The organism is Variovorax restrictus (assembly GCF_051216715.1).
Classification (GTDB): domain Bacteria; phylum Pseudomonadota; class Gammaproteobacteria; order Burkholderiales; family Burkholderiaceae_C; genus Variovorax.
Window position 1 is genome coordinate 55,786 of the sequence record NZ_JBPJZH010000007.1, and the last position, 52,951, is coordinate 108,736.

The 52,951-nt window shown below is 68.4% G+C and carries 62 protein-coding genes (2 of these 62 running past the window's edge); 29 read left to right on the forward strand and 33 right to left on the reverse strand.

Annotated elements, in window-relative coordinates:
- The 3 genes in view from ACSFA0_RS24130 to ACSFA0_RS24140 are tightly spaced (at most 55 nt apart) and all read left to right on the forward strand, a layout consistent with a single transcriptional unit that may run on beyond the window.
- A protein-coding gene (locus tag ACSFA0_RS24130) for an ABC transporter ATP-binding protein (protein WP_435452794.1) crosses the window boundary here: on the forward strand, nt 1-699 show its 3' portion. 291 nt of this gene lie to the left of the window's left edge; 699 of the gene's 990 nt are visible here — the last part of the coding sequence; its start codon lies off the left edge, out of view; the stop codon is at nt 697-699.
- A complete protein-coding gene (locus ACSFA0_RS24135; protein ID WP_435452795.1) occupies nt 696-1,520 on the forward strand; it encodes an ATP-binding cassette domain-containing protein in 825 nt (274 codons plus the stop codon). Before ACSFA0_RS24130 ends, ACSFA0_RS24135 begins: the two co-directional genes overlap by 4 nt.
- A 55-nt stretch (nt 1,521-1,575) precedes the next feature.
- On the forward strand, nt 1,576-3,066 hold the full coding sequence (locus ACSFA0_RS24140; protein ID WP_435452796.1) for an ABC transporter substrate-binding protein: 1,491 nt from the start codon (nt 1,576-1,578) through the stop codon (nt 3,064-3,066).
- Nucleotides 3,067-3,235: 169 nt separating this feature from the next.
- On the opposite strand, the gene ACSFA0_RS24145 is transcribed toward ACSFA0_RS24140, so the two are convergent.
- On the reverse strand, nt 3,236-4,096 hold the full coding sequence (locus ACSFA0_RS24145; protein ID WP_435452797.1) for a LysR family transcriptional regulator: 861 nt from the start codon (nt 4,094-4,096) through the stop codon (nt 3,236-3,238).
- A 101-nt stretch (nt 4,097-4,197) separates the two neighbouring features.
- Here ACSFA0_RS24145 and ACSFA0_RS24150 point away from each other — a divergent pair, with 101 nt between their 5' ends.
- From ACSFA0_RS24150 to ACSFA0_RS24185, 8 genes are all read left to right on the forward strand, one after another.
- Nucleotides 4,198-4,596, forward strand: coding sequence for a tautomerase family protein (locus tag ACSFA0_RS24150; RefSeq protein ID WP_435452798.1), 399 nt, complete (start codon nt 4,198-4,200; stop codon nt 4,594-4,596).
- Between the two features lie 62 nt (nt 4,597-4,658).
- Nucleotides 4,659-6,008, forward strand: coding sequence for a tetratricopeptide repeat protein (locus tag ACSFA0_RS24155; protein ID WP_435452799.1), 1,350 nt, complete (start codon nt 4,659-4,661; stop codon nt 6,006-6,008).
- A 47-nt stretch (nt 6,009-6,055) separates the two neighbouring features.
- Nucleotides 6,056-6,751, forward strand: a complete 696-nt coding sequence (locus tag ACSFA0_RS24160; protein WP_435452800.1) for a phosphoribosyltransferase — start codon at nt 6,056-6,058, stop codon at nt 6,749-6,751.
- A 133-nt stretch (nt 6,752-6,884) separates the two neighbouring features.
- Nucleotides 6,885-8,003, forward strand: coding sequence for an ABC transporter substrate-binding protein (locus tag ACSFA0_RS24165; RefSeq protein WP_435452801.1), 1,119 nt, complete (start codon nt 6,885-6,887; stop codon nt 8,001-8,003).
- On the forward strand, nt 8,003-8,683 hold the full coding sequence (locus ACSFA0_RS24170) for an isochorismatase family protein (RefSeq protein ID WP_435452802.1): 681 nt from the start codon (nt 8,003-8,005) through the stop codon (nt 8,681-8,683). The genes ACSFA0_RS24165 and ACSFA0_RS24170 overlap by 1 nt, the downstream gene beginning before the upstream one ends.
- Nucleotides 8,680-9,444, forward strand: a complete 765-nt coding sequence (locus ACSFA0_RS24175) for an ABC transporter permease (protein ID WP_435452803.1) — start codon at nt 8,680-8,682, stop codon at nt 9,442-9,444. The genes ACSFA0_RS24170 and ACSFA0_RS24175 overlap by 4 nt, the downstream gene beginning before the upstream one ends.
- Nucleotides 9,445-9,449: 5 nt before the next feature.
- Nucleotides 9,450-10,289: an ABC transporter ATP-binding protein gene (locus ACSFA0_RS24180; RefSeq protein ID WP_435452804.1), complete on the forward strand. Its 840-nt coding sequence runs from the start codon at nt 9,450-9,452 to the stop codon at nt 10,287-10,289.
- Nucleotides 10,261-10,986 (forward strand): GntR family transcriptional regulator, encoded by a 726-nt coding sequence (locus ACSFA0_RS24185; protein ID WP_435452805.1) that lies wholly within the window; start codon nt 10,261-10,263, stop codon nt 10,984-10,986. The genes ACSFA0_RS24180 and ACSFA0_RS24185 overlap by 29 nt, the downstream gene beginning before the upstream one ends.
- 8 nt (nt 10,987-10,994) lie before the next feature.
- Here the strand turns inward: ACSFA0_RS24185 and ACSFA0_RS24190 are convergent, their stop codons facing one another.
- The gene (locus tag ACSFA0_RS24190) at nt 10,995-11,684 is read right to left on the reverse strand and encodes a histidine phosphatase family protein (RefSeq protein ID WP_435452806.1); all 690 of its coding nucleotides are present in this window, start codon (nt 11,682-11,684) and stop codon (nt 10,995-10,997) included.
- A gap of 59 nt (nt 11,685-11,743) precedes the next feature.
- On the opposite strand from ACSFA0_RS24190, the gene ACSFA0_RS24195 reads away from it, so the two are divergent.
- Nucleotides 11,744-12,451 (forward strand): alpha/beta fold hydrolase, encoded by a 708-nt coding sequence (locus ACSFA0_RS24195; RefSeq protein ID WP_435452807.1) that lies wholly within the window; start codon nt 11,744-11,746, stop codon nt 12,449-12,451.
- A 7-nt stretch (nt 12,452-12,458) separates the two neighbouring features.
- On the opposite strand, the gene ACSFA0_RS24200 is transcribed toward ACSFA0_RS24195, so the two are convergent.
- The 8 genes from ACSFA0_RS24200 to ACSFA0_RS24235 all read right to left on the reverse strand — a co-directional run bounded on the left by ACSFA0_RS24200 (nt 12,459) and on the right by ACSFA0_RS24235 (nt 19,372).
- Nucleotides 12,459-12,704, reverse strand: coding sequence for a hypothetical protein (locus ACSFA0_RS24200; protein WP_435452808.1), 246 nt, complete (start codon nt 12,702-12,704; stop codon nt 12,459-12,461).
- Nucleotides 12,705-12,866: 162 nt separating this feature from the next.
- Complete coding sequence (gene pxpA / locus ACSFA0_RS24205) at nt 12,867-13,607, reverse strand: 5-oxoprolinase subunit PxpA (RefSeq protein WP_435452809.1); 741 nt, start codon at nt 13,605-13,607, stop codon at nt 12,867-12,869.
- A 4-nt stretch (nt 13,608-13,611) separates the two neighbouring features.
- Complete coding sequence (locus ACSFA0_RS24210) at nt 13,612-14,613, reverse strand: 5-oxoprolinase subunit C family protein (protein ID WP_435452810.1); 1,002 nt, start codon at nt 14,611-14,613, stop codon at nt 13,612-13,614.
- Entirely contained in the window at nt 14,610-15,263 is a 654-nt protein-coding gene (pxpB, locus tag ACSFA0_RS24215) for a 5-oxoprolinase subunit PxpB (RefSeq protein ID WP_435452811.1), read from the reverse strand. The genes ACSFA0_RS24210 and pxpB overlap by 4 nt, the downstream gene beginning before the upstream one ends.
- A complete protein-coding gene (gene coaD / locus ACSFA0_RS24220) occupies nt 15,260-15,760 on the reverse strand; it encodes a pantetheine-phosphate adenylyltransferase (RefSeq protein ID WP_435452812.1) in 501 nt (166 codons plus the stop codon). The genes pxpB and coaD overlap by 4 nt, the downstream gene beginning before the upstream one ends.
- A gap of 39 nt (nt 15,761-15,799) precedes the next feature.
- Nucleotides 15,800-16,462: an RsmD family RNA methyltransferase gene (locus tag ACSFA0_RS24225; RefSeq protein WP_435452813.1), complete on the reverse strand. Its 663-nt coding sequence runs from the start codon at nt 16,460-16,462 to the stop codon at nt 15,800-15,802.
- Nucleotides 16,463-16,496: 34 nt separating this feature from the next.
- Nucleotides 16,497-17,843 (reverse strand): M16 family metallopeptidase, encoded by a 1,347-nt coding sequence (locus tag ACSFA0_RS24230; protein ID WP_435452814.1) that lies wholly within the window; start codon nt 17,841-17,843, stop codon nt 16,497-16,499.
- Nucleotides 17,844-17,854: 11 nt separating this feature from the next.
- Nucleotides 17,855-19,372 (reverse strand): M16 family metallopeptidase, encoded by a 1,518-nt coding sequence (locus ACSFA0_RS24235; protein WP_435452815.1) that lies wholly within the window; start codon nt 19,370-19,372, stop codon nt 17,855-17,857.
- 29 nt (nt 19,373-19,401) lie between these two features.
- Here ACSFA0_RS24235 and ftsY point away from each other — a divergent pair, with 29 nt between their 5' ends.
- Nucleotides 19,402-20,664: a signal recognition particle-docking protein FtsY gene (ftsY, locus tag ACSFA0_RS24240; RefSeq protein ID WP_435452816.1), complete on the forward strand. Its 1,263-nt coding sequence runs from the start codon at nt 19,402-19,404 to the stop codon at nt 20,662-20,664.
- Here the strand turns inward: ftsY and ACSFA0_RS24245 are convergent, their stop codons facing one another.
- The gene (locus ACSFA0_RS24245) at nt 20,665-21,036 is read right to left on the reverse strand and encodes an FHA domain-containing protein (protein WP_435452817.1); all 372 of its coding nucleotides are present in this window, start codon (nt 21,034-21,036) and stop codon (nt 20,665-20,667) included.
- A 261-nt stretch (nt 21,037-21,297) separates the two neighbouring features.
- On the opposite strand from ACSFA0_RS24245, the gene rpoH reads away from it, so the two are divergent.
- Nucleotides 21,298-22,242, forward strand: coding sequence for an RNA polymerase sigma factor RpoH (rpoH, locus tag ACSFA0_RS24250; protein WP_435452818.1), 945 nt, complete (start codon nt 21,298-21,300; stop codon nt 22,240-22,242).
- Between the two features lie 70 nt (nt 22,243-22,312).
- On the opposite strand, the gene ACSFA0_RS24255 is transcribed toward rpoH, so the two are convergent.
- The 5 genes from ACSFA0_RS24255 to ACSFA0_RS24275 are packed head-to-tail and all read right to left on the reverse strand — an operon-like array spanning nt 22,313 to nt 26,585.
- Nucleotides 22,313-22,909 (reverse strand): SCO family protein, encoded by a 597-nt coding sequence (locus tag ACSFA0_RS24255; RefSeq protein WP_435452819.1) that lies wholly within the window; start codon nt 22,907-22,909, stop codon nt 22,313-22,315.
- Nucleotides 22,910-22,925: 16 nt separating this feature from the next.
- Complete coding sequence (gene cyoE, locus ACSFA0_RS24260; protein ID WP_435452820.1) at nt 22,926-23,840, reverse strand: heme o synthase; 915 nt, start codon at nt 23,838-23,840, stop codon at nt 22,926-22,928.
- Entirely contained in the window at nt 23,837-25,039 is a 1,203-nt protein-coding gene (locus tag ACSFA0_RS24265; protein ID WP_435452821.1) for a COX15/CtaA family protein, read from the reverse strand. Before ACSFA0_RS24265 ends, cyoE begins: the two co-directional genes overlap by 4 nt.
- Nucleotides 25,040-25,045: 6 nt before the next feature.
- Nucleotides 25,046-25,768, reverse strand: coding sequence for an SCO family protein (locus tag ACSFA0_RS24270; protein ID WP_435452822.1), 723 nt, complete (start codon nt 25,766-25,768; stop codon nt 25,046-25,048).
- Nucleotides 25,713-26,585, reverse strand: coding sequence for an SURF1 family protein (locus ACSFA0_RS24275; RefSeq protein ID WP_435452823.1), 873 nt, complete (start codon nt 26,583-26,585; stop codon nt 25,713-25,715). The genes ACSFA0_RS24270 and ACSFA0_RS24275 overlap by 56 nt, the downstream gene beginning before the upstream one ends.
- Before the next feature lie 12 nt (nt 26,586-26,597).
- Between ACSFA0_RS24275 and ACSFA0_RS24280 the strand changes: the two genes are divergently transcribed.
- The gene (locus ACSFA0_RS24280; RefSeq protein WP_435452824.1) at nt 26,598-26,828 is read left to right on the forward strand and encodes a twin transmembrane helix small protein; all 231 of its coding nucleotides are present in this window, start codon (nt 26,598-26,600) and stop codon (nt 26,826-26,828) included.
- An 80-nt stretch (nt 26,829-26,908) separates the two neighbouring features.
- On the opposite strand, the gene ACSFA0_RS24285 is transcribed toward ACSFA0_RS24280, so the two are convergent.
- The 8 genes from ACSFA0_RS24285 to ACSFA0_RS24320 form a co-directional block, all read right to left on the reverse strand.
- Nucleotides 26,909-27,790, reverse strand: coding sequence for a cytochrome c oxidase subunit 3 (locus tag ACSFA0_RS24285; protein ID WP_435452825.1), 882 nt, complete (start codon nt 27,788-27,790; stop codon nt 26,909-26,911).
- 51 nt (nt 27,791-27,841) lie between these two features.
- Nucleotides 27,842-28,066, reverse strand: coding sequence for a DUF2970 domain-containing protein (locus tag ACSFA0_RS24290; protein ID WP_435452858.1), 225 nt, complete (start codon nt 28,064-28,066; stop codon nt 27,842-27,844).
- The gene (locus ACSFA0_RS24295) at nt 28,066-28,689 is read right to left on the reverse strand and encodes a cytochrome c oxidase assembly protein (protein ID WP_435452826.1); all 624 of its coding nucleotides are present in this window, start codon (nt 28,687-28,689) and stop codon (nt 28,066-28,068) included. The genes ACSFA0_RS24290 and ACSFA0_RS24295 overlap by 1 nt, the downstream gene beginning before the upstream one ends.
- Nucleotide 28,690: 1 nt before the next feature.
- Nucleotides 28,691-28,804 (reverse strand): cytochrome oxidase small assembly protein, encoded by a 114-nt coding sequence (locus ACSFA0_RS24300; RefSeq protein WP_435452827.1) that lies wholly within the window; start codon nt 28,802-28,804, stop codon nt 28,691-28,693.
- A gap of 8 nt (nt 28,805-28,812) precedes the next feature.
- Nucleotides 28,813-30,450: a cytochrome c oxidase subunit I gene (gene ctaD, locus ACSFA0_RS24305; RefSeq protein ID WP_435452828.1), complete on the reverse strand. Its 1,638-nt coding sequence runs from the start codon at nt 30,448-30,450 to the stop codon at nt 28,813-28,815.
- 46 nt (nt 30,451-30,496) lie between these two features.
- Nucleotides 30,497-31,678, reverse strand: coding sequence for a cytochrome c oxidase subunit II (coxB, locus tag ACSFA0_RS24310; protein ID WP_435452829.1), 1,182 nt, complete (start codon nt 31,676-31,678; stop codon nt 30,497-30,499).
- Nucleotides 31,679-31,739: 61 nt separating this feature from the next.
- Nucleotides 31,740-32,216: a DUF2244 domain-containing protein gene (locus ACSFA0_RS24315; protein WP_435452830.1), complete on the reverse strand. Its 477-nt coding sequence runs from the start codon at nt 32,214-32,216 to the stop codon at nt 31,740-31,742.
- A gap of 139 nt (nt 32,217-32,355) precedes the next feature.
- The gene (locus ACSFA0_RS24320; protein WP_435452831.1) at nt 32,356-33,270 is read right to left on the reverse strand and encodes a methyltransferase domain-containing protein; all 915 of its coding nucleotides are present in this window, start codon (nt 33,268-33,270) and stop codon (nt 32,356-32,358) included.
- Between the two features lie 23 nt (nt 33,271-33,293).
- Between ACSFA0_RS24320 and ACSFA0_RS24325 the strand changes: the two genes are divergently transcribed.
- Complete coding sequence (locus ACSFA0_RS24325) at nt 33,294-34,040, forward strand: ComF family protein (protein ID WP_435452832.1); 747 nt, start codon at nt 33,294-33,296, stop codon at nt 34,038-34,040.
- A 13-nt stretch (nt 34,041-34,053) separates the two neighbouring features.
- Nucleotides 34,054-34,515: a tRNA (cytidine(34)-2'-O)-methyltransferase gene (locus ACSFA0_RS24330; RefSeq protein WP_435452833.1), complete on the forward strand. Its 462-nt coding sequence runs from the start codon at nt 34,054-34,056 to the stop codon at nt 34,513-34,515.
- Nucleotides 34,516-34,521: 6 nt separating this feature from the next.
- Here the strand turns inward: ACSFA0_RS24330 and ACSFA0_RS24335 are convergent, their stop codons facing one another.
- Complete coding sequence (locus tag ACSFA0_RS24335; RefSeq protein WP_435452834.1) at nt 34,522-34,980, reverse strand: MaoC family dehydratase; 459 nt, start codon at nt 34,978-34,980, stop codon at nt 34,522-34,524.
- 97 nt (nt 34,981-35,077) lie between these two features.
- On the opposite strand from ACSFA0_RS24335, the gene kefF reads away from it, so the two are divergent.
- A complete protein-coding gene (kefF, locus tag ACSFA0_RS24340; RefSeq protein ID WP_435452835.1) occupies nt 35,078-35,728 on the forward strand; it encodes a glutathione-regulated potassium-efflux system oxidoreductase KefF in 651 nt (216 codons plus the stop codon).
- 1 nt (nt 35,729) lies between these two features.
- Nucleotides 35,730-37,559, forward strand: coding sequence for a glutathione-regulated potassium-efflux system protein KefC (gene kefC / locus ACSFA0_RS24345; RefSeq protein WP_435452836.1), 1,830 nt, complete (start codon nt 35,730-35,732; stop codon nt 37,557-37,559).
- Nucleotides 37,560-37,580: 21 nt separating this feature from the next.
- Here the strand turns inward: kefC and ACSFA0_RS24350 are convergent, their stop codons facing one another.
- From ACSFA0_RS24350 to ACSFA0_RS24375, 6 genes are all read right to left on the reverse strand, one after another.
- Complete coding sequence (locus ACSFA0_RS24350) at nt 37,581-38,339, reverse strand: sulfite exporter TauE/SafE family protein (RefSeq protein WP_435452837.1); 759 nt, start codon at nt 38,337-38,339, stop codon at nt 37,581-37,583.
- Nucleotides 38,340-38,404: 65 nt separating this feature from the next.
- Entirely contained in the window at nt 38,405-39,397 is a 993-nt protein-coding gene (locus ACSFA0_RS24355; protein ID WP_435452838.1) for a Bug family tripartite tricarboxylate transporter substrate binding protein, read from the reverse strand.
- 182 nt (nt 39,398-39,579) lie between these two features.
- Nucleotides 39,580-40,308, reverse strand: coding sequence for an SDR family NAD(P)-dependent oxidoreductase (locus ACSFA0_RS24360; protein ID WP_435452839.1), 729 nt, complete (start codon nt 40,306-40,308; stop codon nt 39,580-39,582).
- A 14-nt stretch (nt 40,309-40,322) separates the two neighbouring features.
- Nucleotides 40,323-41,531: a 3-oxoadipyl-CoA thiolase gene (gene pcaF, locus ACSFA0_RS24365; RefSeq protein ID WP_435452840.1), complete on the reverse strand. Its 1,209-nt coding sequence runs from the start codon at nt 41,529-41,531 to the stop codon at nt 40,323-40,325.
- A 25-nt stretch (nt 41,532-41,556) separates the two neighbouring features.
- Complete coding sequence (locus tag ACSFA0_RS24370; protein WP_435452841.1) at nt 41,557-42,204, reverse strand: 3-oxoacid CoA-transferase subunit B; 648 nt, start codon at nt 42,202-42,204, stop codon at nt 41,557-41,559.
- A 154-nt stretch (nt 42,205-42,358) separates the two neighbouring features.
- Nucleotides 42,359-43,054, reverse strand: a complete 696-nt coding sequence (locus ACSFA0_RS24375; protein ID WP_435452842.1) for a 3-oxoacid CoA-transferase subunit A — start codon at nt 43,052-43,054, stop codon at nt 42,359-42,361.
- A gap of 117 nt (nt 43,055-43,171) precedes the next feature.
- On the opposite strand from ACSFA0_RS24375, the gene ACSFA0_RS24380 reads away from it, so the two are divergent.
- Together ACSFA0_RS24380 and ACSFA0_RS24385 are read left to right on the forward strand one after the other, a co-directional pair.
- Nucleotides 43,172-43,960, forward strand: coding sequence for an IclR family transcriptional regulator domain-containing protein (locus ACSFA0_RS24380; protein WP_435452843.1), 789 nt, complete (start codon nt 43,172-43,174; stop codon nt 43,958-43,960).
- Nucleotides 43,961-43,995: 35 nt separating this feature from the next.
- Nucleotides 43,996-44,427, forward strand: coding sequence for a DUF1841 family protein (locus ACSFA0_RS24385; protein WP_435452844.1), 432 nt, complete (start codon nt 43,996-43,998; stop codon nt 44,425-44,427).
- On the opposite strand, the gene ACSFA0_RS24390 is transcribed toward ACSFA0_RS24385, so the two are convergent.
- Nucleotides 44,428-45,396, reverse strand: a complete 969-nt coding sequence (locus ACSFA0_RS24390) for a LysR substrate-binding domain-containing protein (RefSeq protein WP_435452845.1) — start codon at nt 45,394-45,396, stop codon at nt 44,428-44,430.
- 96 nt (nt 45,397-45,492) lie between these two features.
- Between ACSFA0_RS24390 and pcaH the strand changes: the two genes are divergently transcribed.
- Nucleotides 45,493-46,224, forward strand: coding sequence for a protocatechuate 3,4-dioxygenase subunit beta (gene pcaH / locus ACSFA0_RS24395; protein WP_435452846.1), 732 nt, complete (start codon nt 45,493-45,495; stop codon nt 46,222-46,224).
- A gap of 17 nt (nt 46,225-46,241) precedes the next feature.
- Complete coding sequence (pcaG, locus tag ACSFA0_RS24400) at nt 46,242-46,847, forward strand: protocatechuate 3,4-dioxygenase subunit alpha (protein WP_435452847.1); 606 nt, start codon at nt 46,242-46,244, stop codon at nt 46,845-46,847.
- 67 nt (nt 46,848-46,914) lie between these two features.
- Here the strand turns inward: pcaG and ACSFA0_RS24405 are convergent, their stop codons facing one another.
- Complete coding sequence (locus ACSFA0_RS24405) at nt 46,915-47,601, reverse strand: c-type cytochrome (protein WP_435452848.1); 687 nt, start codon at nt 47,599-47,601, stop codon at nt 46,915-46,917.
- A 152-nt stretch (nt 47,602-47,753) separates the two neighbouring features.
- Between ACSFA0_RS24405 and ACSFA0_RS24410 the strand changes: the two genes are divergently transcribed.
- The 6 genes from ACSFA0_RS24410 to ACSFA0_RS24435 all read left to right on the forward strand — a co-directional run.
- Complete coding sequence (locus ACSFA0_RS24410; RefSeq protein WP_435452859.1) at nt 47,754-48,608, forward strand: AAA family ATPase; 855 nt, start codon at nt 47,754-47,756, stop codon at nt 48,606-48,608.
- 4 nt (nt 48,609-48,612) lie between these two features.
- Nucleotides 48,613-48,855, forward strand: a complete 243-nt coding sequence (locus tag ACSFA0_RS24415; protein WP_435452849.1) for a hypothetical protein — start codon at nt 48,613-48,615, stop codon at nt 48,853-48,855.
- A gap of 2 nt (nt 48,856-48,857) precedes the next feature.
- Entirely contained in the window at nt 48,858-49,463 is a 606-nt protein-coding gene (locus tag ACSFA0_RS24420) for a GNAT family N-acetyltransferase (protein ID WP_435452850.1), read from the forward strand.
- Between the two features lie 18 nt (nt 49,464-49,481).
- Nucleotides 49,482-50,669, forward strand: a complete 1,188-nt coding sequence (locus ACSFA0_RS24425; RefSeq protein WP_435452851.1) for a vWA domain-containing protein — start codon at nt 49,482-49,484, stop codon at nt 50,667-50,669.
- A gap of 94 nt (nt 50,670-50,763) precedes the next feature.
- Nucleotides 50,764-52,647: an autotransporter assembly complex protein TamA gene (locus ACSFA0_RS24430; RefSeq protein ID WP_435452852.1), complete on the forward strand. Its 1,884-nt coding sequence runs from the start codon at nt 50,764-50,766 to the stop codon at nt 52,645-52,647.
- Between the two features lie 2 nt (nt 52,648-52,649).
- Nucleotides 52,650-52,951 carry the 5' portion of a translocation/assembly module TamB domain-containing protein gene (locus ACSFA0_RS24435; protein WP_435452853.1) on the forward strand. The gene runs 3,784 nt beyond the window's last position, so the window shows 302 of its 4,086 coding nt (coding positions 1-302); it begins with the start codon at nt 52,650-52,652; its stop codon lies off the right edge, out of view.

The following is a 52,951-nucleotide window of genomic DNA, read 5'->3' on the forward strand; positions in this document are numbered from 1 at the left end:
ATGACGGCCCTGAACCCGGTGCACACCATCGCCCGCCAGGTCGGCGAGCCGCTGCGGTTGCACCGGGGCCTGACCGGCGCCGCCGCGCGCAAGGAAGTGCTCGCCCTGCTCGACCGCGTCGGCATCCCCGACGCGGCTTCGCGGCTCGATGCCTACCCGCACCAGTTCTCCGGCGGGCAGCGCCAGCGCATCGGCATCGCGATGGCGCTGGCCTGCGGGCCCGACCTGCTGATCGCCGACGAGCCGACCACGGCGCTCGACGTGACGATCCAGAAGCAGATCCTCGACCTGATCCAGGGCCTGGTGGCCGAGCGCGGCATGGCGCTCATCCTGATCTCGCACGACCTCGGCGTGATCGCACAAAGCGTGTCGAAGATGCTGGTGATGTACGGCGGCAGCGTGGTCGAGAGCGGCCCGACCGGCGCCGTCTTCGCCGAACGCGCGCACCCCTACACGCAGGGTCTGTTCGCCGCACGGCCCGCGCTGGGTGCGCGACGCGGCGGCCGACTCGCCACCATCCGCGGCAGCGTGCCCGAGCTGGTCGACCTGCCGCCGGGCTGCCCCTTCGCCGGCCGCTGCGCCTTCACGATCGACGACTGCCACAGCACCCGGCCGCCGGCCACACCGCTGCCGCATGGCCACCAGGTGCGTTGCATCCGGCTCGACGCCGTGGCCGCCGCCGCAGGAGCCAGCGCATGACGGCCACCCCGCCACTGCTCGAAGTCACCGACCTGGTCCGCCACTACGCGCTGCCGCGCGAGAAGCTGCTGGCACCGCCGCCGCAGGTGAAGGCGCTCAACGGCGTGAGCTTTCGCATCGAGGCCGGCCGCAGCCTGGGCATCGTCGGCGAATCGGGCTCGGGCAAGTCGACAATCGCCCGGCTGGTGATGGCGCTCGACGCACCGACCTCCGGCAGCGTGAAGCTGCTCGGCCGCGACTTGCACCAGCTGCCGCGGGCCGAACTGCGCGCGGCGCGGCGCGATGTGCAGATGGTGTTCCAGGACCCGTACGGCTCGCTCGACCCGCGCCAGAAGGTGGCGCGCATCGTGGCCGAGCCGCTGGAGGCGCTGGCCGAGACCAGCCGCCGCGAACAGCGCGAGCGCGCGGCCGAATCGCTCGCCGCCGTCGGCCTGCGCAGCACCGACCTGGACAAGTACCCGCACGAATTCTCCGGCGGCCAGCGCCAGCGCATCGCCATCGCCCGCGCGCTGATCACCCGGCCCAAGCTGATCGTGGCCGACGAGCCGGTGAGCGCGCTCGACGTCTCGGTGCAGGCGCAAGTGCTCAACCTGATGCAAGACCTGCAGCAGCAGTTCGGCATCAGCTACCTGCTCATCAGCCATGACCTCGCGGTGGTGAACCACCTGTGCGACGCCGTGTGCGTGCTGCACCGCGGGCTGGTGGTCGAGCGCGGCGACCCGCAGGAGCTCTTCGCGCATGCGCAGCACCCGTACACGCAGGCCCTGCTCGCGGCCGTGCCGCGCGCGGAGCCGCCCGCGCGGACACCGAGCCACGCCTGATCGCGCTTGATATAACGTCTCCCGTCTTCCCTACGCCCTTTCCAGGAGCCTGACCATGTTGAAACGCCGCACCGTTCTCACCGCCTCCGCCGCCACTGCGGTGGCCTCGGCCCTCCCCAGCTTCGCGCTCGCCCAGAGCCGCAAGGACGCGATGGTGCTGGGCATGACGCTGGAGCCGACCGGCCTCGACCCGACGGTGGCCGCCGCCGTGTCGATCAGCGAAGTCACGCTCTACAACATCTACGAGACGCTGACCAAGATCAACGCCGACGGCAGCGTGACGCCGCTGCTGGCCGAGAGCTGGGACATCTCGCCCGACCTGAAGACCTACACCTTCCGCCTGCGCAAGGGCGTGAAGTTCCAGAACGGCGAGCCCTTCAACGCCCAGACGGTGAAGTTCGCCTTCGAGCGCGCCGGCGGCGAGAAGAGTGTCAACAAGGACAAGCGCACCTTCGCCAACATCGGCGTGCAGGTGATCGACGACTACACCGTCGTGCTGCTCAACAAGGAAATCGACCCCGACTTCCCCTTCGTGCTCGGCCAGGCCACGTCGATCATCGTGGAGCCCAAGAGCGCCGAGACCAACGCGACCAAGCCGGTCGGCACCGGTCCGTACAAGCTCGACACCTACAACAAGGGCGCGTCGCTCACGCTGAGCAAGTGGGACGGTTTCCGCAACCCGGCGCAGGCCAAGCTCAACAAGATCACCTTCCGCTTCATCTCCGACCCGGCCGCGCAGGCCGCCTCGCTGCTGGCAGGCGACGTCGACGCCTTCCCGCGCGCGGCCACCCGCATCGTGGCGCAATTCAAGGCCAACCCGCAGTTCCAGACCATCCTGGCCGGCTCGCGCGGCAAGACCATCCTGGCGATCAACAACGCCAAGAAACCGCTCGACGATGTACGCGTGCGCCGCGCCATCCTGGCCGCGCTCGACCGCAAGGCCATCATTGAAGGCGCAGCCGACGGATTCGGCACGCCGATCGGCAGCCACTACGTGCCCGGCGCGCCCGGCTACGTCGACACCACGGGCGTGAACCCCTTCGACATCGAGAAGGCCAAGAAGCTGCTGGCCGAAGCCGGTGTGAAGACACCGCTCGAACTCACGATGACGCTGCCGCCGCCGCCCTACGCACGCCAGGGCGGCGAGATGGTCGTGGCGCAGCTCGCCAAGATCGGCATCGTGGTGAAGGTGCAGAACGTCGAGTGGGCGCAGTGGCTCAGCGGCACCTACGGCAACAAGAACTACGACCTGTCGATCGTGTCGCACGTCGAGCCCTTCGACCTGGGCAACTACGCCAAGTCCGACTACTACTGGGGCTACCAGTCGAAGCCCTTCGTGGCCCTGTTCGACAAGATCAAGACCACCGGCAACACCGCGGAGCGCAACAAGCTGCTGGGTGACGCACAGAAGATGCTGGCCGCCGACGCGGCCAACGGCTTCCTGTTCCAGCCGCAGTTCCCGACCATCGCGAAGAAGAACGTGAAGGGCCTGTGGAAGGAACTGCCGATCTTCGCGAACGATCTGTCCGCGCTGTCCTGGGGCTGAAACGGACCACCCCCGAAGCGGCGCACTGCGTGTCGCCGCCTCCCCCTCGAGGGGGCGCGCCCGGCGGACCGGCTGAGCCGGGTCCGCGGGTGCTCCGGCCTCGCTCGGGCCGGTTTCCTCGGCTGCGGTGACGTGTGGCGCTGCAGAACACTGAGAGGTGGGAAGAGGCTCAGGCGAACTGCGCCACCAGCAGTTCGCGCGCCCGCGCCACGAAGTCGCTTTCGCCCTGGCGGGTCGGCAGCACATGGAAGGCGACGCGTGGCAGCGCCGGCAGGCCGGCTTGCCGCAGCGGCACCACCCCGTCGCACAATGCCGATTCATTGAGGCAGGCCACGCCCAGGCCCGCAGCCAGCGCCGACTGCAGGCCCGCCACGCCCGACGCGACGTGTGCCACCTCGTGAGGCACGCGCCGCTGCCGCAGCAGCTTCACCGTGAACTGGTGAAGCGCGCAGGTGTCGGGCAGCACCAGCAGCCGCAGCGGGCTGCCCTTTTGCCATGACAGGCCCCGTGCACCCATCCAGACCAGGGCCTCGCGGCGCAGCACTGCGCCGCGCGACACGGTGCCAGCGCCGGTTTGGACGATGCGCATCGCCACGCCGACATCGACTTCGCCGCACGCGTAGCCGGCTTCGACCTCGCCGCTCTTCATGACACTCACGTGCAGGCGCACCTGTGGGTAGCGCTCGCCCAGCCGCGCCAGCAGGCCGGCCAGTTCGGCCGGCCGGAAATAGTCGGTGATGGCCAGGCGCAACGTGCCCTGCAGCTGTTCGTCGCGCATCTCCCGGTAGGCCGTCTCGCTGAGCGCCAGGATGGCGCGCGCATGGACCAGGAGGCGCGCGCCGGCCTCCGTCATCGCGACGCCCGCCTTGCTGCGGGTGAACAGCGACCGGCCGGCGCGCTCCTCCAGCTTGCGCACCTGCTCGCTGACCGACGATTGCGAGAGGAAGACGCGGGGTGCCGCCGCCGTGAGACTGCCGGCCTCCGCGACGGCCATGAAGGTGCGCAGCTGTTCGATGTCGAAGGTCGCCATCTTATCCATCCGTTTCGACGATGGCTTCCATCATATCTTCCTGCTTTTCCGATGGAGTGAAGCGACGAAGAATCGGCCATCGACCACAACAAGGAACCGACATGCCGCACATCGCCCTTCATCTCTCCGGCGCACCCGACGCCACCCGCACCCGCCAGGCCGTCGACGCCATCGTGCGGCTCACCGAGGCGGTGCTCGGCAAAAAGCGGCCTGTGATCGCCATCGAAGTGCAGCACATCGCCGCCGACCAGTGGTTCATCGGCGGCGAGACGCTGGCATCGCTCGGCCGCAGCGCCTTCCAGCTCGACATCAGCGTCACCGACGAGACCAACACCAAGGCCGAGAAGGCGCGCTACCTGCGCGAGGTGCACGCGGCGATGGCGGCGCTGATGCCCGACCTGCACGAGGTGTCCTACGTGCACGTGATCGACGCGCGTGCCGCGGCCTACGGCTACGGGGGACTGACGCAGGAGCACCGCCACCAGCAGGCCGGCGTGTAGCGTCGACGGGTGCGGCGACGGCGTGGCACCATGGCGGGAGCCACCAACCTTCGAGGACTTTTGTGAGCGCAGCGCCCTGCCCCCTGCCCGATTGCCTCGGCAACCCCGTCACGCTCGATGACCCGACGAGCCTGCAAGCGGTCGACGACTTCGTCGGCGGCTTCATCGCCTGCGAGGCGCGCGCGGCGAACGTGCTCGCCGCAGCGCAAGACACCAGCCCCTTGGTGCAGGCCTATTGCGCGGCGCTGCACATGTTCGCCGAGTCGCGCGAGGGCGCACCGAACGCGCGGCCCTTCATCGCCCGTGCGCAGGCCGACGCATCACGCGCGACGGCGCGGGAGCAACGCTTCATCGCCGCCGTTGCCGCCTGGATCGACGGCGACATCACCGGCGCCATCGCCCTGCACGAAGAGCAAGCGCAGGCGCATCCGCGCGACCTGGTGTCGGTCAAGCTCGGCCAGTACCACTGCTTCAACCGCGGCGACGGGCCCGGCATGCTGCGGCTCGCCTTGGCCGCCCTGCTCCATGCGGCCGATGTGCCCTACCTCCACGGCATGGTCGCCTTCGGCCACGAGCAGTGCCACCGCATGCGCGAGGCCGAGGCCAGTGCGCGACGCGCCATCGCGATGTGCCGCAAGGAACCCTGGGCGCACCATGCACTGGGCCACGTCATGCTGACCGAAGGCCGCCTCACCGAAGGCCTGGACTTCATGCGCAGCGTGAGCGACACCTGGACCGGCCTCAACTCCTTCATGGTCACGCACAACTGGTGGCACGTGGCGCTGTTCCTCATCGACCTCGGTCGCGACGACGAGGCACTGGCGGTGTACGACCGCGAGGTCTGGGGCGTGGTGCCCGACTACACGCAGGACCAGATCGGCGCCGTGTCGTTGCTCGCGCGCTTCGAGCTGGCCGGCATCGACGTCGGTGCGCGCTGGCAGGACGTGGCGGACCGCCTCGTCACGCGGCTGGACGACCACGTGCTGCCCTTCCTCGACCTGCAATACCTCTACGGCCTCGCGCGGGCCGGCCGGCCCGAGGCCGACATGCTGCTGCAGCGCATCGAAGCCTTCGCGCCCACCGCGCCCGCCGAGACGCGCGATGCGTGGGTGCGCGTCTGCGTCCCGGCCGCACACGGGCTGCTGGCGCATGCGCGCGGCGACATGCCGGGCGCCATCGCCGGGCTGGGCCTGGCGCTGCCGCGCCTCATCGAGATCGGTGGCAGCCATGCGCAACGCGACCTGTTCGAGCAGGTCTACCTCGACGCACTGGTGCGCTGCGGCTCAGAACGCACCCTGGGCGCGGCACAGGGCCTGCTGCAGCAGCAGGTCAACGGCCAGCCCGAATCGCGGCGGCTGAAGCGCCAGCTCGACCGCGTGTACGCCGGCCTACGTCTGCCGGCCGCGAGCTGACGCGTACCATCCGACGCCGCGCCAACCCGCCCTTTCCGTTCCAGTCCATGACCCCGCACTTCACCGAAGCGACCACTGCCTACTGGCAGCAACTGATCGAGGCCGATCAGGTCGCCAAGCCCGAGGCACCCTGGCGCCACGGTTATCCCGCTCGTCTGCCCGACGGCCGAGTGCTGATGCTGCCGATCCGCCAGCTCGCCAGTGAGCCGACGCAGGCGGTCGCCTCGCTGATCTGCAACCAGGCCTCGCTCAATATCATCGAAACACTCGGCCGCCTGCTGGCCGACAAGCTGGCGCCGCTGAAGCCCGACGTGGTGATCGGCATCCCGACGCTGGGCCTGACCTTCGCGCCCGTGGTCGCCCGCCACCTGGGCCACACGCGCTACGTGCCGATGGGCTACTCGCGCAAGTTCTGGTACGACGAGGCGCTGTCGGGCGCGGTGCAGTCCATCACCACACCCACGGCCGGCAAGCGCGTCTACCTCGACCCGAACCTGCTGCCGCTGGTGCAGGGCAAGCGGGTGGTGCTGGTCGACGACGCGGTCAGCAGCGGCAGCACGTTGAAGGCACCGTGGACGCTGATCGAATCGCTCGGCGCCGAGGTGCTGGCCTGCGGTGTCGCGATGCTGCAGGGCCGGCGCTGGCGGCAGACGCTGGGTGCCGAGCGCGCCGCGCGCCTGGTCGGCGTGTTCGACAGCCCGCTGCTGCAGGCCGTGCCCGACGGCTGGGTCGAACGCGAATAACCAGCCGGCGCCCCTCCGGCTTGGTACGCAACCTGCTTACGGCAGCGCATCACGCTGGCGTATCTGGTTTCGTATACGTTTTTGGTGCATCGCGGGGCCTGCGCGCGATGGGCCGCCGCATCCTGGAGTTTTCATGCACCCCACCCGTTCGTCCGCCCTGCCCGCCACGCTGTCGCGCCGTCGCCTCTTGCAGGCAGCAGGCGCCACCGCCGCCGGCAGCCTGATCGCCGCCCCGGCCTTCGCGCAGACGCGCGCCATCAGCATCACGCTGCCGTGGGTGGTGAACGGTTCCAACTACTGGCCGATGGTCGGCAAGGAACTGGGCTACTTCAAGAAGCGCGGCATCGACCTGACCGTCTCGCGCGGCAACGGCTCGATCGCTGCGGCGCAGGCGGTGGCCAACAAGCAGTTCGACATGGGCGTGGTGTTCTTCGGCGGCACGCTGGTCAACATGGCGCGCGGGCTGCCGCTGCAGGCGCTGGCCACCGTCGGCTACGACGCGCTGATGGGCAACCTGGTGCTGGAAGACTCGCCGATCCGTGGCCCGAAGGATTTTGAAGGCAAGCGCGTTGGCACCGTCGCCACCTCGGCCGAATCGCCCTACTGGACGGCCTACGCCGCCAAGACGGGGATCGACCTGACGAAGGTCACGCGCCAGCAGCTCGACGCCCGGCTGATCGAACGCGCGTTGATGGACAAGCAGGTCGACGCGATCACCGCCATCGGCTCGTCGAGCATCCCGGTGCTCGACTCGCTGGGCGTGAAGACGCGCTTCATCCCATGGGCCAATGCGGGCGTGCAGCTGTACGCCGCGCAGGTCATCGCTCGCCGCGAGACCATCGATGCCGACGCCGGGCTGTGCCAGGCGATGGTCGACGGCATCCTCGAATCGGTCGTCTACACGCTGAAGAACCCGCAGGCGTCGCTCGAGATCCTCTACAAGGCGCAGCCCGAGATCGCGATGGCCAAGGGCGGCAAGGAAAACGCCACCATCTCGCAGGGCTTGGCGCAGGCCACCATGGTCGCGCCCGAAGCCATGCAGAACGGCATGGGCTACAGCAGCATCCCGACGCTGGCCAGCATGATTTCGCTCGCCGCCAAGGCCGGTGCGCTCACCGCCGACGCCAAGCCGCTGCGCCCCGAAGACCTGGCGACCAACCGCTTCGTCGGCAAGATCAAGTTGAGCGCCGCCGAGTGGGACGCCATCAAGAAGAATGTCGCGCCGTACAACAGGATGCTCGGAATCGCCTGATGCCTTTCGTGATTCCGGCGCGGCCCGAGCCCCTGACGGCCGAGCCGGCGCAGACCGCCCTGGTCGTCATCGACATGCAGAACGGCTACCTGTCGAAGGGTGGCTACCTCGACCTGGCCGGCTTCGACGTGTCGGGCTCGCCGCCGGTGATCGCGCGTGCGGCACGCGTGCTGCAGGCCGCGCGCCGCGCCGGCCTGTTCGTGGTGCACGCGCAGAACGGCTGGAGCGACAGCCTGGCCGAGGCTGGTCCGAAGACCTCGCCGATGTGGCACAAGTCGAACCCGCTGAAGTACATGCGCGCGAACCCGCGTGCCCAACTGTTGATCCGCGGCACCTGGGACCACGCCATCGTCGACGAACTGAAGCCGCTGCCGCACGAGCCTGTGGTGCACAAGCCGCGCTACAGCGCCTTCGCCGGCACCAACCTCGAGATGCTGCTGCGTGCGCACGGCATCACGACGCTCCTGTTCGTGGGCGTCAACACCAACGTGTGCGTCGAGACCGCCGTGCGCGATGCCTTTCACCGCGAGTTCTTCGCCGTGATGGTGGCCGACGCCACGCTGCAGGCCGGCTCGCAGGCGGTGTTCGACGTGAGCGTGTTCAACATCGAGAAGTTCTTCGGCTGGACCAGCAGCACGGACGAGATCGTGGCGCTGCTCGACGGGCTGGCCACCCCATGAGCATCGCCTCCGACAGCCCGATCCGCCGCATCGGCCTGCCACTCGCCTTCGCGCTCGGCACGCTGCTGCTGTGGGAAGCCGTGGTGCGCGGCTTCGGCATCCGCGAGGTGCTGCTGCCCACGCCCAGCGCCATCGGCCTGCGCCTGGTCGAGACCTTTCCGCTGCTGATGCAGCACGCCTGGCCCACCGTGTGGGAAAGCGTGGCCGGCTTCGCCATCGCGTCCGTGCTGGGCGTGGCACTGGCCGCGCTGCTGAGCGCCTCGGGCCTGATGCGCCAGATGCTCTACCCGAACGTGGTGCTGTTCCAGCTCATCCCGAAGATCGCGCTGGCGCCGCTCTTCATCGTGTGGCTGGGCATCGGCTTCCAGTCGCGGCTGACCTTCTCGGTCTTCATCAGCTTCTTCCCGGTCGTCATCGCCGCACTGGCAGGGCTCGACAACGTCGACAAGTCGCTGCTGCGCCTGTGCCGCGCGCTCACCGCGTCGAGCTGGCAGGTGTTCGCGTCGGTGCGGTTGCCGCATGCGCTGCCCTATGTCTTCAGCGGCATGAAGATCGCCACCACCTTCGCCATCATCGGCGTGATCGTTGGCGAGTTCATCACCTCGCAGGCGGGGCTCGGCTACCTGATTCTCTTCGCCTCCTCGCAGGCCGACACCTCGCTGATCCTCGCCGCCATCGTGGTGCTGTGTGCCTTCGGGCTGCTGTTCTACGGCGCGGTCGCGTGGCTCGAGCGCTGGACGCAGAAAGCCTTCGGCGAATGAACGCGATGACCGACACCCCCCGCACGTGGCTGCAGCCGACCAGCGTCGCCGGCGATCGTGACGCCAGCTACATCTCCGTCCAGGCGGCCCGCAAGACCTACACCACGCGCAACGGCGACGTGCACGCGGTGGAGCGCGCAGACTTCGACATCGACGAAGGCGACTTCGTCAGCTTGGTCGGCCCGAGCGGCTGCGGCAAGAGCACCTTGATGTCGATGATCGGCGGGCTCGAGACACCAACCACCGGCCGCATCACCGTCGGCGGCACGCCCGTCACCGCGCCGCGACGCGACTTCGGCTATGTCTTCCAGGACGCAACGCTGCTGCCGTGGAAGACGGTGTTCGACAACGTGCTGTTCCCCATCCGCACGCAGAAGCGCCCGGTGGCCGACTACCTGGGCGAGGCCGAGCGGCTGTTGAAGCTTACCGACCTTTGGGCCTTCCGCGACAAGCGGCCGGCCGAGCTGTCGGGCGGCATGCGCCAACGTGTCGCGATCTGCCGCGGGCTCATCAACGACCCGCGGCTCCTGATGATGGACGAGCCCTTCTCGGCGCTCGACGCCATCACGCGCGACGACATGAACCTGATGCTCGCGCAGCTGTGGGACCAGGTGCACAAGACGGCGGTCTTCATCACGCACAGCATCCGCGAGGCGGTGTACCTGTCGGACCGCGTGCTGGTGATGAACGCGCGGCCCTCGCGCATCGTTGCCGACATCCGCGTGCCCTTTCCGCGGCCGCGCCGCGCCGAGATGCAGGAAGACCCGCTGTTCAACGAGATCTGCGGCTTCGTCCGCGACACCATCCACGAAGGCCATGGAAGCCGTCAGTCAACACCCGGCTGAGCAGACAGAGACAGCACTGCAGTCGATGGTGCGCGCACGCCTCGGCCAGGCCGGAGGACGGCTGTCGACCGACGACATCGTCCATCTGCTGCAGCAGGCCATCGTGCGCGGCCTCTTCGCGCCGGGCCAGGCGCTGCGGCAGGACGAGCTGGCGACGCTGTTCCACGTCAGCAAGATCCCGGTGCGCGAAGCCCTGCGCACGCTGGAGGCCAACGGTTTCGTCGAGCTGCTGATGAACCGCGGGGCGCTGGTGAAGGCGCTGACGCTGGGCCAGCTGCGCGACGCCTTCGAGCTGCGGTCGATGGTCGAGCCGCACCTGATGCGCACCGCGGCGCCGCTGCTGACCGCCGTCGACCTCGACGAGGCGGATCGCCTGATCGCCGCCATGGACGACGCCGGCCACGCCTGGGCCTTCAGCGAACTCAACGGCCGCTTCCACGACCTGCTCTACCGCGCGGCCGACAAGCCGCTGTCCAAGCAGATCCTGGCGATGCTGCAGGGCCATATCCAGCGCATGTCCTTCATGCAGCTGTCGCTGGCCGGCTTCAACCGCAGCTCGAACGAAGACCACCGGGCGATCGTCGCCGCCTGCCGTCGCGGTGACTCGGAAGCGGCCGCGCAGGCCGTGGCGGCCCATGTCGAAGGCGTGAAGGACATCGTGCTCGACCTCTACGAAAGGCACCACGCGCACGGCTGAGGCGCGCGTCAGTCTTTCTTCAGGTGCCGCCGCTGGTCGTAGTTCGGCTGCGCCGGCAGGTCCGCCAGGTGCCGGGCATCGGCCCAATCGAGCACCTCGATGCGCGCTGGGTCGGCGGCGTCGGCGAGGCGGATGCGGTTGATGCCGGCGTTCGGGATGTCGCTCTGGCGCGGCCCGTTGAGGCCCAGCCCGCGCGCGGTGCGCCACACCATGTCGAGCACGCCGCCGTGCGTTACCACCAGCAGCCGCTGCCCGGTGTGCGCCGTCGCCAGCGCCGCCAGCGCGGCGAGGATGCGCGCGTGGAACTGCAGCGGCGATTCGCCCTCGGGCATGGCGTGGTCTTCGCGGAACTCCAGCCACTGCTCCCAGGCGCGCGGATGCAGTTCGCGGATCTCCTCGGCCTTCATGCCCTCCACCACGCCGAAGTGCTGCTCGCGCAACGCGGCCTGCGTGACGATGGGCAGTGCCAGCTGCTGCGCCGCGGGTGTGGCCGTCTGCTGCGCGCGCATCAGGTCGCTGCTGAAGACCTGGTCGACCGCCTCGCCCGCCAGCCGCAGGCCGAGCCGGCGCGCCTGCTCGTGGCCGGTGTCGTTGAGCGGGATGTCGACATGGCCCTGGAAGCGCAGCTCGCGGTTCCAGTCGGTTTCGCCGTGGCGGATGAGGATGAATTCGGTGGGTGCGGAGGGGGATGTGGTCATGGCTGGCGTCCATTGTCCCCGCATCGGCCGCGCCGCCGACCCTGCAAGACAATGGCGCCATGCCCCGACTTGTTCTCTTGCCCGGCCTCGCCTGCGACGAGCGCCTCTGGCAGGCCCAGCGGCCTGCGCTGCCACCCCACCTCGACGTCCGCGTCGCCGACGTCCATGCGCGATACGACCGCATCGAAAGCATGGCCGCGGCGGTGCTGGCCGAGAACGACGGCCCGCTGATTCTCTGCGGCGCGTCGCTGGGCGGCATGATCGCGATGGAGGCCACGCGGCAGGCGCCAGAGCGCATCGTCGGCCTCGCGCTGCTGGGCACCAACGCGCGGCCGGAAACGCCCGAGATGTTCAAGCTGCGTGAGTCGGCCATCGAGCTTTTCGAGCGCGGCGAGGCACGTGACGTGATCGCGTTCAACGCCGGCTTCGCCTTCCATCCGGCGCAGGCGGCCGACAAGGCGCTGGTGCAGCGCTATGTCGAGATGGTGATGCACGGCGGCGCCTCGCAACTCATCCGCCAGAACCGCGCGGTGATGCAGCGGCCCGATGCGCGCCAGCACCTGCCGCAGGTGCGCTGCCCGGTGCTGGTGCTGTGCGGCGATGCCGACCGGCTGACGCCACCCGACTGCAGCAACGAGATCGCGGCACTGGTGCCGCACGCGACGCTGCGGTGGATCGAAGACGCCGGCCACATGCTCACGATGGAGCAGCCGGCTGCGGTGAATGCGGCGCTGGTCGACTGGCTGCACCAGCTTCAGCCCGCCTGAGGCCAGATCAGCCGTTGTGGCGCAGGGGGCCGACGTCGCGTGGCCCGTTGCGCCCGCCCAGCGCGCGCAGGGCGGCGAAGCCTGCCAGCAAAGCGTCGGAGTAGCTCGCGTAGCCTTGCTCGGCGCTTTGCCAGACGGTGTAGTTGGCGAAGACGCTCCGCTCGCCGGTGCCTTCGAGGATGACCCAGCCGAAGCTGCGGTCCGGCCGCTCGCGCACGCTCAGCGCGAGATCTCGCAATTCGAGATGACCCATGTGACGACTCCCTGTCCGATTCTTGTGGCGCACTTGTAGCCGCTGAGTGCGGGGCCACCAAGGGCAAAGGTCACGCTCGCGCGCGACGCCTGGCCAGGGTCGGAAGCAGGAAAGCCCGCGGGCCGCGCGGGCGAGAAAAAAGCCGCGGATGCGGCTTCGAACTCAGGCCATCGCCATGACGGCGATACCTTCTCGCTCGAGCGTCGAGCGAATGCGCCTCGCGAAGGCCAGCGCATGCGCGCCGTCGCCGTGCAGGCACACGGACTGCGCATTGACCGCGACGACGCTGCCGTCGATGGCCGTCACCTGGTGATCGCGCACCAGCGACAGCGTCTGCGCCAGCGACTGTTCTTCGTCCACGATCAACGCACCGGGCTGGCTGCGCGGCACCAGGCTGCCGTCGGGCATGTAGCCGCGGTCGGCGAAGACCTCTTCGACCGGCTTGAGGCCGGCGCGTTCGGCGGCGCTGATCATGCCGCTGCCGGCCAGGCCGAAGAAGCGCAGGCCAGGGTCGAAGCGGCGCACCGCGTCGACGATCGCGGCGGCCAGTTCGGGCTCCTTCACAGCCTGGTTGTAGAGCGCGCCGTGCGGCTTGACGTGCGCCAGCGTGCCGCCCTCGGCCTTGACGATCGCGGCCAGTGCGCCGATCTGATACAGCACGCCGGCCACGATCTCCTCGGGCGGCAGGTGCATGGTGCTGCGGCCGAAGTTCGCGCGGTCGGGGAAGCTCGGGTGCGCGCCGATGGCGACATGGTTGTCGATCGCCCAGCGCACGCACTGGCGCATGGTGCTGGCGTCGCCCGCGTGCCAGCCGCAGGCGATGTTGGCCGAGCTCACCAGCTTGAGCAGTTCTTCGTCGCTGCCGGCGCCTTCGCCGAGGTCGGCGTTCAAGTCGATCTGCATGGGGTCACTCCTTGGTGGGCCAGCCGCTCGCGGCCAGGCCCTGGGTCATCTGCATCAGGTGGCGTTGTTGCAAGGTCCAGGCCTGCAACGCCTCGGCGGCATCCACCTTCACCAACCGCAGCATGCCGCCGAGCGGCGCCTGCGCCAGCTTCCAGAGGTCGGCCCGGATCACCACGCCGATGCGCGGGTAGCCGCCGGTCGTCTGCGCGTCGCCCATCAGGATGATCGGCTGGCCGGACGGTGGCACCTGGATCGTGCCGGGGATGACGCCCGACGACAGCATGTCGCCCGCACGCTTGCGCTCCAGCACCGGGCCTTCGAGCCGGCTGCCCATGCGGTTGCTCTGCGGCGTCACGCGCCAGGGCTCGCGCCAGATCGCGGCCAGCGAGGCCGGGGTGAACAGGCCGGACTCGGGGCCGAGCATGACGCGCAGCGGGATCGCCTCGCCGAAGTCGCGGTCGTCGATCGCCCATTCGGGCGGGCGCACGCCGAAACGGCGCCGTGCGAGCTGCGCGCTGTTCAGCGTCGGTGTGCCCAGCGGCAGCCGGTCGCCCTTCTTCAAGGCCCGGCCGTCCAGGCCGCTGAAGCCGGCCTTCAGGTCGGTGCTGCGCGAGCCGAGCACCGGCGGCACATCGACGCCGCCCGCCACGGCCAGCCAGGTGCGCAGGCCCTTTTTGCCGGCGGCGGCATTGGCGCCGACCAGCTTCAAGGTCTGGCCGGCCTGCACCGGCACGCTCCAGCACGGCCAGAGCGGCTGGCCGTCGAGCTGGGCACCGAAGTCGTCGCCGGCGATGGCGATGCGGGTGTCGGCGTCGAAGCGCAGTTCGCAGCCGCCCATGGTGAGTTCGAGGCCGGCGGCTTCGTCGGGGTTGCCGACCAGGCGGTTGGCCATGGTGAGCGCGAGCGTGTCGAGCGCGCCGCCGGGGCAGATGCCGCGCTGACGGTGACCATGGCGGCCCAGGTCCTGCACCGAGGCGAGCATGCCGGGCTTGAGGACGACGATCATGCCGTCACACTTTCGACGACGAAGCGCACGCGGTCACCTGGCCTCAGCAGAGTCGGTTCCGCGGCGGCGGGGTCGAACATCTCGAGGGACGTGCGACCGATGAGTTGCCAGCCGCCCGGCGAAACCAGCGGGTAGACGCCGGTCTGCGCACCGCCGATGCCGACCGAGCGCGCCGGCACCGCCACGCGGGGCTCGGCCCGACGCGGTGTGGCCAGTTCGGGTGGGAGCCCGCCCATGAAGGCGAAGCCGGGCAGGAAGCCGAGCAAGTAGACGACGTATTCGCCGGCGGCGTGGCGGCGCACCACCTCGGCGGGCGTGAAGCCGGTGTGCGCGGCAACGTCGGCCAGGTCGGGGCCCTGCTCGCCGCCATAGGCCACGGGAATCTCGATAGTGCGGCCTTCGATCGCCGCTGCCGCCAGTTGCGGCCAGGCCGCGAGCACTTGCATCTCGAGCTCGGCCGCGTCGATGCGGGCCGGATCGAACATCAGCGTCAGGTTGTTCATGCCCGGCAGCGCTTCCTGCACGGCGGGCCACTGCAGGGCCTCGTTGGCCAGGGCCCAGATCTGCTGCTGCTGCGCCAGGGTGGCGGGGGGCGGCAGCTCGCAAAGCAGTGCGGCGTCGCCCAGGGAATGAAGCCGAGGCTGGTTCATTCGCGGCCGAGGCTGCGCACCTTGGCGACGAGCTTTTCCTGCACGAAGGGCGAGACGAACTTGTCGACCTCGCCACCGAGCATGGCGATCTCGCGCACGAAGGTGCTGGAGATGAACTGGTACTTGTCGCTCGGCGTGAGGAAGACGGTCTCGACCTCGGGCATCAGCGAGCGGTTCATGCCGGCCAGCTGGAACTCGTAGTCGAAGTCGGTCACGGCGCGCAGGCCGCGCACCATCGCCTTGCCGCCGCGCGCCACGACGAAGTCGCGCAGCAGGCCGGAGAAGCTCTCGACCACCACCTGGTCGCTGTAGGGCGCGACGGCTTCGCGCGCCATCTCGATGCGCTCCTGCAGGGAGAACAGCGTCTTCTTGTGATGGCCCGCCGCGACCGCGACGACGACCTTCGAGAACAGCTGGGTGGCCCGCCGCACCACGTCTTCGTGGCCCAGCGTCATGGGATCGAATGTGCCGGGGTAGACCGCGATCACGCTGGACATAGGTGCTCCTTGTCGGCCACAGCGGCCAGGGTCGGCGGATTATGCAGGGGCATGTTCGGGGTCCGCAGGGGCAGGAGCGAGCGGACGCAGCAGATGCGCGTGCACCGCGCCGGCCTTCAGGTGACGGAAGCCGGCCAGCCCGAAGGCGGCGAGTTCGTCGTCGGCCCAGAGGCGCGGCGCCTCGAGGTAGACGGCGCCGTCGGGATGCAGCGCGCGAGCCGCGGCGCGCAGCGCAGGCTCGTACAGCGCAGGGTTCTCGAAGGGCGGGTCGAGCAACACCAGTTGCAGGCTGCCGGCCGGCACGCGCTCCAGCGCGGTCACGCCGTTGCCGCGCTCGATGCGCACCGCGTCCGCCGAGAGCTTGGCCTTGGCCTTCTGCAGCTGCGCAATCAGGTCGGCGTCCTGCTCGCACAGCAGCACCGAAGCCGCACCACGCGAGGCGGCCTCGAGGCCCAGCGCGCCGGTGCCGGCAAAGGCGTCGAGACAGTGCCAGCCCGGCAGCTCGCCGCCGCCCACGCCGGCCAGGCTGGCGAGCCAGTTGAACAGCGTCTCGCGCACGCGGTCGGGCGTGGGGCGCAGGCCGGGCTTGTCGGCCACGGGCAGGCGGGTGCGCTTCCACTGGCCGCCGATGATGCGGACTTCGTGGGGGCGCTTGTCGTGCTTCGGCGTCTTGGCCGGGGCTTTGGTAGGAACCTTCTTCATGCGCCGAGCTTAGCGCGCGCGCGAGGGCGCGTTGTCAAGGCCTGGCCCCGACCACGACGGTCACCATGCGTTCGGGCTGCAGCTTGCGTGCGAAGGCCGCCTTGATGTCGGCCACGGTGACCGCGTTCATGCGTGCCGTCCAGGTGTCGAGGTAGTCCAGCGGCAGGTCGTTCCAGGCGATGTTCGACACATTGCCCAGCAGCTTTCGGTTGCTGTCGAGCAGCAGGGGGAAACCACCGATGAGGTTGTCCTTCGCCGCCTTCAGCTCGGCCTCGGTGGGCCCTTCGGCGACGAACCTGGCCAGCACCTCGCGCGAAACCTGGACCGCCGCGTCGGCCTGGTCGGGCCGCGTCTGGAAGCCGACACGGAAGGCGCCCGCATGCAAGCCGGGCGCGAAGCCGCTGGAGATGCCGTAGACCAGCCCGCGCTTCTCACGCACCTCGTTCATCAGCCGCGACACGAAGCCGCCGCCGCCCAGGATGTAGTTGCCGATCGTGAGCGCGAAGTGGTCGGGGTCGGTCCGCAGGTAGCCCGGCTGACCGATCACGACATGCGCCTGCGCCGACGTGAACGGGATGCGCTCGTCCTTCGGCGCCGTGAGCGCCGCGATGGCAGGCACGGCCGGCAGCGGCTCGCAGCGGCCGTCCTGCGCGGGCAGCCGCGACAGCAGGCGCGTGGCGATGGCATCGGCCTGCGCACGCGTCACGGCGCCGACGATGCTGACCTTGGCGCGGCACGGCAGGATCAGCTGCGCGTAGCGCGCGCGCATCGTGTCGACGTCGATCGTCGCGAGCGTCTCCTCGGTCGTCTCCTGACCGTAGGGATGCGTGCCATAAACCGCCTGCGAGAAGGCGCGGGCGCTGACGGTGCCGGGCTTGGTGTCGGCCTCTTTCAGCGCGGCGTTGATCTGCTCGCGCTCGCGTTGCCACACGTCGGCCGGGAACGAAGGCTCGCCGATCTCGCGCGCGGCCAGCGCCACGGCGCGGTCGAGCAGCGCCGGGTCGGCCAGCGAGCGCAGCGAGAAGCTGGTGCGCTCGGCACCCGCGCCCGCGCCGAAGCTCGCGCCCAGGTCGGCCCAGGCTTCGCCCAGCGCGTTCTCGTCGAGCGCGGGGCCGGCGTCGCTCGCGCGCACGCCCTTGGCGACCATGCCGGCGCTGGCGCTGGCAAGGCCCGCCTGCGTGGCCGGGTCGCGACGGCTGCCGGCGTCAATGTCGATCTGCACGTCGACGATGGGCAGCGCGTCGGTGGCCGCCAGGTACACCTTGGCGCCGTTGGCGAGCGTCCAGTGCTGGATCGGGATGGCGGCCTGCGCGTTCAGCGCGGCCAGCAGGGCGGTGCTCGCGAGGACGGCACCGCCGGCAATCTTCTTCAGGGTCAGCATGGGGTGGTCTTTCAGCGCAGCGGTCCGGCGGGGTTGGCGAAGCCGCGGGGGCGCGCGTTCTTCTCGGGGGGCAGCGGACGCAGCGTCGCGACCGTGAGTTGGTCGTCCCCGAAGTACTTCGCGGCGACGGCCTGCACCTGCGCGGCCGTGACCTTCTGGAGTTGCGCGACGATGCGGGCGCTGGCGTCCAGCGGCAGCCCCTGCACCCAGTTGGCGCCGAGCTCGCGGCCCTGCGCCATCACCGAGTCGAGCTTGTAGGTCTGGCTGGCGACCCACTGCGTCTTCACGCGGGCCAGTTCGGCCGCGCCAACGCCGTCGCGGGCCACGCGGGCGACTTCGGCGCGCAGCGCGGCCTCTACGGCCTCGGGCGTCTTGCCGGCGGCCGGCACGCCGTCGAGCTCGAAGAGCTGCGGCCCGCGGCCCGCGAGGCCGGCGTACGAGCCGGCTTCGTCGGCGACACGGTCCGGCCCCTGCGTCAGCGCCCGGTCGAGCCGCGCGCCTGGGTAGCCGTCGAGCAGCGCCGAGAGCACGACGAGCGCGAGGGCCTCGTCGTCGTCCGGGTTGGCCGCGCGCGGCTCGCAGGTGCCGCCCGCAGGTGGCTCGCAGCGTGGCGCTTGAAGACCCGCCGCGCTGAACTGCGGCACGCGGAAGGCCAGCGACACGTAGGACTGCTCGGCCGGCGCCTTGAACTCGATGCGGCGGATGCCGCGCTGCACCGGCTCGGTCCGCGGCTTGCGCGCGGGCACCGCGCGGGCCGGGATGCGGCCGTAGTATTTCTCGGCCAGCACACGCACGCGCTCGACATCGACATCGCCGGCCACCACGATCGCCGCGTTGGCCGGCACGTACCACTGCCGATGGAAGTTGCGCACGTCGTCGGCCGTCATGGCGTCGAGGTCGCTCATCCAGCCGACCACCGGCCGGCGGTAGGGCGACGCGACGAAGATGGCCGCGTTCTGCTGCTCGCCCAGCAGCGCGCGCGGCTGGTCTTCGGTGCGCATGCGGCGCTCTTCCTTGACCACCTCGATCTCGCGCTGGAACTCGACGTCGGCCCACTGGTTGTTGGCGAAGCGGTCCGCCTCCAGCTTGATGACGTCTTCCAGCTTGCCGTTGGGGATCTGCTGGTAGTAGCCGGTGTAGTCGCGCGTGGTGAAGGCGTTCTCCTGCCCGCCCAGGGCCGCGACCTGGCGCGAGAACTCACCCGGCTTGATGCGCTTGCTGCCCTTGAACATCATGTGCTCGACGACGTGCGCCACGCCGGTGGTGCCGTCCACCTCGTCCATCGAGCCGACCTGCACCCACAGCATGTGGACCGCGGTGGGCGAGCGGCGGTCGGGCTGCACGATCAGCGTCATGCCGTTCGAGAGGGTGAACTGTCGTGCCTGCGTCGCGGCACCCGGGACGGGCGCCCGGGCGTCGGCGGTGGACGGGGCGGGTATCTGTGCCAGCGCGGTGAGCGTCCATGGCGCGACGAGCGCCAGGGCCAGCACCGCACCAGACGCTGTGCGGCGTGGCGAAGGGTGTTTCATAGAATGGGTCGGATTGTAAAAACCACCTGATGTTCAGTTTCTTCAAGAAAAAGCCGGCCGAGGCCGCCCCCCCGTCGGTCGATGCACCCGCCGCGCCCACTCCGGCGCCGGCGCCAGCCGTCGAAGCGCCCGTGGCACCGCCACCGGCCAAGTCGATGTTCTCGCCGTCGAGCTGGTTCCGCGGCGAGGCGCCGCCACCGCCCGCACCGCCCCTTCCACCCCCTCCCCCTCCCCCTCCGGCTCTGCCGCCGCCGCCTGCGCCACCGGCACCGGTGCCCGCGCCGTCGCCAGTCGTGCCGCCTGCGCCTCCCGTGGTCGTGCCCGCGCCAGTCGCGGCACCTGCGCCCGTGGCGGCGCCGGTCCCCGCCCCTGTCGTCGCCCCGGCCGCGCCGTCGCGCACCGGCTGGCTCGACAAGCTCAAGACCGGCTTGCGCAAGACCGGCACCGGCATCCAGGCGGTGTTCGTCAATGCGCAGATCGACGACGCGCTTTACGAAGAACTGGAAGCCGCCCTGCTGATGGCCGACACCGGCGTGAAGGCGACCGAGTTCCTGCTCGAGGACCTGCGCGGCCGGGTCAAGCGGCAGATGGCGACCGACGTGCAGCAGGTGCGCCGCCTGCTGGCCGAGGCCATCGCCGACCTGCTGCGCCCACTCGAAAAGCCATTGGTCATCGGCCAGTACACGCCGACCGTGATCATGGTGGCCGGCGTCAACGGCGCCGGCAAGACGACCTCAATCGGCAAATTGACCAAGCACCTGGCCAACGAGGGCGCCTCGGTGCTGCTGGCCGCGGCCGACACCTTCCGGGCGGCGGCACGCGAGCAGTTGCTGGTCTGGGCCGATCGCAACACGGTCGAGATCGTGAGCAACGAAGGCGGCGACCCGGCGTCGGTGAGCTTTGACGCGGTCAACGCCGGCCGGGCGCGCGGCAAGGACGTGGTGCTGGTCGACACCGCCGGCCGGCTGCCGACGCAGCTGCACCTGATGGACGAGCTCAAGAAGATCAAGCGCGTGGTCACCAAGGCCGACGCCACGGCGCCGCACGAGGTGCTGCTGGTGATCGACGGCAATACCGGGCAGAACGCGCTGGCGCAGGTGAAGGCCTTCGACGAGACGCTGGGCCTGACCGGGCTGATCGTCACCAAGCTCGACGGCACGGCCAAGGGCGGCGTGCTGTGCGCCATCGCCCGCGAACGGCCGATCCCGGTCTATTTCATCGGCGTGGGCGAGAAGCTGGAAGACCTCGAGACCTTCGATGCGCGCGAATTCGCGCAGGCCCTGCTCGGCTGATCAGCGGCGCGGGAAGATGGTGCGCGGGTAGGCGACCGCATCGAAGGCGGCGAAATCCGACTGTGGGGCGAGCGTGAGCGGCGCCACGTTTGGCGCCGGATCGACGGCCGAGAGGAAGCGCAGTTTCACGTCGCCGATCTCCAGGACATCGCGGTTCTTGAGCGACGCCACACCGACCTTGCGGCCGTTGACCAGTGTGCCGTTGCTACTTTGAAGGTCGGTGACCGTGACGGACGTGCCGACCATGTCGATCGCTGCATGGGTGCGACTGATAAGCGGGCTGTCGAAAACCAGGGTGTTCCGGTTGGTTCGACCGATCGTGGTCCGGCCCGCGGGCAGGTTGATCTGCCGGGGTGCCCCGGTCTTGGTCATGATGATGAGACGTGGCATACGCGTTGACTCCCTTGCTGCTGGAACCGCCTCTGCGGGCGTTGGCGTGCGATCTGCCGCGCCAGCCTGCATTTTTGAATAACATTCCAGCGACAGACCCCAACAAACTGTCACGCTCAGCCTGAAAACGAACACTTTCGTGAACAATTCGGCGTCGATTTCAGCGTTCGCGCGCGGGAACCCTTCGCTTAGCACTCCCTCTAACCGAGTGCTAATATGTCGATCTACAAAGGAGTTTCCCCAATGACAAGTCTGTCTGGAGCCTCTACGACCCATCAACTCGCCGTCGCCAACCCCTGGTCGATGGTGCCGCCGCTGGGCAACCTGGATGCCTATATTTCGGCCGCCAACCGCCTGCCGATGCTCACGCTCGAAGAAGAGCAGGGCTTCGCGCGCCGTCTGCGCGACCACAACGACCTCGAATCCGCCGGCGCGCTGGTGCTGTCGCATCTGCGCCTGGTCGTCTCGATCTCTCGCCAGTACCTGGGCTACGGGCTGCCGCACGGCGACCTGATCCAGGAAGGCAACATCGGCCTGATGAAGGCCGTGAAGCGCTTCGACCCCGACCAGGGCGTGCGGCTGGTGAGCTACGCCATGCACTGGATCAAGGCCGAGATCCACGAGTACATCCTGAAGAACTGGCGCATGGTCAAGGTCGCGACGACCAAGGCCCAGCGCAAGCTGTTCTTCAACCTGCGCTCCATGAAGCAAGGTTTCAAGGCCGACGATGCGGCTGCCGATGGCGACACGTACCGCGCGACGCTGACCGACAGCCAGGTTACGCAGATGGCCGAGAAGTTGAACGTCAAGCGCGAGGAAGTGCTCGAGATGGAGATGCGGCTGTCCGGTGGCGACGTGCTGCTCGACCCGTCACCTTCGGACGACGGTGACGAGGCCTTCGGCCCCATCGCCTACCTGGCCGACGCCACCCAGGAGCCGACGGCCCAGCTCGAGTCGCGCCAGCGCGACCGGCTGTCGAGCGACGGTATCTCGACCGCGCTGGAAGCGCTGGACGACCGCAGCCGCCGCATCGTGGAAGAGCGCTGGCTCAAGGTCAACGACGACGGATCCGGCGGCATGACGCTGCACGAACTGGCGGCCGACTACGGCGTTTCGGCCGAGCGCATCCGCCAGATCGAAGTGGCCGCGATGAAGAAGATGAAGAAGGCGCTGGTGGACTACGCCTGAGCCGGCGCGCACTTCCGACGAAAAAGCCCGGTGCATGCACCGGGCTTTTTCCATTGCGCGTCGGGTGGACTCAGCCCTGCTGGATCAGCGCCTTCACGTCGGCCACCATCGGCGCGACGCCGGCGCCGTAGCGCGCATAAAGGCGCAAGCGGCCCTGTGTGTCGTAGATGTAGCTGGCGGCCGAGTGGTCCATCGAGTAGCTGGTGGGCGTCTTGCCGTCAACCTTCTTGTAGTAGGCCTTGTAGTCCTTCGCCATCGCCGCGAGCTGTTCCTGCGTGGGAATGAGCGCGACGAAGGCGGGGTCGAAGGCGCCCATGTAGGCCTTCATGACCGTCGGTGTGTCGCGGTCGGGGTCGACGGTGACGAACAACACCTGCAGCTTGTCGCCGTCCTTGCCCAGCTGCTGCTTGACCTGCGCCATCTCGGTCATGGTCGTGGGGCAGACATCCGGGCACTGGGCATAACCGAAGAACAGCACCACGACCTTGCCTTTGAAGTCGGCCAACGTGCGCTCCTTGCCGTCGGCATCCTTCAGCGCGAAGCCCTTGGCGTAGTCGGCGCCGGTCATGTCGACCGCATTGAAGCTGGGCTTGGGGTCGGAACAGCCCGCCAGAACCGCCCATGCGGTGGACGCGCCGGCCAGTCGGAGGAAATCGCGCTTGTTCATGCTGCGTCAGTCGAGGTCAGTAGAGGTAGTGATCGACCAGCAGCGCCGCGAACAGCACGCTCAGGTGGATCAGGGAAAAGCGGAAGGTCTTGCGCGCCAGCGCGTCGGAGTAGTTCCGCCACAGCGCGAAGGCGTAGCCGCTGAAGCCGATGCTCACCGCCACCGCCACCGCCAGGTACAGCCAGCCGCTCATGCCGTAGATGAAGGGCATCAGGCAGGCGGCGAACAGGATGAAGGTGTAGAGCAGCACCTGCAGCCGCGTGAACTCGTTGCCGTGCGTCACGGGCAGCATCGGCAGGCCGGCCTTGCGGTAGTCCTCGACGCGGTAGAGCGCCAGTGCCCAGAAGTGCGGCGGCGTCCACAGGAAGATGATGAGAAAGAGGATCAGCGCCTCGGGGCCGACGTCGCCGGTCATGGTCGCCCAGCCGAGCACCGGCGGCATGGCGCCCGAGGCGCCACCGATCACGATGTTCTGCGGCGTCAGCGGCTTGAGGATCACGGTGTAGACCACCGCGTAGCCGACGAAGGTGGCGAAGGTGAGCCACATGGTCAGCGGGTTGACGGTGAACCACAGCAGCGCCGAGCCGGCAGCACAGAGCACCGCCGAGAAGATGAGCGCCTGACGGTCGCTCAACTGGCCTCGCGCCGTCGGGCGCCAGGCGGTGCGCTTCATCTTGGCGTCGATGCCCTTTTCGACCAGGCAGTTGAACGCCGCCGCGGCGCCAGCCACGAGCCAGATGCCGATGCAGCCGAGCAGGCCAAGCTGCACGTCCGCCCAGCTCGGCACGCCGGGAACGGCCAGCACCATGCCGATCAACGCGCAAAAGACGATGAGCTGCACCACACGCGGCTTGGTGAGCGCGTAGAACTGGCGCAGCACGCTGGCGGTGCTGGCGCTCGCGGGCGAAGTGGCGGGGATCGGTCGACTCATGCGGCCCCCATCCTGCCCGAAGCGGCGCCAGGTGCGCGCACTTCGGCTTCGCGCGGCGCGCGGCGGCTCTCGCACAGCGTCCAGGTCAGCACCACCGCCAGCGCAGCCGCGCCGCCGGTGTGCAGCACCGCCGCGGCCAGGGGCCAGCCCAGCAACACGTTGCCCAGGCCGGTCGCGAGCTGCAGCAAGGCGAGGCCGGCCAGCCAGCGCGCCTGCGGACGCAGCGATGGAATGCGGCGCAAGCGCCAGGCGAGCACGCCGAGCGCGATGAAGACCACATAAGCCATCAGCCGATGCACATAGTGGATGGCGGTGAGCGCGGCGAACTCGATCGGCGTGCCGCCGGCATCGACGCCGAGCTCGCGCCAGATCTGGAAGCCCTGGCTGAAGTTCATCGGCGGCCACCAGCTGCCCTGGCAGGTCGGGAACTGCGTGCAGGCCAGCACCGCATAGTTGGTGCTGACCCAGCCGCCCAGCGCGATCTGCAGCATCAGCAGCGCGGTCGTGGCGACAAGCAGGGTGCGCAGCGGCGCCGCGATCGCCACCGGGCCGCGCGCGGCGGCCGACTGCCGGTAGCGCACGGCCTGGATGCACAGCAGCGCCAGCAGCACGATGGCGCCGAGCAGGTGCAGCGTGACGATGGCCGGGTACAGCTTGAGCGTGACCGTGAGCGCGCCGAAGGCGCCCTGCAGACAGACCCACACCAGCGTGGCCGCAGGCCACCAGGCGCTGAGCGCGGCCGGGTCGCCCGCGGCCTGTGCACGCGCGGGCAGCTTGCGCTGCCGACGCCGCACCACCCAGGTCGCGACCGCCAGGCTGAGGATGAGCACACCGACGCCGGTGGCCAGGTAGCGGTGCACCATCTCGACCCAGGCCTTGCCGTGCGTGACCGGACCGGTGGGTTGCGCCGACTGCGCCATCGCAATCTCGTGGCGGGCGCCGAGCGGGCTGGCGTTGCCGTAGCAGCCGGGCCAGTCGGGGCAGCCCAGCCCGGAGTCGGTGAGCCGGGTGAAGGCGCCGAACAGGGTGAGGTCGAAGGTGAGGAAGAGCGTGAGGACCGTCAGCGCATGCAGGCGGCGCGCCGGCCCGGTTCCGGCATGGCGGCGCCACACCCAGACCAGCGGCCCGAGCGCGATCAGCACGCCCACGGCCATGAGCCAGGCGATGGGGGTGAGGTCGTAGAGCGACTGGCTTTCCATGGCGTGCTAGCGGCCGGCTTCGTCCCAGGAGGCAGATGCGCGCAGCAGCCGGTCGAGGTCACGCTTGGCGCGGCCGGCGCCCTCGGTGTCCATCCGCGCCGGGAAACGCATCATCCAGTTGCCCAGCGGATCGACCACGTAGAAATGCTCGGCCAGCGAGTGGCCGGCAGCGGGCGCGAGCCACGCGGCGATCTGGGCCGCAGGCACGCGCAGCACGGTGGCGCCATGCAGGCCGTTGTCGAGCCGCTGCGGCACCGGCGCGTCGTCGCTCACCAGCCAGACGCGGTCGAGGCGGTCTTTTTCGCGGCCCAGGCTTTCGCGCAGCTGGCGCTGCAGGTAGAGCTGCCGCTCGCACAGCGCGTCGCAGGCGGCATCGGCCACCGTCACCAGCAGCCACTGGCCCTTGAGCGCGCGCAGCGTGGTCGGCGTGCCGTCGCGTGCGATCGCGGCCATCGCCGGCAGCGGCCGCTGCGGGTCGACCAGCTCGCCGTAGACGCGCTTGCCTTCCGGCCGGATCACGTAATAGGTGAAGTACGAGGCGATGACCGGCGCGGCGCAGCACAGCATCACGGCGATCATCTTCCAGCGGCCGATCACCGTACGCCGGCCTTCGCTGCCGTCGAGTGCCTGATTCGGCGACGGCATCGAGTGCACGGTCAGGCCCAGCGGCTCGTCAGCGTTTGCCACGGCGGGCCCTGCGCCAGGGTGTGATGAGTTGGAACCAGACATAGAGGATGACGACGAGGGCCGCGAGGCCGAACCACTGGAATGCATAGCCGTAGTGCTTTTCGACCCCCAGCGCGGGCGCTGGCCAGTCGCGCTGCAGGCCTTCGGAGGCCGCGCCGATCTGCTGGAGCGTGAGGTCGGTGCGCAAGGGCAGACGGGTTTCGCTGCGGAACGCTTCGAGGTTCAGATTCTGCCGGATGGGCGAAGACCCCACGACAGGCTGCGCGGCTTCGGTGGCCGGCGCCCCATCGGCCGCAGACGCCGAAGCCGGAGCGGAGGCAGGGGCCGCCGGCTTGCCGAGCTCCAGGAGCTGTGCTGGTGGCGGCGCGACGCGACCCGTCACCTCAACCAGGCCGGCCGGGGTCTCGACCGGCATCAGCTGGGCCCGATCGTTGAAATTGCGCTGCACCCAGCCGCGCTGGATCATCACGGTCTGTTCGCTGCCTTCGAGCGCGAAGGGCGTCAGCACGTAGAAGCCCGGCACGCCGTGCATCTGACGGTTGTCCAGGTACACGGTCTGGTCGGCGAGCCAAAGTCCGCGAAGGTGGACCGGGCGGTGCAACGCATCGGACGGCTTGTCGATCGCGAGGAAGGCGTCCTGGTCGAGCGCCGGCCGCTGGCGCTGCGCCTCGATCTCGGCCTGCAGCGCTTCTTTCTGGGCGGCTCGCGACAGCTGCCAGCGGCCGAGCGAGACGGTCGCGGCGAGCGTGAGCAGCGCGGCCAGCGTGACGATCCAGAAGCGCGCGTGGCTGCGTGGCCGAGACGGCGACTGCGACGGCTGCGCGGGAAGCGCGGTTTCCCGCATCACGTCGGCGTGCATTGGCGGCCGATAATGCGCGTCATGAAATACATCCTCGCCCTGGCGTTCGTGGGCATCCTGGCCAGCCTCGGCTGGGCGCTGTTCTTCATGCTCAAGGACGGGCGGGACGGCCACGCCAAGAGCGGCGGCATGGTGCGTGCCCTCACCGTTCGGATCGGCCTGTCGGTGCTTTTGTTCCTGTGCGTGCTGATCGCGTGGAAGCTGGGCTACATCCAGCCCGGCGGGCTGCCCGTCGGCAAGTAGGTCGTGCTCGTTCCACGTCCAGGAACGCCATGAAAAAAGCGCCTTGCGGCGCTTTTTTTCGATGCCGATCGGTGCTTCGCTCAAAGCCAATAGACCAGGATGTACAGGCCGAGCCACACCACGTCGACGAAGTGCCAGTACCAGGCCGCGCCTTCGAAACCGAAGTGGCGCTCGGGTGTGAAGTGGCCCTTCTGCAGGCGCAGCGTGATGAACAGCAGCATCAGCATGCCGATGAGCACGTGCAGCCCGTGGAAGCCGGTCAGCATGAAGAAGGTCGAGCCATAGGCGCCCGAGCTGAGCTTGAGGTTCAGTTCGGTGTACAGGTGGTAGTACTCGTAGCCCTGGACGCCCAGGAAGACGATGCCCAGCAACACGGTGAGCCACATGAAGCGCACGCATTGGGCACGGTGATCGGCCCGCAGGGCATGGTGTGCGATGGTCAGCGTCACGCCCGAGGTCAGCAGCAGCGCCGTGTTGATGGTCGGCAGCCAGAACGGGCCGACGGTCTGGAAAGGCTCGACGATGTCGGCCGGCGATCCGGTCACGCCGGCCGCCATGCTGGGCCACACAGCCTTGAAGTCGGGCCAGAGCAGCGCGTTGTCGAGGCTGCCAAGCGCCGGCAGCGCATGCGTGCGCGCCCACCACAGGGCCGTGAAGAAGGCACCGAAGAACATCACCTCCGAGAAGATGAACCAGCTCATGCTCCATCGGTACGACAGATCGATCCTGTGGCTGTACTGGCCGCTCTCGCTCTCGCCGATGGCGTCGCGGAACCACTGGAACAGCACGCCCCACCACCACAGCAGGCCGAAGGCCAGCGAATAGGCGCCCCATTCGTGACCGTTGATCCACTGCCCTGCCCCCAGGATCACGAAGAACAGCCCGATGGCGGCCATGATCGGATGGCGCGATGGCCCGGGCACGAAGTAGTAGGGCGTGGTGCCGTGGGTGGTTGAACTCATATCAGCTCCTGGCTTTTCTCTTTTGTCGTTCGTGGGTCGATGGCGGGACGGTCAGACGGTGACCACATACTTCACCAGCAGAATCAATGCGCCGACGAAGCAGGCCACCGCGACCAGCCCGACGATCACGATGTGCAGCGGCGTCAGCCGGGAAATGTCTTCCTGGTAGTCGCTGTTCTTGCGGACACCGAAGAAGCCCCACGCCACCGCCTTGACGGTGCGCAGCAGCGAGCCCTTGCGGGGCTCATCGGGCGCGCCGGGCCGTTGAGCGGCCATCACGAGCGCGGCTCCGTCGACACGGGTGCGACCGACGCCGTCGGTGCGGCCGGCGTGCGCCCGCCCACTTCGAAGAAGGTGTACGACAGCGTGATGGTCTTCACGTCCTTGGATATCTTGGGGTCGATCACGAAGGCGACCGGCCACTGCTTCTTTTCGCCCGCTTCCAGCGTGTACTGGTTGAAGCAGAAGCACTCGAGCTTGTTGAAGTAAGGCGCAGCCTGCTGCGGCGCGTAGCTCGGGATGGCCTGAGCCGCCATGCGCCGGTTCTGCACGTTCTGAAACTCGTACATCACCGTGTTCAGCTGGCCAGGGTGCACCTGCATCGAACGTTGTGCGGGCTTGAAATCCCACAAGCCGCGCACGTTGGCGTCGAATTCGACGGTGATGGTGCGGCTCGTGTCCACCTGCGTGTTGTCGGGCACGCGCACATCCTTGCCGCCCGCCGCGCCGCCGGGAACCTGGAGCTCCGACAGCGACAGGATATTGATGCCGGTCATCTCACAGATCGCGCGGTACAGCGGCACCAGCCCGTAGCCGAACGCGAACATGCCGGCCGTGACGACCACCAGCTTGCCGACCATGCGGACGTTCTCGCGACGAAGGCGTTGACCGATACCCATCTCAGACGCCGATCCAGACCATGCGGACGAAGAACCCGATGAAGAACAGCACGGCGATGGAGGCCAGCGTCAGCCCCATGCGCCGATTGGCCTTCTTTTGTTCGGGTGTCGTCACGGAGGTGCTCAACCGATGACGCGCGTGGCCGTGGGGTCCAGGCGCGGCGGCGTTTCGAAGGTGTGGAACGGCGCCGGCGACGGCACTTCCCACTCGAGGCCCTCGGCCGCTTCCCACGGCTTGGCCGCGGCAGGCTCGCCCTTGCCGCGCATGGCAGGCAGAACGATGAAGAAGAAGAAATACACCTGTGCCAGACCGAAGCCGAAGGCGCCCACCGAGGCCACTGCGTTGAAGTCGGCGAACTGCATGGGGTAGTCGGCATAGCGACGCGGCATGCCCGCCAGACCCAGGAAGTGCATCGGGAAGAAGGTGATGTTGAAGGAGATCAGCGACCACCAGAAGTGGATCTTGCCGCGCGTCTCGTTGTACATCACGCCGGTCCACTTCGGGCACCAATAATAGAAGCCGGCGAACATCGCGTAGAGCGAACCCGCCACCAGCACGTAGTGGAAGTGGGCCACCACGTAGTAGGTGTCCTGCAGCTGGATGTCGATCGGCGCCACGGCCAGGATCAGGCCGGTGAAGCCACCCATGGTGAACACGAAGATGAAGCCGACCGCGAACAGCATCGGCGTCTCGAAGGTCATCGAACCCTGCCACATGGTGGCGATCCAGTTGAAGATCTTCACGGCCGTGGGAACCGCGATCAGCATGGTCGCGTACATGAAGAAAAGCTGGCCGGTCACCGGCATGCCGGTGGTGAACATGTGGTGTGCCCACACGATGAAGCTCAGGATGGCGATCGACGAGGTGGCGTACACCATCGACGCATAGCCGAACAGGCGCTTGCGGGCGAAGGCCGGCACGATCTGGCTGATGATGCCGAAGGCCGGCAGGATCATGATGTAGACCTCGGGGTGGCCGAAGAACCAGAAAATGTGCTGGTACATCACCGGGTCGCCGCCGCCGGCGGGGTTGAAGAAGCTGGTGCCGAAGTGGCGGTCGGTCAGCGTCATGGTGATGGCGCCGGCCAGCACCGGCATCACGGCGATCAGCAGGTAGGCGGTGATGAGCCAGGTCCAGCAGAACATCGGCATCTTCATCAGCGTCATGCCGGGGGCGCGCATGTTGAGGATGGTCACGATGATGTTGATCGAGCCCATGATCGAGCTGGCGCCCAGGATGTGCATCGCGAAGATGCCGGCGTCCATCGACGGGCCCATCTGCAGCGTGAGCGGCGCGTAGAGCGTCCAGCCGGCCGCGGGTGCGCCGCCGGGCATGAAGAAGGAGGCGACCAGCATGATGGCCGCGGGGATCATCAGCCAGAAGCTGAAGTTGTTCATCCGCGCGAAGGCCATGTCGGACGCGCCGATCTGCAGCGGGATCATCCAGTTCGCGAAACCCACGAAGGCCGGCATGATCGCGCCGAACACCATGATCAGGCCGTGCATGGTGGTGAACTGGTTGAACAGCTCGGGGTTCACCAGTTGCAGGCCGGGCTGGAACAGCTCGGCGCGGATCAGCAGCGCAAGCACCCCGCCCACCATCAGCATGGTGAACGAGAACAGCAGGTACAGCGTGCCGATGTCCTTGTGGTTGGTCGCGAAGAGCCAACGCCGCCAGCCGGTCGGCGCCGCGTGGTGCTCGTCGTGGTCGTGCGCGTGGTCGCCGGGGGCGTGACCGTGGGGGTCGAGGACTGCACTCATGTCGATGTTCCTTGGAATGTCTTCGTCGCGGGGCCTGCGGCCTCTTTTACAGCTTGGCCCGTTCGGCCTTCACCTCGGCCGGCTGCACGATCTGGCCCGTCTTGTTCGACCAGCTGTTCTTCGTGAAGCTCGCCACAGCGGCGAGGTCGGTGTCGCTCAGTTGTCGCCACGCCGGCATGGCGCCGTTGTTCTGGCCTTTGAGCAGCACTTCGATCTGGACCGCATGGTTGGCGTCGAGCACCTTGGCCGAGCCGTCGAGCGGCTTGATCGGGCCGGCGCCCTTGCCGTTGGCCTGGTGGCAGGCGGCGCAGTTGGCCGCGTAGACCTTCTCGCCGCGGGCGAGGATCTCGGGCAGCGCCCAGACCTTGTTCGGGTCGTCCAGCTTGGCGGCGGCTTCCTTGCGCTTGGTGTCGACCCAGGTCGTGTAGTCGGCGGCCGAGACCACCTTCACGTGGATCGGCATGTAGGCGTGTTCCTTGCCGCACAGTTCCTGGCACTGGCCGTAGTAGTCGCCCACCTTCTCGGCGCGGAACCAGGTGTCACGCACGAAGCCGGGGATGGCGTCCTGCTTGATGCCGAACTGCGGCACGGCGAAGGCGTGGATCACGTCGTTGGCCGTGGTGATGACGCGGATCTTCTTGTCGACCGGTACCACGAGCGGGTTGTCGACCTTGAACAGGTAGTCGACCGGAATCTCGCCCTTCGCGCCGGCATCGGACATGGCGCGGTGCGAGCTGTCGAGCGTCGAGATGAAGCCCAGGCCTTCGCCCTCGCCCTTGATGTAGTCGTAGCCCCACTTCCACTGGTAGCCGGTGGCCTTGACGGTGAGGTCGGCGTTGGTGGTGTCCTTCTGCGCGACCAGCACCTTGGTGGCCGGCAGCGCCATCAGGATGACGATGAGGAAGGGCACGATGGTCCAGATGACCTCGACCACCACCGATTCATGGAAGTTGGCCGCCTTGTGGCCGACCGACTTGCGGTGCTTCCAGATGGAATAGAACATCACCGCGAAGACGGCGATGAAAATGACGGTGCACAGGATCATCATCACCGTGTGCAGGAAATGCTGCTCCGCGGCGATCTTGGTCACGCCGACCGGCATGTTGAGCTGGCGCACCGTCGGGCCGCCGGGCAGGTCCTGAACGGCATGGGCCATGCCGCTGAAGGCTGTGCCGGCTGCCAGCAACACCTGTGCGGGCTTGAACTTCGTGCGCCAATTGCTCTTCATCGTGTGTACTTCTTCAATGTCCGTTGAACCCCAGCGGTCTGCCTCGCTGGCCCGTGGCCTTTCAGGCGCCACGCAATGCCATCCGAATCTCGCGTGCCAGCGCCGCCCGCAACTCAGGGCGCACATAGCGCCCCACCCTGACCGAACGACCCTGCCCCGACACCTCGATCAGCGACCGGTCGCTGGCCTGAGGCTCGATCCGCACCTGGTGCGGCAAAAATTCCATGCGCTCGCAGTGTCCGCCGCTTTCCAGCTCGACGACCAGCCGCCCACCCTGCAATGCGATGCGCTCCCCGTCGGTCGCATGTCGCGCATACAGCACGAAGGCGAGGCCGACCGCCACAAGCTCGATCCAGGCGAAGGGCAGCACCATCGGCGCGCCGAGCACCCAAAACACCGTTCCGATGCCGAGCGAGACGACGCACAGCGACGCGTAGAGCCACGCCAACTGGCTCGGTGTGACCGAGCAGTTGCGCTTCAGGAACCAGTGAATGCTCTGGCCCGAGACGGTGGCAAAACGAAACACGAAATTCGACACGGAGGAGTTCGGCAGATCGGTTTATCGGCACGCGCCGAGCCTGATTCACCAGGGCCCGGCAGGCGTCGATCGCGGGAAAAGCCCCAGGAGTTCACGCAGCGGCGGATTGTAGCGGGTGCCCAGCCGGCCTTGACGTGGATCAAGGTCGCCCACGTTGCAGCATCTCGCGCATCTGACGCAGCGAAACCGCGCTTTCGCCGGACAGCGCAACGCGTGGTGGGGGCTTGAAGGCGTGGCCGTAGATGATCTCGAAGGTCATCGAGATGCGAGGCGGGCCGCCTGCTTCGTCCGCCGTGACCGAGGCCGCCAGCGCCGCGTGCAGTTCGCTGCGCCAGTGGCGCCCCCGCAGCCCGGAGAAGCGCCCGGGGTGCAGGTTGCGCCCGAGCCCGCGCAGTTCGGCCAGCGCGGCCTCGGGCGTGGCCCAGGTCAGCACGACGCGCTCCATGTCCATGATCGGTTCGGCGAAGCCGGCGCCCACCAGCATGTCGCCCCAGTCGTGCATGTCGGTGAACTGGTGGCAGGCTGGTGGCCAGCCCATCCGGGCGTACAGCGCGCGCAGCTCGGCGAGGGTGTCCGGCCCGAGGCAGGAGAACATCAGGAAGCCGTCGGTGGCGAGGTGCCGGTGCCAGGTCGCGATCAGTGCCTGCGGATCGGCCGCCATGTGCAGGGCCATGTTGGCCCAGAGCAGGTCGACGCCCTCTTCCGGCGGCGCGTCGAAGCGCGCGCGGGCGCCCTGCCAGCGTCGCGCGCTCCACCAGCGCGCGCCCAATGCGTCGGCCGTGGGCGCGGCGAGCGCCTCGGACGGCTCGATCACGTAGGGCACGGCCTGGCCGTAGCGCCGCGCGACCAGCGCATGGGCATCGCGCCCGCCACGCAACGGCGACCAGTCCGCCCAGCGCTTAGGCTTGGCGGTGATCCACTGCAGCCGGTCTTCCATGCGCCGCCCGATCTCCTCGTGCAGCCAGGGCGACGCGGCGCCCGGTGGCAGGCCGGCCCAGCGTACGGCGGCCGGTGGATCGATGGTCGGCGGGCGCTGGACGGGATCGTTGGACATGGAGAAGCTCAGTATATTGAGCGATGCGCTTCGGTTCGGCTGCACGGCCTTTGCCGTCCTTTTTCTCGTCGCTCCTCGACCGCCTGCCCAGCCAATGCGCGGTCTGTCGCGCCTGGCCCTCGCAGCCGGTGTGCGACGCCTGCGTGGCGCGCTTCGCCCCGCCGACGCCGCGTTGCACGACCTGCGCCCTGCCCGTACCGGCCGGCGTGGCGCGCTGCGGCGACTGCGTGCGCCACCCGCCGCCGCTGGACGCCTGCCTGGCCGCCTGTACCTATGCCTGGCCGTGGCCCGGCACGATCGGCGAGTTCAAGTTCCAGGGCCAGGCCGGCTGGGCCGCGCCCTTCGCGACGCTGATGCGCAGCATGCCGTGGGCCGAGCCCGCGGTGGAGCGGGCCGACCTCGTGCTTCCGATGCCGCTGTCGACCGCGCGGCTGCGCCAGCGCGGCTTCAACCAGGCGTTCGAACTGGCGCGCCGGCTGGCACCGGCCAAGACAGACGCCACGCTGCTGCTGCGCACGCGCGACACGCCCGCCCAGAGCGGCCTCGGGCGCGCCGAGCGCCTGCGCAACCTGCGCGGCGCCTTCGCTGTCGAGCCGCTGCGCGCCGCGGCGGTGCGCGGCCGGCACATCCTGCTGGTCGACGACGTGATGACCAGCGGGGCCTCGGTCTTCACCGCCGCCCAGGTGCTGAAAACGGCCGGCGCCACCCACGTCGACGCGCTGGTGCTGGCCCGCACCGACCCGCCAGGCGAGCGGCACGAGGGACATTAGGGACAATCGCGGGATGTTCCACATCGTCCTGGTCGAGCCCGAGATCCCCCCCAACACCGGCAACGTGATCCGCCTGGCGGCCAACACCGGCTGCACGCTCCACCTGGTCGAGCCACTGGGCTTCTCGATGGACGACAAGCTGCTGCGCCGCGCGGGCCTCGATTACCACGAGTACGCTGAGGTGCGGCGCCACGCCAACTGGGGCGCGCTGCTCGAGACCGAAGCGCCGGCTGCCGAGCGCATGTTCGCCCTCACGACGCGTGGTAGCCGTCCGGTGCACGACGTGGCGTTTGCGCCCGGCGACTGGCTGGTCTTCGGCTCGGAAACCCGCGGCCTCGCGCCCGAGCTGCGCGAGCGCTTCGACCCGCTGCAGCGGCTGCGGCTGCCGATGCGCGAAGGCCAGCGCAGCCTGAACCTGTCGAACGCCGTCGCGGTGACGGTGTTCGAGGCCTGGCGCCAGAACGGCTTTTCCTAGCGCCGGTCAGCGGTAGCGCCGCACCACCGACTCGGCCACGCACGCCGGCTTGGTCGCGCCTTCGAGTTCGATCGTGGTTTCCCAGACCATCTGCAGGCCGTCACCCTCGATCGGATCCGCTGACAGCAGCTTCATGCGCCCGCGCAGCCGGCTGCCCACCGGCACCGGCGCCATGAAGCGCACGCGGTTGAGGCCGTAGTTCACGCCCATGCGCGACTCGACCACGTCGAACGCGTTCTCGTAGAACTTCGGCAGCAGCGACAGCGTGAGAAAGCCGTGCGCGATCGGCGCACCGAAGGGCCCGGCCTTGGCACGTTCCACGTCGACGTGGATCCACTGGTGGTCGCCCGTGGCCTCGGCGAACTGGTTCACTTGGGGCTGGGTGACTTCGATCCAGTCGCTGACCGCGACTTCCTGGCCGACGCACGCGGCCAGGTCCTGAAGGGTCTGGAAGGTCTTTTTCATGCGGCGCACTGTACGACGCGACCACGGCGGGCCCGTGTCCGCGCGGCGACAACGCGCCCACAGCGCAAACCCGCCTGCGCTGCGCTATGTTCGCGGGATGACGACAACAACACACACTGGCACCGAGGGGCGCCGCATCTACTTGGTCGCCGCCCATCCGCACTGGCGCGATTCGCGGGTGAACCGCCGCCTGCTTGCGGCCGCGCGGGAGGTCGACGGGGTCGACGTGAACGACCTCTACGCGAGCTACCCCGACTACGCCATCGATGCCGACGCCGAACGCGAGCGCCTGGCACGCGCCGACCTGCTGGTGCTGCTGCACCCCATCCAGTGGTATTCGATGCCGCCGCTGCAGAAGCTCTGGCTCGACGAGGTGCTGCGCTACGGCTGGGCCTATGGCGCCGGCGGCACTGCACTCGCGGGCAAGGACCTCTGGCTGGCGGCCACCACCGGCGGCGCCGAGGCCAGCTATCACCCGTCGAGCTACAACCGCTATTTCTTCGACGCCTTCCTGCCGCCCTACGAGCAGACCGCCGTGCTGTGCGGCATGCGCTTCCTGCCGCCGCTGATCCTGCACGGCGCCCGCAGCGCAAGCGCGTCCGAGGTCGACGCGCACGTCGACACCTTCGCCCAGCGTCTGGCGAGCTACCCCGACTGGCCCGAGATCGACGAACTCGGCGCCTGCCCGACCTGCAGCGTGCCCGCCGAAGACCGACCGGCGCCGCTGCTCGAAGGCGAGGTCCGCTGAGATGGAACACGCACCCGCCTGGCTCACCAGCAGCCTCATCTACCTGGGCGCCGCCGTGCTGGTGGTGCCGCTGTCCAAGGCGCTCGGCCTCGGTTCCATCATCGGCTACCTCGCCGCTGGCATCGCCATCGGTCCGTGGGGCCTGGGGCTGGTGTCCAGCGTCGAAGAGGTGCTGCACTTCGCCGAGTTCGGCGTAGTGCTGATGCTCTTCCTGGTCGGCCTCGAACTCGAACCCGCACGCCTGTGGAACCTGCGACGACCGATCTTCGGCTGGGGCACGGCACAGGTCGTCGCCTGCGCCGCGGTGCTGTTCGCCGTGGGCTATCTCGCCGGCGCGAGCTGGCGTGTGGCGCTGGTCGCAGCGCTGGGGCTGGCGCTCTCGTCCACCGCCATCGCGCTGCAGGTCTTCGGCGAACGCAACCTGCTTCGCACATCGAGCGGGCAGGCCGGCTTCTCGATCCTGCTGTTCCAGGACGTGGCGGCGATCCCGATCCTCGCGCTGCTGCCGCTCCTGGCCATGGGCGATGCGCAGGCGTCGATCAGCAGCGCGCAGCGCGCCCTCGAGGCGGCCAAGATCGTCGGCGTGATCGCCGGCATCGTGCTGGGCGGCCGGCTGTTGCTGCGCCCGCTGCTGCGCTGGATCGCGCGCAGCAACACGCCGGAGATTTTCACCGCCACCGCGCTGCTGCTGGTGGTCGCCATCGCGGCGCTGATGCAGCTGGTCGGCCTGTCGATGGCGCTCGGCGCCTTTCTCGCCGGCGTGCTGCTGGCCGAGAGCGAATACCGGCGCGAGCTCGAGACCGACATCGAGCCCTTCAAGGGCCTGCTGCTGGGCCTGTTCTTCATCGCCGTCGGCATGAGCATCGACTTCGGCGTGCTGATGGCGCAGCCCGGCCTCATGGCGCTGGTGGTGCTGGGCTTCCTGGTGCTGAAGTGCGGCGTCATCTACGCGCTGGCGACGGCGATGGGCGTGCCTTACCAGCAGCGCCCGGTCTTCACGCTGCTACTGGCGCAAGGCGGCGAATTCGCCTTCGTGGTGTTCCAGGCGGCCGGGCCCAACGTGCTGCCGCCTGGCGTCGCGTCCTTCCTCATCGGCGCGGTCGCGCTGTCGATGCTGATCTCGCCGCTGTTGCTGGTGCTGATCGACAAGTTCCTGCTGCCGCGCTACAGCCGATCGAGCGCGCCGGCGATGGAGGAAATCTCGGAGCAGCAGGAGCCGAAGGTGCTGATCTGCGGCTTCGGCCGCTACGGGCAGATCATCGGCCGCCTGGTCAGCGCGCAGGGCATTCAGGTCACCGTGCTCGACCACGACCCCGACACCGTCGCCGGCCTGCGCGAGTTCGGCTTTCGCGTGTTCTACGGCGACGCCACCCGGCTCGACGTGTTGCGCACCGCCGGCGCCGCGACCGCGCTCGCCGTCGTGGTGGCGGTGGACGACGTGGAGCAATCACTCGAGATCGTCGACGTGGTGCGCGAACACTTCCCGCAGGCGCGGCTGGTGGCACGGGCCCGCAACGTCAGCCACCTCTACCAGCTGCAGGATCGCCAGGTCGAGTTCATCGAACGCGAGCTGTTCGAGTCGTCGCTGCGCAGCGCGCGATCGGTGCTCGAGGTGCTGGGCTGGCCGGCGCACGAGGCGCGCGAGTCGGCCATGCGCTTCCGCCAGCGGAACCTCAAGCTCACGGCCGACGGCTACCCGCACTACAAGGACCGCGCCAAGTTCATCGCGGTGGCGAAGGAAGGCCGCCAGCAGTTCGCCGAGCAGATGGCGAAGGAACGCGAAGAGCGCCAGCGCCGATCGGGCCAGTGGGACGAAGCGTCGAGGGACTGAGCCAGGGCGGGCGTCGGGCCGTCAACCGACGAAGCCGTCCCACAGCAGCTTCAAGCCCGCCAGCAGCATGCCGAAGTAGACGAAGCGGTAGAACCACAGCGGGTCGATGCGCCGCGCGATGCGCACACCGATCCACACGCCCAGCGGCGCGATCGGCAGCAGCATGAGCGAGGTCGCCATGTTGCGCAGGTCGATGAGGCCGAGCCACGCGTACGGCACCCACTTCGACAGGTTCACCACGAAGAACAGATAGGCCACCGTCGCGGTGAAGGCCACGGGCGTGAGGCGCAGCGGGATCAGGTACGCATTGAGCGGCGGGCCGCCGGCATGCGCGATGAAGCTGGTGAAGCCCGAGAGCGCGGTCAGCACGGCACCGACCGCGCGCGGCGGCGGCGCATCGCCGGGCTTCGGCGGGAAGACGAGCCGCTGCGCCAGAAAGAGCAGCGTGAAAATGCCGACGATGCCGGACACCACCTGCGTCGACAGCACGCGGAACAGCAAGGCGCCCATCAGCACGCCGACCAGGCTGCAGGGAATGAGGAAGGCGAGCAGGCGGCGGTCGAAATCCTTGCGGAAGGCCGCGATGCCCAGCAGGTCCATCAGCAGCAACACCGGCATCAGGATGGCCGCGGCCTGCGGCACCGTGACGGCCAGCGCCATCATGGGCACCGCCAGTGAGCCGAAGCCGGCGCCGAAGCCGCTCTTGCTGATGCCGAGCAGCAGCACGGCGGGAACGGCGACCGCGTAGAAGAACGGGTCGGTGATGACGGGGAAGGTCAAGGCGCGGTCTCTCGGACAAAGCCGCGGATTCTCCCCCGTTCGCTCACGTCATCAGATCGAGCAGATCAGTCGGCGGTCGCGCCGGATTCCTTCACGACCTTGCCCCACTTGGCGGTCTCGGCCACGATGAAGGCGGCGAACTGCTCCGGCTTCTCACCGGCGGCTTCAGCGCCCTGCTCGGCCAGCTTCTTCTTGACTTCAGGGTTGGCCAGCGCCTTGAGGATCGAGGCGTTGAGCTTGGCGATGACCGGCGCCGGCGTGCCGGCCGGGGCCAGCAGGCCGAACCACGAGGTCGCTTCGTAGCCGGGCACGCCGGATTCGGCGATGGTCGGCACGTCGGGCAGCGCCGGCGAGCGCTTGGCGGTCGTCACGGCCAGGGGACGCAGCTTGCCGCCCTTCACGTGGGGGATGGCCGAGGGCATGTTGTCGAACATGAGGTTGATCTGGCCGCCCAGCAGGTCGGACACGGCGGGCGCGCTGCCGCGGTACGGCACGTGCTGCATGTCGACGCCGGCCATCTGCTTGAACAGTTCACCCGACAGGTGGATGGAACTGCCAGCACCCGACGAACCGAAGTTGATCTTGCCCGGGTTGGCCTTGGCATAGGCGATCAGTTCCTTGACGTTCTTGTACGGCTGCGACGGATTGGCCACCAGCAGGTTCGGCACCATGGCCACGCGCGACAGCGGTGCGAAGTCCTTGATCGGGTCGAAGGGCATCTTCTTGTAGAGCGACTGATTGATGGCGTGCGTGCCCACCGTGCCCATGAAGATCGTGTAGCCGTCGGGCGTGGCGCGCGCCGCGGCCTGGCCGCCGATGTTGCCGCCGGCACCGGCGCGGTTGTCGATGACCACCGGCTGGCCGAGGTCGGTGCTCATGAACTGGCCGACCACGCGGGCCAGGATGTCGGTGGTGCCGCCGGCCGAGAACGGCACGATGATCGTGATGGGCTTGCTCGGGTACGCCGCCTGGGCCTGGGCGGCCAACGGTGCCAACGACAGGGCGCCGGCAGCGGCCACGGTGGCCAGGGCGAAGGTACGGCGATTCAATGCAGACATGGGAGATCCTCGGAAAGGTGGAAAGACAGGCGTCCATGCGCCTCGGACGAAGCAGACAAACCTTTTCTATATCGGCACTTACCCTGAGAACTTGAGGGTTGTGCCTGAAGGAGTTGGCAAAAAGGTTGGCCGCGGGATGCGCAGGTCCACGGGCGCGGGCCCGGCCTGCAGCGAGAAACGAATCAGATGGGCGCGACGCCCAGCGTCGTGCCGCCGCACACGTAGAGCACCTGGCCGGTGACGAAGCCGTTGTCGGGCGACAGGAAGAACATCGTGGCGCGCGCCACGTCCTCTGCGGTGCCGAGGCGCTTCACGACGATGCTGTCGATGATGCGTTTCGTCTGCGGCGCGCCTTCGGGATTGCTCTTGCGGAACAGCTCGGTCGCGATCGGGCCGGGTGCCACGGCATTCACCGTGATCTGGTCGCCGCCGAGCTCCATCGCCAGCGTGCGCGTGAGGCCGATCATCCCGGCCTTGGTAGCCGAGTAGACGATGCGCTCGGGCTTGCCCAGCGCGGCGCGCGACGACACGTTCACGATGCGGCCGTGGCCCGACGCCCGCAGCGCCGGCAGCGCGGCCTGGATCAGGATCATGCTGGCCTTGAAGTGCAGGCCCACGACGTAGTCGAGGTCGGCCATCGTCGCGGTGTCGATCGTGCCGGGGCGCGTGGCACCGGCGTTGTTGACCAGCGCCGTGACGGCATAGGTCGACGTGATCTGCTGCGCGATCGCCTGCGTCTCGGCTTCCTTCGTCAGGTCGGCCTGGAAGGAGACCAGCTTTTCATGACTCCAGTCCGGCTTGTTGTAGTCGAGGTTGACGACGGTGCGGCCCTGCGCCAGCAACGCCTCGCAGGTGGCCCGGCCGATGCCGGAGCTGCCGCCCGTGACGAGTGCGACTTCTTGGTGGCTCATTGATTCTTTCTCTGTCAGACGCGTTCTAGGATGACGGCGATGCCCTGGCCCACGCCGATGCACATCGTGCACAGCGCGTAGCGGCCGCCCTGCTTGTGCAGCTGGTTGACGGCGGTGGTCGCCAGGCGCGCGCCGCTGGCACCCAGCGGATGGCCCAGCGCGATGGCGCCGCCGTTGATGTTCACACGCGCGTCGTCATCCTTCAGGCCGAGCAGGCGCAGCACTGCGAGGCCCTGGGCCGCGAAGGCTTCGTTCAGTTCGATCACGTCCATCTGGTCGATCGTCAGGCCGGTCAGCGCCAACACCTTCTGCGTGGCGGGCGCCGGGCCGATGCCCATCACGCGCGGGGCGACGCCGGCGGTGGCCATGCCGACCACGCGGGCGCGCGGCGTCAGCCCGTGCTTGGCGGCGCTGGCCTCGTCGGCCAGCAGCAGCGCGCAGGCGCCGTCGTTCACACCGCTGGCGTTGCCGGCGGTCACGGTGCCGTCGGGGCGCACCACGCCCTTGAGCTTGGCGAGCGACTCCAGGCTGGTCTCGCGCGGATGCTCGTCCTTGCTGACGATGATCGCGTCGCCCTTCTTCTGCGGCACCGTCACCGGCACGATCTCGGCGTCGAAGAAACCGGACTTCTGCGACGCCACGGCCCGCAGTTGCGAATTCAGCGCCATCAAGTCCTGCGCTTCGCGCTCGATCTTGTAGTCGGTCGCCACGTTCTCGGCCGTCTCGGGCATCGAGTCGACACCGTACTGCGACTTCATCAGCTTGTTGACGAAGCGCCAGCCGATGGTGGTGTCGTACACCGCGTTGGCGCGGCTGAAGGCCGACTCGGCCTTGGGCATGACGAAGGGCGCGCGGCTCATGCTTTCGACGCCGCCCGCGATCATCAGACCGGCTTCGCCGGCCTTGATGGCGCGCGCGGCCGAGCCGATGGCGTCGAGGCCCGAACCGCACAGGCGGTTGATGGTCGCGCCGCCGAGTTCGATCGGGAGGCCGGCCAGCAGCGCCGACATGCGCGCCACGTTGCGGTTGTCTTCGCCGGCCTGGTTGGCACAGCCGTAGAGCACATCGCCCACGGCCTGCCAGTCGACGTTCTTGTTGCGCTCCATCAGCGCCTTCAGCGGGATCGCGCCGAGGTCGTCAGTGCGCACGCTCGACAGCGCGCCGCCGTAGCGGCCGAAGGGGGTGCGGATGGCGTCGCAGATGAATGCTTGCTTGGTGCTCATGTGTCTCTTCCTTGGTGGTGTCGTGTCAGGCGGCGATCGGCAGGCCGATCAGCTTTTCGAGTTCGGCGTGCGTGAGGCCGTCGACCGTGTCGATCAGCTTGAGCCCGTCGGGCGTGCATTCGAGCGTGGCGAGGTCGGAGTAGACGCGCTTGACGCAGCCGATGCCTGTCAGCGGGTAGCTGCATGCCTCGACGATCTTGCTCACGCCGGCCTTGGTCAAGAGGTCCATCATCACCCAGGTCTGTTTCGCGCCGATGGCCAGGTCCATCGCGCCGCCGACGGCGGGGATGGCACCTTCTTCGCCGGTGCTCCAGTTGGCCAGGTCGCCGGTGGCCGACACCTGGAACGCGCCGAGCACGCAGATGTCGAGGTGGCCGCCGCGCATCATCGCGAAGCTGTCGGCATGGTGGAAGAACGAGCCGCCCGCCAGCAGCGTGACGGGCTGCTTGCCGGCGTTGATGAGGTCGTAGTCTTCGCTGCCTGCGGCGGGCGCGGGGCCCATGCCCAGGATGCCGTTCTCGCTCTGCAGCACGATCTCGCGACCGGCCGGCAGATGGTTCGCCACCAGCGTGGGCTGGCCAATGCCCAGGTTGACGACGGCGCCGTCGAAGATGTCCTGCGCCACGCGTGCGGCGAGCTGATCCTTGGTGCGGCGCTGGTAGCTTGTGCTCATTTCAGTTCTCCACGGCGCTGCGCGCCACTCGCAATCAATGAAACCGGCGCGGCGAAATGCCAGGGCACCCGCGGAACCGGCTTTGCCGGGCCGCAGGGTGCGCCCCCTTGAGGGGGAGGCGGCGACACGCAGTGCGCCGCTTCGGGGGTGGGCTTCATTTCTTGAACCCGCCGGCCTGCGTGGCCACGCGATCGATCTTCACCACGTGCTTCACGAAGACGCCGGGGGTAACGATGCTTTCGGGGTCGAGCGCGCCGAGTTCGACGATCTCGTGCACGGTCGCGATGGTCTTCTTCGACGCCATCGCCATCACCGGGCCGAAGTTGCGCGCCGCCATGCGGTAGGTCAGGTTGCCCCAGCGGTCGCCCGCCTCGGCCTTGACCAGCGCCACGTCGCCGTAGATCGGGTACTCGAGCACGTAGTGCTTGCCGCCGATCTCGCGCGTCTCGCGGCCCTTGGCCAGTTCGGTGCCGTAGCCGGTCGGGCAGAAGAAGGCGCCGATCCCGGCGCCGGCGGCGCGGATGCGCTCGGCCAGGTTGCCTTGCGGCACCAGCTCAAGCTCGAGCTTGCCGCTGCGGTAGAGGCCGTCGAACACATGGCTGTCGACCTGCCGCGGAAAGCTGCAGATGATCTTGCGCACGCGGCCTGCCTTGAGCAGCGCCGCGAGGCCGCTCTCGCCGTTGCCCGCGTTGTTGTTGACGACGGTGAGGTCGCGGGCGCCCTGTTCGATCAGGCCGTCGATGAGTTCGAGGGGAATGCCGGCGGTGCCAAAGCCACCGATCAGGACGGTGGCACCGTCCTGGATGCCGGACATGGCATCGGCGATCGAGGGCGCGATCTTGTCGATCATGGGAACTGTCTCCGGTGAAGGATGGAGAAACCGGGCATGACGCTCGGAGGAGGCTCTCAATTTGTTCGTATATCGAACATTTGTTCTTATAATGAATTCTAAACAACAAGGCCCGCCATGGCAAACACGAGACAAGACGAGGTCATCGCCCCGGCGCCGGGCGACAGCTACGTGCAGTCCTTCGCGCGCGGGCTGCAGGTGATCCGCTCCTTCAGCGCCGCCGCTCCGCGCCAGACGCTCAGCGAAGTCGCCGCCGCGACCGGCCTCACGCGCGCCGGCGCACGCCGCATCCTGCTCACGCTGCAGTCGCTCGGCTATGTCGAGACCGACGGCAAGCGCTTCGGGCTGACGGCGCGCATCCTCGAACTCGGCTTTGCCTACCTGTCGTCGATGCCGATCTGGAACCGTGCCGAGCCGGTGATGGAAGCGCTGGTGCAGCAGGTGAAGGAGTCGTGCTCGGCTGCGGTGCTCGACGGCACCGACATCGTCTACGTGCTGCGCGTGCAGACGCACAAAATCATGCGCATCAACCTGGCGGTCGGCACGCGGCTGCCGGCCTACTGCACCTCGCTCGGCCGCATGCTGCTGGCCGACCTGGACGACGCCACGGTGCGCGAGCGGCTGGAGGCCTCGGACCGCACCGCGCTCACGCGCCACACCATCACCGACGTCGACACGCTGGTCGCGAAGGTCGCGCAGGCGCGGCGCCAAGGCTGGTGCCTGATGAACCAGGAACTGGAAGAAGGTCTGATCTCCATCGCCGCGCCGGTGACCGACCGCAACGGCCGCACCGTGGCCGCGCTCAACGTCAGCGGCCAGGCCAACCGCACCCCCGCGAAGGTGATGCAGGAGACGATGCTGCCGGGGCTGCGCGCCGCGGCGGCGGAGATTTCGCGGCTGCTCTGACGGGCCCCGCGGCCGGTGCTACCCTCGACCGCATCATGTTCAATCCCACCCAGGAAGAAGTGCGCCGCTTCTTCTGCAATGTCTACGCGAAGCACCGCGACGGCCTGCCGATGGAAGCGCTCGAGACCATCGCCGCCGGCTGGATCGACGCGCACCCCGAGTACCACGCCGACCTGGCCGATGCCGACGCCGCGGTGAGCCGCGTGTACGACGGCAAGAACGGCCAGGAGAACCCGTTCCTGCACCTGTCGATGCACCTGTCGATCAGCGAGCAGTGCTCCATCGACCAGCCGCGCGGCATCCGCCAGGCGGTGGAGCTGCTGGCCGCGCGCAGCTCGCTGCTCGAAGCGCACCACGCCGCGATGGAATGCCTCGGCCGGATGATGTGGGAAGCGCAGCGCGCCGGGCGTCCGCCCGATGGCGAGGCGTATGTGGATTGCGTGCAGCGCAAGGCGACGCGGGACTGACTACCCGCGGCCCGCCAGGGCATCGGCATGCGCCGACGCGCCTTCGCGCAACAACGCCGCCAGCGTGCGCTGCGCCGCCGACAGCTCCACCCCGCTGCGCAGCACCAGGCCGACCGGCTCCTCGGTGCCCGCAGTCGCCACGCGCAACCGCACCAGCGCGCCCGACAACAGCTCGTCGCGCACCGCGCCCGCGGGCGTGAACCACACGGCCTCCGACCGCAGCACAAGGGCCCGCGCCACGGCGAGGTCGAGCGTCTGCGTGTGCGTCGCGGGCAAGCGCAACCCCAGCCCGGACAGCAGGCTCTCGGTGTGGTGCCGCGGGATCGTGCCTTCGCTGTAGACCACCAGCGGGTGCGCCATCACGTCCTGCACCGACGGCGACGCCGCGCGCGCCAGCGGATGTGCCGGCCGCACGACGATCGCCAGCGGCTCCGCGCAGAGCAGCTCGAAGCTCAGGCCCGCCATGCGCTGCGGGTCGCTCATGCGGCCGCACACGAGGTCGAGTTCGCCGGCGCGCAGCGCATCGAACAGCACCGCGTTGACGCCGGTGCGCACCTCGACCTGCAGTGCGGGCATGCGTTCGCGCAGCGCCAGCAACGCATCGACGAGCAGCGTCGGCGCCACGCTCGGCAGCGCACCGACGCGCAGGCGCTCGACGCGCTCGCCGCCATCGGGCCGCAGCGCCTGCGCACCGGCATCGACAGCCTCGAGCACGCGCAATGCGTGGGCCAGCAACTGCTCGCCGGCGACGGTGAAGCGCTGGATGCCGCGCCGCCCCGCCTCGCCGCGCTCGACCAGGCGCGTGCCGGCCAGCGACTCGAGCTCGGCCAGCGTCTTCGACATGGCCGGCTGGCTCAGCGACAGGCGCTCGGCCGCGCGCGCCAAGTGGCGCTCCTGCGCTACGGCGACCAGGCAGCGCAGATGCCGCAGCTGCACGCCGCGCGCAAAGACCTCCGAAGGCGTCGCCATCCAATTACCCTTGGTTATGAGAAATCATTGAATGGTCAATTTACATCAACGGTTCGCATGAATAGAGTGCACGCTTCCCCGACGATGGAGACACCCATGACCCCACCTGCCACCCCCGGCGGCGCCCTGCCCACGCTCGACCCGCGCGACTGGAAGAGCCACCCCTCGTACATCTACCCCGGCTACAAGTCGACCGCCAAGCGCGGCCCGCTGCAGCCGCTCATCCCGCTGAAGGCCTCGCTCGGCGAGCTGCAGCAGCCGGTGTACGGCCACGGCAGCATCGGCGAGTTCGACCATGACCTCACGCGCAACGCGCGCCGCAACGGCGAGCCGATCGGCGAACGCATGATCCTCACCGGCCAGGTCTTCGACGAGCGCCGCCGCCCGGTGCGCAACACGCTGGTCGAGCTGTGGCAGGCCAACGCCTCGGGCCGCTATGTGCACAAGGTCGACCAGCACGACGCGCCGCTGGACCCGAACTTCCTCGGCGCTGGCCGTTGCCTGACCGACGACGAGGGCCGCTACCGCTTCCTCACCATCAAGCCCGGCGCTTACCCATGGGGCAACCACCCCAACGCTTGGCGGCCGCAGCACATCCACCTCTCTCTCTTCGGCCAGCACTTCGCGAGCCGGCTGGTGACGCAGATGTACTTCCCCGGCGACCCGCTGCTGCCCTACGACCCGATGGTCACGGGCACGCCCGAGAAATACCGCAACCGCCTGATCGCCGACTTCAGCCTCGACATCACCGAGCCCGACTTCGCGCTGGGCTACCAGTTCGACATCGTGCTGCGCGGTGCCGACGAGACGCCGTTCGAAAACCGCTGAGCGAGGAGATCCGCACCATGATGAGCGCACAGGAAACCAACTTCGGCCAGACCCCGTCGCAGACGGTCGGCCCCTACTTCGCCTACGGCCTCACGGCCACGCAGTACGGCTACGACTTCGACCAGCCCTTCGACGCGACCGTCGCACTGGACAATGCCGTCGGCGAACGCATCCGGCTCGAAGGCCGCGTGTTCGACGGCGACGGCAACTCCATCTTCGACGCGATGATCGAGATCAGCCAGCCCGACGGCGAAGGCCGCTACCCGCAATCGGTGGACGACGCGCAGGCCCGGGGCTTCCGCGCCTTCGGCCGCTGCGGCACCGGCACCGACGCGCAGAAGCGCTTCGTGTTCCACACCGTCAAGCCGGGCGCCGAAGCGCCGGGCGAGGCACCGCACATCAACGTGATCGTGACGATGCGCGGTCTGCTGGTGCACGCCTTCACCCGCATTTACTTCAGCGACGAGGCTGCGACCAACGCCGAAGACGCGGTGCTGCAGAGCGTGCCCGCCGCGCGCCGCGACACGCTGATCGCGCAGCGCGTCGAGCAGGACGGCGCGGTGTGCTACCGCTTCGACATCCGCATGCAGGGCACGGACGAGACGGTCTTCTTCGACGTTTGAGCGCCCCGCACGCCCAGCAAAAAGCCCGCGAGAAGCGGGCTTTTTGCTGGGTGAGGTCGGGCCGTCTTTACTTGGTGGCCGTATGGAAACCCGAATCGGGCACCGTCTTCATCTCTCCGGGCAGCGAGCTGATGTAGCCGGCCAGTTCCTTCAGCTCGGCGTTGGTGAACTTCTTCGCCTGCCCGCTCATCACGCCGTTGGAGCGACCGAGCTTGGCATGGTTCTCGACCTTGTACGACTTGAGTGCGACGAACAGGTAGTCGGCATGCTGGCCGGCCAGCTTGGCGACGGTGCCGTCGTTCGGCGTGTTGAAGTTGGCGCCGTGGCAGGTGGTGCAGGCGTTGGCCTTGTCACGCGTGATGAGTGCCTGGACGCGTTCGCTCGGCTGCCTGGTCGGCGTGGCGGGCGGTGCATCGCCCTCCTTCACGCCGAGCTGCGCGTAGTAGGCAGCGAGGTCGGCCATGTCCTGCTCGGTGAGCGAATCGGCCACCGCGCGCATCGTCGGGTGCTTGCGGTCGCCCGTCTTGTAAGCGGCCAACGAAGCGCGGATGTACGTGGCGCTCTGTCCCGCGATCTTGGGGACCTTATGGATCTCGGGGAAACTGGCCTGGTAGCCGACGATGCCGTGGCACCCGACGCACATGGCCGTTTTCTTAGCCCCGTTTTCGACGCTGCCGGTCACGTTCTGCGCCTGGACGGAAACCGTCCCGCAAGCGACACCGAGGGCAAACATCGTGGTCAACAACTTGTTCATTTTGCGCGCACAATCTCGTGGAGGAACAGTTTTTTAGATCAACATTTGATTATATGCGGGGGGTTCCTCGCAGCCCCCGTGCCTCGGCGACACCGCCGACCGGCCACGCCGATCGAATGCACCGATTCACCCACTCCCGATCGATGCCATCCATGAAATTCAAGGGCTCCGACAACTACGTTGCCACCCAGGACCTGATGCTCGCGGTCAACGCGTCCATCACGCTGACCCGCCCCCTGCTGGTGAAGGGCGAACCGGGCACCGGCAAGACGATGCTGGCCGAGGAAGTGGCCGCCGCGCTGGGCCTGCCGCTGCTGCAGTGGCACATCAAGTCGACCACCAAGGCGCAGCAGGGCCTCTATGAATACGACGCGGTGAGCCGTCTGCGCGACTCGCAGCTCTCGGACATCGACGGCGGCGAACGCGTCAAGGACATCCACAACTACATCGTGAAAGGCGTGCTGTGGCAGGCCTTCACGGCCGACCAGCCGGTGGCGTTGCTGATCGACGAGATCGACAAGGCCGACATCGAATTCCCGAACGACCTGTTGCGCGAAATCGACCGCATGGAGTTCTACTGCTACGAGACGCGCGAGTTGATCCGCGCCAAGCACCGGCCGGTGGTCTTCATCACCTCGAACAACGAGAAGGAACTGCCCGACGCCTTCCTGCGCCGCTGCTTCTTCCACTACATCAAGTTCCCCGACGCGGACACGATGAAGAGCATCGTGGCGGTGCACTTCCCCACGCTCAAGCAGGACCTGCTCGCGGCAGCGATGAAGACCTTCTACGACGTGCGCAACCTGCCCGGCCTGAAGAAAAAGCCTTCGACCTCCGAGCTGCTCGACTGGCTCAAGCTGCTGGTCGCCGAAGACATCCCGCTCGAAGCGCTGCAGAGCAAGGACGACAAGGTGGCGGTGCCGCCGCTGGTCGGTGCGCTGCTTAAGAACGAGCAGGACGTGACGTTGTTCGAGAAGCTGGTCTTCATGCAACGCAACAACCGCTGAATTCATGAACAACACGCACCCGCCGCGCCAACTGCTGCTGCTCGGCATCGCCCAAGCGCTCGGCTTCGTCGTCGGCGCCTTGCTCGGGCGCTGGATCGGCACCGCGCTCGGCTTCGACGCCTTCGGTCCCAACGGCTATGACGGCCCGGCGATGCTCGGCATCGTGCTCATCGGGCTGGGCGGCGGCGGTGGCGTGCAACTGGGCCGGGCCTGGTACCGACGCAAATACGGAGATCCCCGAGTCTGAGCATGGCATTCGTCGAACCCACCACCCTGCAGGCCCGGGGCCTCGCCCTCGTTCCCTTGTCGCTCGACCATGAAGCCGGCTTGCGCGCCGCGGCCGCCGATGGCGAACTCTGGCAACTGCGCGTGACCTCGGTGCCCGAGCCCGAGCAGACCCGCGCGTACATCGAAGCGGCCCTGCAGATGCGCCAGGACGGTCACCGTTTCGCCTTCGCCGTGACCGACGAGGCGACCGGCACGGTGCTCGGCAGCACCAGCTTTCACGACATCTTGCCGGCCGTGAAGCGCGTGGAGATCGGCTACACCTGGTACGCCAAGCGCTGCCAGCGCAGCCACGTCAACACGACATGCAAGCTGCTCATGCTGACGCACGCCTTCGAGGCACTGGGCTGCCGCACCGTGGGCTGGCGCACCGACAACTACAACTTCGCCTCGCAGCGCGCGATCGAGCGGCTGGGTGCCAAGAAGGACGGCGTGATCCGGGGCCATGCAATGCGGCGCGACGGCACGATCCGCGACACCGTGATGTACAGCCTCACGGCCGGCGAATGGCCGGAGGTGAAGGCGCATCTGCTCTATCTGCTCGACAAGCCGCGCCCCGCCGAGCGCTGATCCACGGAGGGCCGTCGCATGCTGATCGATTTTTTCTACACCCTGCGCTCGGCCAAGCTGCCGGTGTCGGTCAAGGAGTTCCTCACGTTGCTGGAGGCGCTGCAGGCCGATGTCGTCGGGCCCAACTCCGACGGCGCCTACAGTCTGGACGACTTCTATTACCTGAGCCGCACCGCCCTGGTGAAAGACGAGAAGCATTTCGACAAGTTCGACCGCGCCTTCGCCGGCTACTTCAAGGGCGTCGACCTGCTGACCGACTTCACCAAGGAAGTCCCGCTCGACTGGCTGCGCAAGACGCTGGAGCGCGAGTTCTCCGCCGAGGAGAAGGCCAAGATCGAGAAGATGGGCTGGGACGAGCTCATGGAGACGCTCAAGAAGCGCTTCGAAGAGCAGAAGGAACGGCACGAAGGCGGCAACAAGTGGATCGGCACCGGCGGCACCTCGCCCTTCGGCCATGGCGGCTACAACCCGCAGGGCGTGCGCATCGGCGGTGCGGGCAAGAACAAGAGTGCGGTCAAGGTGTGGGACCAGCGCGCCTACAAGGACTACGACGACGGGCAGGAACTCGGCACGCGCAACATCAAGGTCGCGCTGCGGCGGCTGCGCAAGTTCGCTCGCGAAGGGCATGAAGAAGAGCTGGACCTCGACGAGACCATCAGCAAGACGGCGGCCAACGCCGGCTACCTCGACATCAAGATGCGGCCCGAGCGCCACAACAACGTCAAGGTGCTGCTGCTGATGGACGTGGGCGGCACGATGGACGAGCACATCCAGCGCGTCGAAGAACTCTTCTCGGCCGTCAAGACCGAGTTCAAGCACCTGGAGTTCTATTACTTCCACAACTGCGTCTACGACTTCATGTGGAAGAACAACAAGCGCCGCTTCTCCGAGAAGTTCGCGACCTGGGACATCCTGCGCAAGTACAACAAGGACTACAAGCTCATCTTCGTCGGCGACGCGACCATGAGTCCGTACGAGATCCTGCAGCCTGGCGGTAGCGTCGAGTACAACAACGAGGAAGCCGGTGCCGAATGGCTGCAGCGCCTGACGCACACCTTCCCGAAGTTCGCCTGGATCAACCCCGAGCCGCAGGGCGTGTGGCAGTACCGGCAGAGCATCGCCGTCATCCAGCAGATGATGTCCAACCGCATGTACCCGCTGACCCTCAAAGGGTTGGAAGAGGCAATGCGGATGCTGTCCAAATAGGTCGGCTAAGCGTGCGCGCCGACGGGCGCAAGACGCGCTTTTGTCCGACGCGCCCCCCGCCATGGCGTGCCGGCACTGCTGTCAGAATGCATCCATGCTCAGGGTGGCCTCCCTTCAAACGCCGGCGTCATGGCCGGCGTTGCTTTTTGTAATCGTCCTTCTTCTGCAGGGATGCAGTCTGCTGCCGAAAAAGGAAGCCGCGACGGACGACGGCAAACAAACCGTGGCGGCGGACGCGCCGTCGGCGAGCGACGCTTTCACCCTGGAGGTGCGCGGGCCTGATGACGTCCGCAAGTACCTCGCCCTGCACCTCGAAATCCAGCGCTACAGCAAGATCGCCGACCTGGGCGCGACCGAGCTGTCGCGGCTCATGGTCGCGGCCGAGGCCAATGCGCGCGAGCTGCTCGGCACGCTGGGTTACTTCACGCCCACGCTCACGCTCGAACTGAACGAAACGCCCGGCGGCAAGGCGCCGCGACAGGTCGTGGTGACCGTCGACCCCGGACCGCCCACGCGCATCGGGGCCGTCGATATCGGCTTCCGTGGCGCCATCGCGAACGACCCCACCGCCGCCGCACAACGCGAGGCGATCCGCACAGCCTGGACGCTGCGCACCGGCCAGCTCTTCACGCAGCAGGCCTGGGACAACGCCAAGACCATCGGCCTGCGCAGCCTGACGGCCAAGCGCTATGCCACCGGCAGCGTCGCCAGCAGCCGGGCGGAGATCGACGCCGACAAGAGCGAGGCGAAGCTCGGCGTCAATTACGACTCCGGCGCGGCCTACCGCTTCGGCCCGCTCGACGTGCGCGGCGTGGAGCGCTACAGCGCCGACGGCACGCGCCGCATCGCGCGTATTCCGTCCGGCGCCGACTACGACCAGCAGAAGCTGCTCGACGCGCAACAGCGCCTGGCCAGCAGCGGCTACTTCGACTCGGTCTTCCTCACGCTCGACACCGAGGGCACCGACCCGCAGGCCGCACCCGTGATCGCACAGGTGCGCGAGGCGCCGCTGCAAAAGGTAGTAGCGGGCGTGGGCTTCACCACCGACAGCGGCCCGCGCGTGTCGCTGGACCATGTGCACAACCAGATGCCGCTGCTCGGCTGGCGCGCGGTGTCGAAGCTGTCGATCGACCGCGAGACCCAGTCGCTCGGCACCGACTGGAACGGTATCCCCGACGAGGGGGGTTGGCGCTGGTTCGGCTCGGGTTTGATCAAGCACGAGACCGCCGGCACCTACGACACCGACAGCGGGCGGGTGCGCGCCGGCCGTGGCCGCACCGGCGACCGCATCGAACGCAGCCTGTTTCTGCAGTACGACTACGCGACCAACCAGGGCACCGGCGCACCGCCCTCGGCCTCGGCCGTGAGCGCCAACTGGGGCTGGACCGGCCGCTACTTCGACGACGCCGCCGCACCGACGCGTGGCCAGGGCCTGTCGCTGGAGCTCGGCCTGGGCCAGACGCTGATCGGCGAGCGCGCGCCCTTCATCCGCAGCTACGCACGCTGGCTCGGCATCCTGCCGATCGGCACGGTGCAAGGCACCGATGGCGGCGCCGCGCGCAGCAGCCGCCTGCAGTTCCGTGCCGAGGGCGGCGCGATGATCGCCCGCGACAACGCGCAGATCCCGACCACGCTGCTGTTCCTGACCGGTGGCGACACCACGGTGCGGGGCTACAGCTACCGGCAGATCGGCACCAAGCGGGACGACGGCGCCATCGTCGCCGGCCGCTACCTGGGCGTGGGCAGCGTGGAGTGGCAGCGCCCCATTCTCTGGAACGGCAAGCTCAGCGATTTCGAGAGCGCCGTCTTCGTCGACGCGGGGTCGGTCGCCGACAAGTTCGGCGAACTCAAGGCCAAGGTCGGCACCGGCGTGGGCGTGCGCTGGCGCAGCCCTGTCGGGCCGGTGCAGGCCGACGTCGCCTACGGTGTCGACACGAAGAAGTACCGGCTGCACCTGCGGCTGGGCTTCAGCTTCTAGGCATGCGCGTGCAGACGACCGAGACAGCCGCCACGCCACCCGCGCCGCGCCGATCGCGCACGCGCCGCGTGCTGCGCGGCTTGGCGTGGGCCCTGGCGACGCTGATCGTTCTGCTGGTCGCGATCGGCGCCGGCGCCTGGTGGTGGTTGGGCTCTGATCAATCGCTCGCCTATGCGATCACGAAAGCCGCGCGCTACATGCCGGCCGGCCAGACGCTGCAGAGCCGCGACGTGAGCGGCTCGCTGCGCACCGGTGGCCGCATCGGCTACCTGCAGTGGCAAAGCCCCACGCTGTCGGTCGAGGT

What these genes read in the sequence shown, in the direction of transcription:
- ACSFA0_RS24135 (WP_435452795.1), top strand. Translation starts at nt 696, where the DNA reads ATGACGGCCACCCCGCCACTGCTCGAAGTCACCGACCTGGTCCGCCAC.
- ACSFA0_RS24140 (WP_435452796.1), top strand. Translation starts at nt 1,576, where the DNA reads ATGTTGAAACGCCGCACCGTTCTCACCGCCTCCGCCGCCACTGCGGTG.
- ACSFA0_RS24145 (WP_435452797.1), bottom strand. Translation starts at nt 4,096, where the DNA reads ATGGCGACCTTCGACATCGAACAGCTGCGCACCTTCATGGCCGTCGCG.
- ACSFA0_RS24150 (WP_435452798.1), top strand. Translation starts at nt 4,198, where the DNA reads ATGCCGCACATCGCCCTTCATCTCTCCGGCGCACCCGACGCCACCCGC.
- ACSFA0_RS24160 (WP_435452800.1), top strand. Translation starts at nt 6,056, where the DNA reads ATGACCCCGCACTTCACCGAAGCGACCACTGCCTACTGGCAGCAACTG.
- ACSFA0_RS24165 (WP_435452801.1), top strand. Translation starts at nt 6,885, where the DNA reads ATGCACCCCACCCGTTCGTCCGCCCTGCCCGCCACGCTGTCGCGCCGT.
- ACSFA0_RS24170 (WP_435452802.1), top strand. Translation starts at nt 8,003, where the DNA reads ATGCCTTTCGTGATTCCGGCGCGGCCCGAGCCCCTGACGGCCGAGCCG.
- ACSFA0_RS24175 (WP_435452803.1), top strand. Translation starts at nt 8,680, where the DNA reads ATGAGCATCGCCTCCGACAGCCCGATCCGCCGCATCGGCCTGCCACTC.
- ACSFA0_RS24180 (WP_435452804.1), top strand. Translation starts at nt 9,450, where the DNA reads ATGACCGACACCCCCCGCACGTGGCTGCAGCCGACCAGCGTCGCCGGC.
- ACSFA0_RS24185 (WP_435452805.1), top strand. Translation starts at nt 10,261, where the DNA reads ATGGAAGCCGTCAGTCAACACCCGGCTGAGCAGACAGAGACAGCACTG.
- ACSFA0_RS24190 (WP_435452806.1), bottom strand. Translation starts at nt 11,684, where the DNA reads ATGACCACATCCCCCTCCGCACCCACCGAATTCATCCTCATCCGCCAC.
- ACSFA0_RS24195 (WP_435452807.1), top strand. Translation starts at nt 11,744, where the DNA reads ATGCCCCGACTTGTTCTCTTGCCCGGCCTCGCCTGCGACGAGCGCCTC.
- ACSFA0_RS24200 (WP_435452808.1), bottom strand. Translation starts at nt 12,704, where the DNA reads ATGGGTCATCTCGAATTGCGAGATCTCGCGCTGAGCGTGCGCGAGCGG.
- pxpA (WP_435452809.1), bottom strand. Translation starts at nt 13,607, where the DNA reads ATGCAGATCGACTTGAACGCCGACCTCGGCGAAGGCGCCGGCAGCGAC.
- ACSFA0_RS24210 (WP_435452810.1), bottom strand. Translation starts at nt 14,613, where the DNA reads ATGATCGTCGTCCTCAAGCCCGGCATGCTCGCCTCGGTGCAGGACCTG.
- pxpB (WP_435452811.1), bottom strand. Translation starts at nt 15,263, where the DNA reads ATGAACCAGCCTCGGCTTCATTCCCTGGGCGACGCCGCACTGCTTTGC.
- coaD (WP_435452812.1), bottom strand. Translation starts at nt 15,760, where the DNA reads ATGTCCAGCGTGATCGCGGTCTACCCCGGCACATTCGATCCCATGACG.
- ACSFA0_RS24225 (WP_435452813.1), bottom strand. Translation starts at nt 16,462, where the DNA reads ATGAAGAAGGTTCCTACCAAAGCCCCGGCCAAGACGCCGAAGCACGAC.
- ACSFA0_RS24230 (WP_435452814.1), bottom strand. Translation starts at nt 17,843, where the DNA reads ATGCTGACCCTGAAGAAGATTGCCGGCGGTGCCGTCCTCGCGAGCACC.
- ACSFA0_RS24235 (WP_435452815.1), bottom strand. Translation starts at nt 19,372, where the DNA reads ATGAAACACCCTTCGCCACGCCGCACAGCGTCTGGTGCGGTGCTGGCC.
- ftsY (WP_435452816.1), top strand. Translation starts at nt 19,402, where the DNA reads ATGTTCAGTTTCTTCAAGAAAAAGCCGGCCGAGGCCGCCCCCCCGTCG.
- ACSFA0_RS24245 (WP_435452817.1), bottom strand. Translation starts at nt 21,036, where the DNA reads ATGACCAAGACCGGGGCACCCCGGCAGATCAACCTGCCCGCGGGCCGG.
- rpoH (WP_435452818.1), top strand. Translation starts at nt 21,298, where the DNA reads ATGACAAGTCTGTCTGGAGCCTCTACGACCCATCAACTCGCCGTCGCC.
- ACSFA0_RS24255 (WP_435452819.1), bottom strand. Translation starts at nt 22,909, where the DNA reads ATGAACAAGCGCGATTTCCTCCGACTGGCCGGCGCGTCCACCGCATGG.
- cyoE (WP_435452820.1), bottom strand. Translation starts at nt 23,840, where the DNA reads ATGAGTCGACCGATCCCCGCCACTTCGCCCGCGAGCGCCAGCACCGCC.
- ACSFA0_RS24265 (WP_435452821.1), bottom strand. Translation starts at nt 25,039, where the DNA reads ATGGAAAGCCAGTCGCTCTACGACCTCACCCCCATCGCCTGGCTCATG.
- ACSFA0_RS24270 (WP_435452822.1), bottom strand. Translation starts at nt 25,768, where the DNA reads ATGTCTGGTTCCAACTCATCACACCCTGGCGCAGGGCCCGCCGTGGCA.
- ACSFA0_RS24275 (WP_435452823.1), bottom strand. Translation starts at nt 26,585, where the DNA reads ATGCACGCCGACGTGATGCGGGAAACCGCGCTTCCCGCGCAGCCGTCG.
- ACSFA0_RS24280 (WP_435452824.1), top strand. Translation starts at nt 26,598, where the DNA reads ATGCGCGTCATGAAATACATCCTCGCCCTGGCGTTCGTGGGCATCCTG.
- ACSFA0_RS24285 (WP_435452825.1), bottom strand. Translation starts at nt 27,790, where the DNA reads ATGAGTTCAACCACCCACGGCACCACGCCCTACTACTTCGTGCCCGGG.
- ACSFA0_RS24290 (WP_435452858.1), bottom strand. Translation starts at nt 28,066, where the DNA reads ATGGCCGCTCAACGGCCCGGCGCGCCCGATGAGCCCCGCAAGGGCTCG.
- ACSFA0_RS24295 (WP_435452826.1), bottom strand. Translation starts at nt 28,689, where the DNA reads ATGGGTATCGGTCAACGCCTTCGTCGCGAGAACGTCCGCATGGTCGGC.
- ctaD (WP_435452828.1), bottom strand. Translation starts at nt 30,450, where the DNA reads ATGAGTGCAGTCCTCGACCCCCACGGTCACGCCCCCGGCGACCACGCG.
- coxB (WP_435452829.1), bottom strand. Translation starts at nt 31,678, where the DNA reads ATGAAGAGCAATTGGCGCACGAAGTTCAAGCCCGCACAGGTGTTGCTG.
- ACSFA0_RS24320 (WP_435452831.1), bottom strand. Translation starts at nt 33,270, where the DNA reads ATGTCCAACGATCCCGTCCAGCGCCCGCCGACCATCGATCCACCGGCC.
- ACSFA0_RS24325 (WP_435452832.1), top strand. Translation starts at nt 33,294, where the DNA reads ATGCGCTTCGGTTCGGCTGCACGGCCTTTGCCGTCCTTTTTCTCGTCG.
- ACSFA0_RS24330 (WP_435452833.1), top strand. Translation starts at nt 34,054, where the DNA reads ATGTTCCACATCGTCCTGGTCGAGCCCGAGATCCCCCCCAACACCGGC.
- ACSFA0_RS24335 (WP_435452834.1), bottom strand. Translation starts at nt 34,980, where the DNA reads ATGAAAAAGACCTTCCAGACCCTTCAGGACCTGGCCGCGTGCGTCGGC.
- kefF (WP_435452835.1), top strand. Translation starts at nt 35,078, where the DNA reads ATGACGACAACAACACACACTGGCACCGAGGGGCGCCGCATCTACTTG.
- kefC (WP_435452836.1), top strand. Translation starts at nt 35,730, where the DNA reads ATGGAACACGCACCCGCCTGGCTCACCAGCAGCCTCATCTACCTGGGC.
- ACSFA0_RS24355 (WP_435452838.1), bottom strand. Translation starts at nt 39,397, where the DNA reads ATGTCTGCATTGAATCGCCGTACCTTCGCCCTGGCCACCGTGGCCGCT.
- ACSFA0_RS24360 (WP_435452839.1), bottom strand. Translation starts at nt 40,308, where the DNA reads ATGAGCCACCAAGAAGTCGCACTCGTCACGGGCGGCAGCTCCGGCATC.
- pcaF (WP_435452840.1), bottom strand. Translation starts at nt 41,531, where the DNA reads ATGAGCACCAAGCAAGCATTCATCTGCGACGCCATCCGCACCCCCTTC.
- ACSFA0_RS24370 (WP_435452841.1), bottom strand. Translation starts at nt 42,204, where the DNA reads ATGAGCACAAGCTACCAGCGCCGCACCAAGGATCAGCTCGCCGCACGC.
- ACSFA0_RS24375 (WP_435452842.1), bottom strand. Translation starts at nt 43,054, where the DNA reads ATGATCGACAAGATCGCGCCCTCGATCGCCGATGCCATGTCCGGCATC.
- ACSFA0_RS24380 (WP_435452843.1), top strand. Translation starts at nt 43,172, where the DNA reads ATGGCAAACACGAGACAAGACGAGGTCATCGCCCCGGCGCCGGGCGAC.
- ACSFA0_RS24385 (WP_435452844.1), top strand. Translation starts at nt 43,996, where the DNA reads ATGTTCAATCCCACCCAGGAAGAAGTGCGCCGCTTCTTCTGCAATGTC.
- ACSFA0_RS24390 (WP_435452845.1), bottom strand. Translation starts at nt 45,396, where the DNA reads ATGGCGACGCCTTCGGAGGTCTTTGCGCGCGGCGTGCAGCTGCGGCAT.
- pcaH (WP_435452846.1), top strand. Translation starts at nt 45,493, where the DNA reads ATGACCCCACCTGCCACCCCCGGCGGCGCCCTGCCCACGCTCGACCCG.
- pcaG (WP_435452847.1), top strand. Translation starts at nt 46,242, where the DNA reads ATGATGAGCGCACAGGAAACCAACTTCGGCCAGACCCCGTCGCAGACG.
- ACSFA0_RS24405 (WP_435452848.1), bottom strand. Translation starts at nt 47,601, where the DNA reads ATGAACAAGTTGTTGACCACGATGTTTGCCCTCGGTGTCGCTTGCGGG.
- ACSFA0_RS24410 (WP_435452859.1), top strand. Translation starts at nt 47,754, where the DNA reads ATGAAATTCAAGGGCTCCGACAACTACGTTGCCACCCAGGACCTGATG.
- ACSFA0_RS24415 (WP_435452849.1), top strand. Translation starts at nt 48,613, where the DNA reads ATGAACAACACGCACCCGCCGCGCCAACTGCTGCTGCTCGGCATCGCC.
- ACSFA0_RS24420 (WP_435452850.1), top strand. Translation starts at nt 48,858, where the DNA reads ATGGCATTCGTCGAACCCACCACCCTGCAGGCCCGGGGCCTCGCCCTC.
- ACSFA0_RS24425 (WP_435452851.1), top strand. Translation starts at nt 49,482, where the DNA reads ATGCTGATCGATTTTTTCTACACCCTGCGCTCGGCCAAGCTGCCGGTG.
- ACSFA0_RS24430 (WP_435452852.1), top strand. Translation starts at nt 50,764, where the DNA reads ATGCTCAGGGTGGCCTCCCTTCAAACGCCGGCGTCATGGCCGGCGTTG.